Source organism: Pseudomonas sp. Z1-29 (genome assembly GCF_051131995.1).
In the GTDB taxonomy this organism is placed as follows: domain Bacteria; phylum Pseudomonadota; class Gammaproteobacteria; order Pseudomonadales; family Pseudomonadaceae; genus Aquipseudomonas.
Genome location: NZ_CP071645.1, coordinates 4,765,976 through 4,822,720 on the forward strand (window position 1 = coordinate 4,765,976; position 56,745 = coordinate 4,822,720).

Consider the following 56,745-nt stretch of genomic DNA (forward strand, 5'->3'; position numbering starts at 1 on the left):
ATCGACTCGCAACGGAAGAACTGAGCCACTTGATCGAAGCGGGAATAGTGGTCAGTAGTACGCCCAGGTCTCGAACGGTGGCAGCGGGCTTGCCCGCACGCTTCGCCGGACTGATCTTTCCGAACCTGCATATCCAGATGGGCTGAGTCATGCCGACGACTCGGCTGTCAGGTGGGAGGGGGGTTGCCGTGGTATGCAAGCGTGACTGTTTTCACCTGCGCAAGTTATCCAGCGCTAATAAACTCAACAGTTAAGAGAACGCCAGAATTGACGACTGAACAGAACGAACCTGTCGACGGCCAGGCCCATGCCGCCCAACAGCGCCAGCGCGCCAGCCAGTTGGCCCAGGCGATCCGTACCGAACTGCACAAGGCGGTGGTCGGCCAGGCTGCGGTGGTCGACGATGTGCTCACGGCGTTGATCGCTGGCGGGCATGTGCTGCTCGAAGGCGTTCCAGGGTTGGGCAAGACGCTGCTGGTGCGCGCGCTCGCGCGCTGTTTCAGTGGCGAGTTCGCGCGCATCCAGTTCACGCCCGACCTGATGCCCAGTGACGTCACCGGCCATGCGGTGTACGATTTGCAGACCGAGCAGTTCAAGTTGCGCAAGGGTCCGGTTTTCACCAACCTTCTGCTGGCCGACGAGATCAACCGCGCGCCGGCAAAAACCCAGGCGGCGCTGCTCGAGGCCATGCAGGAACGCCAGGTCACCCTGGAAGGCCGCGCCCTGCCGATCGCCCAACCATTCATGGTGCTGGCGACCCAGAACCCCATCGAACAGGAAGGCACTTACCCGCTGCCGGAAGCCGAGCTCGACCGCTTCATGCTCAAGGTCCGCATGGACTATCCCGATGCCGACCAGGAACTGGACATGGTCCGCCAGGTCAGCCGCTCGACCCGGGCCGACATGCTTGACGTGCAACCGTTGCGCACGGTGCTGCAAGCCAAGGATGTGCAGGCCTTGCAGCGCATCGCCAGTGACCTGCCGATGGACGATCAGGTCCTCGACTACGCCGTCCGCCTGGCCCGCGCCACTCGCAGCTGGCCGGGGCTGACGCTGGGCGCCGGGCCGCGCGCCTCGATCGCGTTGGTACGCTGCGCAAGGGCCCGGGCGCTGCTGCGCGGTGGCGAATTCGTGGTCCCGGACGACATCAAGGGCTGCGCCCTGGCCGTGCTGCGCCATCGCGTAAGGCTGGCGCCGGAGCTGGACATCGAGGGGCTCTCGGTGGATCAGGTGCTGGGGCAGTTGCTCGATCAAGTCTCGGCGCCGCGGCTGTGAAAAATCGCGCGGCAAGGATGCGCCCATGAAACCCTCGCGTCTGTTGCTCATCTGGCTCGCGATCCTGCTGGCCGTCGGCATCGTGCTGGGCACGTTGCGAGCGCTGGGCATCGCGGTGCCGTCGACACTCCTGTCGATCAACTGGGGGATGCTGCTGGCCTTGCTGGCCTTGGCGCTGCTCGATGCCGTGCGGCTGCGGCGCCTGCCCTCGCCCCGCGTACAACGACACATGCCGGGCAGCCTGGCACTGGGCCGATGGGGCGAAGTGCGCCTGCAGATCAGCCATGATTTTGCCCAGCCAATGCCGATCCAGGTGTTCGATCACGTACCCGATGGCCTCGACTTCGACGACCTGCCCTTGTCGGTCGAACTTCAACCCGGCCAACGCAGCCAGCTCGGCTACCGCTTGCGCCCGCTCAAGCGCGGTCATTTCATTTTCAGCTACTGCGAGATCAGCCTGCCCAGCCCGCTGGGATTGTGGTCCGGCAAACGCCTGCTGGAGGCGCTCGACAACACTCGCGTCTACCCGGATTTCGCCAGGCTTTATGATGGCCAGCTATTGGCCGTCGACAACTGGCTGAGCCAGCTCGGCATACGCCAGCGGCAGCGCCGTGGCCAGGGCCAGGAATTCCATCAGTTGCGCGAGTTTCGCGAGGGCGACAGCCTGCGCCAGATCGACTGGAAGGCCACCGCCCGCCACCGTACGCCGATCGCCCGTGAGTACGAAGACGAACGCGACCAACAGATTATCTTCATGCTCGACTGCGGCCGGCGCATGCGCAGCCAGGACGACGAGCTGGCGCACTTCGATCACGCTCTCAATGCCTGCCTCTTGCTCAGCTATACCGCGTTGCGCCAGGGCGACGCCGTCGGCCTGTACACCTTCGCCAGTGAGCGACCGCGCTACCTCGCGCCGGTCAAAGGCAGCGGCCAGCTCAACGTCTTGCTCAACGCGGTCTATGACCTGGACAGCAGCCAGCATCCCGCCGATTACCAGGTCGCGGTCAATCAACTGCTGGCCCGGCAAAAACGCCGGGCCCTGGTGGTGTTGGTGACCAACCTGCGGGATGAGGACGACGAGGAACTGCTGGCTGCCGTCAAGCGCCTGGGCCAGCAGCATCGGGTGCTGGTGGCCAGCCTGCGCGAAGAGGCACTCGACCGGTTGCGCCAGGCGCCGGTACAAACCCAGCCCGAAGCCTTGGCCTATTGCGGGACGGTGGACTACATGAACACCCGCGCCGGACTCCATCTGCAATTGGCGGCCCATGGCATCCCGACCCTGGATTCGCGCCCCGGCGAGCTAGGGGCGGATCTGGTGAGCCAATACCTGGCATGGAAAAAGGCCGGAACCGCTTAGGCCCTGCGCAGGAGTCGGTTACTCAAGCCGAGGCGGGCAACGGATAAAAACAGAAATACTGCTGCAACGCGCTGACCAGCGCCCCGTACTCCGGCGGCGCCCATTGCAGGCTGAAACCGGCATCGAAATGCTGCGGCGTCACGTCTTCATGACACCACAGGCACTTGGCCTTCAACCGGATCTCTTGCTGTGATCCGTCGTCGGTGGGGATTTTCAGGTACAGATCAAAGCTTGCGCCAATCATCAACGGCAATTGACTGATCAACATCAGGCCACTTTCAGAAACGTTGCCCAGAAAACCGATCGGTTTCTCGTTGAGGCCGTTGAACACCTCAAGAAAACAAGCCAACTGATGTCGTTCAATGCGGCGCTCTTTGTACATGTCCTGTATCGCTTTTTTAATGGCCGCTCACCGGCCAACCGAACACTTCGGAACGAACCCAAGCGAGCCCGCTCTCCCTGATCCCCTTGCCAGACGCCAGCAAACGTCATGGCGTCTCTCATCGGTTACAGGCGCCACCTGGCTATTAGAGTCCAAGCTCTAATAGCCAGATGTACAACTATAGCGCAGGTTCTGACGACGGCCAGTCCGGATGCGATCCCCATCATAATGCCGCGCCGGCGCCTGGCCGAGGGCCTGGATCCGGCGTCGTTCAGAACGCCGTCGGGCGGATGGCCGAGGTGCTACGGGTAGGGTAATGCCCAAGGCTCTGCAAGGTTTCGAGCCGGGCGCGGGCACGATAGGCGTACTCGCTGTTGGGGTATTGCGTAAGAATGAACTGGTACGTCTGCGCCGCATCGACGAACAGCTTTTGCCGCTCCAGGCATTGACCACGCATCATCGAGACTTCCGGCTGCATATAACGACGGGCACGGCTGGCGCGGTCGACCTTGGACAGTTCAAGCATCACTTGCTCGCAATTGCCGCGCTCGTAGGCCTTGTAGGCCAGGTTCATGTGGTGGTTCATCGACCAACGGGTGCAGCCCGTGATGCTCAAGGCCAAGGCAATAAAAAGCACGAATCGCATGGGGAGGATCTCCTGTCTTGAGCTCTTTATCGACCTGGATGGGAAAATCTTCAACCTGAAAAAGGGTCCACACGACATGTCATCACTGTTAAAAGCGCTATCACCTTCGTCACAGGCGCAGAAATTTTCAGGAATGTTCATTTCGAAAAAGAAACGAATAAGTAGTGCACATGAACAATGACTACACCCAAAGACCATAGTAGCCTTCGCTGGCGCTTGAACTTGAGGAGTCCTGCATGTCCGTCCGTCGCACCAAAATCGTCGCTACCCTTGGCCCGGCCAGTAACTCGCCGGAAGTTCTCGAACAGCTGATTCTGGCTGGCCTGGACGTTGCCCGCCTGAACTTCTCCCACGGCACCCCCGACGAGCACAAGGCTCGTGCCAAGCTGGTGCGCGACCTGGCCGCCAAGCATGGCCGCTTCGTCGCCCTGCTGGGTGACCTGCAAGGCCCGAAGATCCGCATTGCCAAATTCGCCAACAAGCGCATCGAGCTGAAGATCGGTGACAAGTTCACCTTTTCCACCAGCCATCCATTGACCGAGGGTAACCAGCAAGTCGTCGGTATCGACTACCCGGACCTGGTCAAGGATTGCGGCGTGGGCGACGAGCTGCTGCTCGACGACGGCCGCGTGGTGATGCGCGTCGAGACCGCCACCGCCACCGAACTGAACTGCGTCGTGACCATTGGCGGCCCGCTGTCGGACCACAAAGGTATCAACCGTCGCGGCGGCGGCCTGACTGCTCCGGCCCTGACCGACAAAGACAAGGCCGATATCAAGCTGGCCGCGGAAATGGAAGTCGACTACCTGGCGGTGTCCTTCCCGCGCGACGCGGCGGACATGGAATATGCCCGTCAATTGCGCGACGAGGCCGGCGGTACCGCCTGGCTGGTGGCCAAGATCGAACGCGCCGAAGCCGTGGCCGACGATGAAACCCTCGATGGCCTGATCAAGGCGTCCGACGCAGTGATGGTGGCTCGTGGCGACCTCGGCGTGGAAATCGGCGATGCCGAACTGGTGGGCATCCAGAAGAAGATCATCCTGCACGCACGCCGCCACAACAAAGCGGTGATCGTTGCGACCCAGATGATGGAGTCGATGATCCAGAACCCGATGCCGACCCGCGCCGAAGTGTCCGACGTAGCCAACGCCGTGCTCGACTACACCGACGCCGTGATGCTCTCGGCCGAAAGCGCCGCCGGCCTCTACCCGCTCGAAGCGGTGCAGGCCATGGCACGTATCTGCATCGGCGCTGAAAAGCACCCGACCGGCAAGACGTCCAGCCACCGCATCGGCAAGACCTTCGAGCGCTGCGACGAGAGCATTGCCTTGGCGAGCATGTATACCGCTAACCACTTCCCGGGCGTAAAGGCGATCATCGCCCTGACCGAAAGTGGCTACACGCCGTTGATCATGTCGCGCATCCGCTCCTCCGTGCCGATCTATGCGTTCTCCCCGCACCGCGAAACCCAGGCCCGTGCCGCCATGTTCCGTGGCGTCTACACCGTGCCGTTCGACCCGGCCGCCCTGCAACCGGGCGAAGTCAGCCAGGCGGCGGTGGATGAACTGGTCAAGCGTGGCGTGGTGCAGACCGGCGACTGGGTCATCCTGACCAAGGGCGACAGCTACCACACCATCGGCGGCACCAACGGGATGAAGATCCTGCACGTCGGCGACCCGATGGTTTGATGACCGGTTGCTGAAAACAAAAGCCCCGCCATGTGAATGGCGGGGCTTTTTGGTTTATGGCTTTGGGGATGTGATGCCTGGGCTGAGGCCTTCGCGAGCAGGCTCGCTCCCACACTGGATTTGCGCCGCCCTCTGTGGGAGCGAGCCTGCTCGCGAAGGCGGTCTGTCAGCCGTCACTGTCCTCGCGGGTCAGAAACACATCCGCCAGCAACTGATTACGCGGCAGCCCCGCCAGGTACAAACGCTTGGCAAACGCCTCGACCCGGTCCGGATGACCGCACACCAGGGCCTGGGTCTGGCGCGAAGCCAGGCGCAGTTGCGCGAGCGCCGCTGGCGCCTCGGCTGCGGTCAGTAGCTCGACGTTCAGGTTGGGGTGTTTGGCCGCCAGTGCCTTCAGAGGTTTATCCAGGTAATGCCCGGCCTCATCATGGGCCAGGTGAATCAGCCGAATCGTGCCTTGGTGCTGCTGGCGCAGCGCTTCACGGAGGATGCCGAACAGCGGTGCCAGGCCGGTGCCAGCGGCCAGCAGCCAGAGCGGCCGATCGTGCCAGTCGGCGTCGTAATGCAGCGCGCCGCCGCGCAGTTCGCCGAGGCGGATCGGGTCTCCGGTGCTCAGTTGTCGCGCCGCATCGACGAATTGACCGGGCTCGCGACAATCGAGGTGAAACTCCAGGAATCGGTCTTCTTCGGGCAGGCTCGCCAGGGAGTACGGCCGGGCCACGTCACCGGCCCATAACACCAGATGTTGCCCGGCTCGATAACGCAGTGGTCGCTGCGGGCTGATGCGCAGGCGTAGCACGTCAGCCCCCAGCCAATCCACCGCGTCCACAGCGGCGGCCTGGCCGTCGCGCTGCGGATCAAAGGTGTGGATCTGCACGTCTTCGACCACCTGGCACTGGCATGCCAGGCGCCAACCGTTATCTCGCTGCGCCGGGCTCAGGGCGTCGGGACGGCTGTCACGCACATCCCCCTTCACACATTGCACCAGGCAGGCATGGCAACTGCCGGCACGGCAGCTATAGGGCACCGGCACGCCGCCGTGGTTAAGCGCGTCCAGCAGATTGCCGCCAGCCGCCACCGTCCATTGCCGGTCGGCGACTTTCAGTTCAGGCATCGACGTTCTCCCAGGCGGCGGCGCAACGGTTGCGACCGTCCCGCTTGGCACGGTACAAGGCCTGGTCGGCGCGCTGCAAGGCGCTGTCCAGGTCATCGCCGATTTCCAGCATCGTCATCCCCACCGACAAACTGAGGTTGCCCACCGGCAGATCGACCAATCGAACCTCGGTGAACGCCAGCCGCAATCGCTCGCAACAGGCCGTCAGGCGCGCGGGATCGCAAGCGGGGAGCAGCATGACAAACTCCTCGCCACCGTAACGGGCCAGCACATCGCCCTCGCGCAGGCACGCCGTGGCGACAGCGGCGAATGCCTGCAATACCTGGTCGCCCGCGGCATGGCCATGCAGGTCGTTGATGCGTTTGAAATGGTCGAGGTCGATCAAGGCCAGGCCATGGGCGACGCCGGGCCTGAGGGTATTGAGCTCGCGGCCGGCCAGGCGCAGGAAGTGCCGGCGGTTGAACAGGCCGGTCAGTTCATCGGTGGCCACCAGGTCTTCGAGCTGGCGCATCATGCCGCGCAATGTGTCCTGGTGCGCCTGCAAGGCAAATCGACGCTGGCGCATGCGTTGACGCGAGGTCTGGACGTAGCGGGCGTACAACACCAGCCACACCAACACGATGAACAGTACGCAGACCTGCAGACCGGCCAGCGTCGGATCGGGCAGGCGAAAGAAATAACCGTCCCAGAGCGTGATCCCGGTGAAGCTGATGAACACAAGCGTCGCGCAACGCACGAAGGCCCGGCGGGAAAGGTGAAACAGCCCGAACAGCAGGATCAGCACATAGAACACCAGGAACACGCCCCGGGCCTGGTCCAGGTGCGCCATCATCCAGGTCTGCCAGCCCAGGCCGATCCAGACCTGTATTTCCGTGAGGCTGGGGTCGGCGAATCGCAGGTTGCGGTCGGTGATGAACAGCGTGAACAGACCGGCCTGGCACAGCACGACCAACAGGCTGCCAACAATGACGCCACGCAATGTGTCGAGGTAATGACCACTGAAAAACGCCAGCCACAACAATACCAGTGCCAGCGCATAAGTCGTGGCTGCGAGGGCAAAGCGTTTAAGCAAAAGACGTTGGATGGCGTTATGGGTCAATCGGTGACTCACCATGGGAAAGGAGACTGACAGAGGCGTCCTACGCTACAGGCCAGACGCCACTTTAGTGGCGTGTTCGGCAAATGACCATTCAATTCTGGCGCAGAAAAATGGCGTCAAAGCAATGGCCCAGATTGACGCATCTGCTGGCTCCGACGCGGTCCCCGTGGCGAGGGAGCTTGCTCCCGCTCGGCCGGGCTGGTGCTCCAGTGCGCAGCGACCGCAAAATCCTGGGGCCGCTGCGCAGCCCAGCGGGAGCAAGCTCCCTCGCCAAGGGTTTGGTGACGCTGCCTTCAGGCCGCAGGTCGCCATCGCGAGCAAGCTCGCTCCCACAGGCTGCGTGCCTGCGATATACTGCCGCGCCTTTTTAGCGTCGCGCCAGCATGCCCGGCGTGCCTTGACCTGAGGTCAGCTGCAAGCGGCTAGCTCCAAGCGGCAAGTTCAGAGCAGTACGCATACTGCTTCAGCTTGCCGCTTGAAGCTTGCAGCTCGAAGCTGCCTTATAGAATGTTCCCGTCTTTAGAGAGGAGCGCGACTCATGACCGTGATCAAGCAAGATGACCTGATACAGAGCGTCGCCGACGCCTTGCAGTTCATTTCCTATTACCACCCCGTGGATTTCATCCAGGCGATGCACGAGGCCTACCTGCGCGAAGAATCGCCGGCGGCCCGTGATTCCATGGCGCAGATCCTGATCAACTCGCGCATGTGCGCCACCGGCCATCGGCCGATCTGCCAGGACACCGGTATCGTGACCGTGTTCGTGCGCGTGGGCATGGACGTGCGTTGGGATGGCGCGACCATGGGCCTGGACGACATGATCAACGAGGGCGTGCGTCGCGCCTACAACCTGCCGGAAAACGTCCTGCGCGCATCGATCCTCGCCGACCCGGCAGGCGCGCGCAAGAACACCAAGGACAACACGCCGGCGGTCATCCACTACTCCATCGTCCCGGGCAACACCGTGGAAGTGGACGTGGCGGCCAAAGGCGGCGGCTCCGAGAACAAGTCGAAGATGGCCATGCTCAACCCGTCCGACTCCATCGTCGACTGGGTACTCAAGACCGTTCCGACCATGGGCGCCGGCTGGTGCCCACCGGGCATGCTCGGTATCGGCATCGGCGGCACCGCCGAGAAAGCCGCGGTGATGGCCAAGGAAGTGTTGATGGAATCCATCGACATCCACGAGCTCAAGGCCCGCGGCCCGCAGAACCGTATCGAAGAGATGCGCCTGGAGCTGTTCGAGAAGGTCAACCAACTGGGCATCGGCGCCCAGGGCCTGGGCGGCCTGACCACCGTGCTCGACGTGAAGATCATGGACTACCCGACCCACGCCGCCTCCCTGCCGGTGTGCATGATCCCCAACTGTGCCGCCACCCGTCATGCCCACTTCGTGCTCGACGGCAGCGGCCCGGCCTCGCTGGAAGCGCCACCGCTGGACGCCTACCCGGAAATCGTCTGGGAAGCCGGTCCGTCGGCGCGTCGCGTGAACCTCGACACCCTGACCCCGGAAGAAGTGCAGAGCTGGAAGCCGGGCGAAACGGTATTGCTCAACGGCAAGATGCTCACCGGTCGCGACGCGGCGCACAAGCGCATGGTCGAGATGCTGAACAAAGGTGAAACCCTGCCGGTGGACCTCAAGGGCCGCTTCATCTACTACGTTGGCCCGGTCGACCCGGTCGGCGACGAAGTGGTTGGCCCGGCCGGCCCGACCACCGCCACGCGGATGGACAAGTTCACCCGCCAGATCCTCGAGCAGACCGGCCTGTTGGGCATGATCGGCAAATCCGAGCGCGGCCCGACCGCCATCGAAGCGATCAAGGACAACAAGGCGGTCTACCTGATGGCCGTCGGCGGTGCCGCTTACCTGGTAGCCCAGGCGATCAAGAAATCCAAGGTCCTGGCGTTCGCCGAACTGGGGATGGAAGCGATCTACGAGTTCGAGGTCAAGGACATGCCGGTGACCGTTGCGGTCGACAGCAAAGGCGAGTCGGTGCACATCACCGGTCCGGCGATCTGGCAACAGAAGATCAGCGAAAGCCTGGCGGTAGAGGTGCAGTAACAAGCGTTCCAGCCGCTGTGAGGAAGGCCGGTGAGCGACAAGCCCACCGGCCTTTTTTGTAAATACCACAATCAAAACCTGTGGGAGCGAGCCTGCTCGCGATGGCGGTCGATCAGGCTCCAAATCGTTCCAGCATGCTATCTTGCCCGCCCGACTTTCCACTGGTTTACGCCAGCATGCCGAATACCCGTACCCTGCGCCTGTCGCTGTACACCCTGCTGATTCTCACTGGCGCTGCCATCGCCGCCACCCTCGCCGTGCGTCACGCCGAACGCGCGGCCCTGGAAGAGGACGCCAGCCGTGCCAGCCAGCAACTGGCGCTGTACGCCAACTCCCTTCATACCCTGATCGAACGCTACCGCGCCCTGCCCTCCGTGCTGGCGCTGGACCCACAACTGCGCGATGCCCTGAAGGGCCCGGTCAGTGCGGCGCAACAGGATGAACTGAATCGCAAGCTGGAAAAGATCAACGGCGCCGCGCAGTCCTCCACCCTGGAATTGCTGGACCATACCGGCCTGGCCGTAGCGGCCAGCAACTGGCGGCTGCCGAGCAGCTATGTCGGCCACAACTATGGTTTTCGTCCCTACTTCCTCCAGACCCGCACCCAAGGCACCGGGCGGTTTTATGCCGTGGGCGTGACCAGTGGTATCCCTGGCTATTTCCTGTCCAGCGCGGTGACCGGCGACAACGGCGAGTTCCTCGGCGCCATGGTGGTGAAGCTGGAGTTTCCGGAGCTCGAACGCGAGTGGCGCCAGGGCAGCGACACGCTGTTGGTCAGCGACGCGCGGGGAATTATCTTCATCGCCAATCGCCCTGGGTGGCGCTATCGCCATCTGCACCCCTTGACCGACAGCGACCGCGCCGAACTCAAGGCTACCCGTCAATACGACAAGCAACCGTTGCAGCCCTTGGCCTTCGATCCGCTGCGACGCTTCGACGACAACAGCCATCTGGCCCGGGTCGAAGCGCCCGATGGCACGGCGGACTATCTCTGGGAATCCCTGCCGTTGACCGGCGAAGGCTGGACCTTGCATTTGTTGCGCAGGCCGCAGATCGCCTTTGAAGACCTGCGCAACGCCGGGCTCGCCGCCGCCGGGTTGTGGCTGGCGCTGGTGTTCCTGTTGCTGTTTCTCAACCAGCGCTGGCGCCTGGCAAGACTGCGTCAACGCAGCCGCGAGGAACTCGAACGGCTGGTGGAGGAACGCACGCGTGAACTGCGCACTGCCCAGGACGGCCTGGTGCAATCGGCCAAGCTCGCGGCCCTGGGGCAGATGTCGGCGGCACTGGCCCACGAGATCAACCAGCCGCTGACCGCCCAGCGCATGCAGCTGGCGACCCTGCGCCTGTTGCTTGACCATGGCCGGATCGATGACGCCTACAAGGCGCTCAAACCAGTGGATGACATGCTCACACGCATGGCCGCCCTCACCGGCCACCTCAAAACCTTTGCCCGCAAAAGCCCGAGCGGCCTGCGAGAGCGCCTGGACCTGGCAGCGGTGGTCGACCAGGCCCTGCAATTGCTGGAGACACGCCTGCGCGATGAACACGTCAGCACAGTGTTGCACCTGGCCCGCCCGGCCTGGGTTCGCGGCGACGCGATCCGCCTCGAACAGGTGCTGATCAACCTGCTGCGCAACGCTCTCGACGCGATGGTCGACCAACCGATCAAGCGCCTGGAAGTGCGCCTGCAGGCCGATGAGCAGTTGTGGTGCCTGACGGTGAAAGACAGCGGCGGCGGAATTGCCGAAGAGCACCTGGCCCAGGTGTTCGACCCCTTTTTCACCACCAAGGCCGTCGGCGATGGCCTGGGCCTGGGCCTGGCGGTGTCGTTTGCGATCATTCATGAATCCGGCGGGCGGCTGACAGCGGGCAATCACGAAAACGGCGCGGTATTCTGCGTCACCTTGCCCATCGATCCCGAGGCGCCGTTGCATGCTTGATTCGGTCATAGTCGTCGATGACGAGAGCAGTATCCGCAGTGCCGTGGAGCAGTGGCTGAGCCTGTCCGGATTTCGCGTGCAGTTGTTCAGCCGCGCCGAAGACTGCCTGGGGCAATTGCCGGAGAATTTTGCCGGGGTGATCCTGAGTGACGTGCGCATGCCTGGGCTCAGCGGCCTGGAACTGTTGGCCGAAGTACGCAAGCGCGACCCCGACCTGCCGGTGATCCTGTTGACCGGTCACGGCGATGTACCGATGGCGGTGGAAGCCATGCGCGACGGGGCCTACGACTTCCTGGAAAAACCCTTCAGCCCTGAAGCCCTGCTGGGCAGCCTGCGTCGCGCCCTCGATAAACGTTTCCTGGTGCTGGAGAACCGCCGGCTGCACGAGCAGGCCGACGCCAGGGCCCGGCTGGACACCACGCTGCTGGGCGTCTCCCGGCCTTTGCAGAACCTGCGCCGCCAGGTGCTGGACCTGGCGACCCTGCCGGTCAACGTGTTGATTCGCGGCGAAACCGGCAGTGGCAAGGAACTGGTCGCCCGCTGCCTGCATGATTTCGGCCCAAGGGCGAGCAAGCCTTTCGTGGCGCTGAACTGCGCGGCCATTCCCGAGCCGCTGTTCGAGGCCGAACTGTTCGGCCATGAAAGCGGCGCGTTCACCGGCGCCCAGGGCAAGCGCATCGGCAAGCTCGAATATGCCGATGGCGGCACACTGTTTCTTGATGAAATCGAAAGCATGCCCCTGGCGCAACAGGCCAAGTTGCTGCGGGTTCTGCAGGAAAAGAAACTCGAGCGCCTGGGCTCCAACCAGAGCATCCCGGTGGACCTGCGCATCATTGCCGCGACCAAACCGGACCTGTTGGACGAAGCCCGTGCCGGGCGCTTTCGCGAAGACCTGGCCTATCGCTTGAACATTGCCGAACTGCGCCTGCCGCCGCTGCGTGAACGGCGCGAGGACATTCCGCTGCTGTTCGAACATTTCGCCCACAGCGCCGCCGAACGCCTGGGCCGCCCGGCAACGCCGCTGAGCGGCCCGCAACTGAGCCATTTGCTCAGCCATGACTGGCCAGGCAATGTCCGCGAACTGGCCAACGTCGCCGAACGCCAGGTGCTGGGCCTGGATCAACTGCCCGTCGAGGACGCGGCGCCCGGCCAATCCCTGGCGGCCCGGCAGGAAGCCTTCGAAGCGCAATGCCTGCGCGCCGCCCTCACGCGGCACAAGGGCGACGTGAAAGCCGTGCTCGAAGAACTGCAACTGCCGCGCCGTACCTTCAATGAAAAGATGCAGCGGCATGGGTTGAATCGGGAGATGTTTTTGCAGGAGCGCTGATTTTTGCGCTGCCTGCTCTGCCCTCTTCGCGAGCAGGCTCGCTCCCACAGGGACCTGCGAATACTGAACCCATGTGGGAGCGAGCCTGCTCGCGAAGAGGCCGCCCGACACATCACTTGATAAGCGGATTTCCGCCCAACCCCTTAGCCACAATAAGCGGATTTCCGCTTAGACGCCGCCATCAACCCCTCTAAACCGGCCCTCCGCCACCTGGCACAGCTCCTGCTATAGCCCTGGCAGGCTGCGTTCACACGCGCTCCACAAAAACAATTAAACGAAGGATCCTTCAATGGATAACTCCAACGCCCTGCCCATTGGGTCGGCTGCCGTGCCCGCCCGTGAAAGAACCACCGCCAGCCGGATCAAATCGATCTTCAGCGGCTCGGTCGGCAACATGGTCGAGTGGTACGACTGGTACGTCTACGCTGCTTTCTCGTTGTACTTCGCCAAAGCCTTCTTCCCCAAGGGTGACACCACCGCCCAACTGCTCAACACCGCCGCGATCTTCGCCGTCGGCTTCCTGATGCGCCCGATCGGCGGCTGGCTGATGGGCCTGTACGCCGACCGCGCCGGCCGTAAACGCGCGTTGATGGCCTCGGTGTACCTGATGTGCTTCGGCTCGCTGATCATCGCCCTGAGCCCGAGCTACGAAACCATCGGCGTCGGCGCGCCGATCCTGCTGGTCTTCGCCCGCTTGCTCCAAGGCTTGTCGGTGGGTGGCGAATACGGCACGTCGGCCACCTACCTGAGCGAGATGGCGACCAAGGAACGACGTGGTTTCTTCTCCAGCTTCCAGTACGTGACCCTGATCTCCGGCCAGCTCATCGCCCTCGGCGTGCTGATCGTGCTGCAGCAGGTCCTCACCACCGAGCAACTCTACGCCTGGGGCTGGCGCATCCCGTTCGCCATCGGCGCGCTGTGCGCAGTCGTGGCGCTGTACCTGCGTCGCGGCATGGAAGAAACCGAGTCGTTCACCAAGAAGGAAAAAGCCAAGGAAAGCGCGATGCGCACCTTGATGCGTCATCCCAAGGAACTGCTGACCGTGGTCGGCCTGACCATGGGCGGTACGCTGGCGTTCTACACCTACACCACCTACATGCAGAAGTACCTGGTTAATACCGTCGGCATGAGCATCTCCGACTCCACCACCATTTCCGCCGCCACGCTGTTCCTGTTCATGTGCCTGCAACCGATCATCGGTGGGCTGTCGGACAAGATCGGTCGCCGGCCGATCCTGATTGCCTTCGGCATCCTGGGGACGTTGTTCACGGTGCCGATCCTCACCACCCTGCACACCATCCAGACCTGGTGGGGCGCGTTCTTCCTGATCATGGCCGCGCTGATCATCGTCAGCGGCTACACCTCGATCAACGCGGTGGTGAAAGCCGAGCTGTTCCCTACCGAGATCCGCGCCCTCGGCGTCGGCCTGCCGTACGCCCTGACCGTATCGATCTTCGGTGGCACCGCCGAATACATCGCGCTGTGGTTCAAGAGCATCGGCATGGAAACTGGCTACTACTGGTACGTGACAGGCTGCATCGCGGTATCGCTGCTGGTCTACATCACCATGAAAGACACCCGCAAGCACTCGCGGATCGTGACGGACTGATAGTCAAGGCGTAGCAACAGAAGGGGCTGACCTCGCCGGGTTGGCCCCTTTTTCGTTCCAGGTTTTCGAGATTAATTCTCAGTTAATGACCGCACTTCATCCTCATCTCCATCGAAACATTAACTGGAGCATGACCATGAAGACCCGACTGATTTTCGCCCTGACCCTCTCCGTATTGGCCACCAGCGCCTTTGCCGACGACGGCTTCGACCGCACCGGCACCGCCGCTTTTATCGCCGACACCCATGACCGCAGCGGCTCGGCCTCTGTTGCCAGACAAGATGAAAATCACGCCACCGAGCCGACCGTCGCAACACAGGGCGCCGACCGCGCCGATGCGGCGTCCACCAACTGATTCCAGCCATCACCCGACACTGTGGGAGCGAGCCTGCTCGCGAAGACAATGGCACAGTCGGCATCCCAGCCAACTGATCCAGCGCTTTCGCGAGCAGGCTAGCTCCCACACGGGTTCTGGGTTGCTGACAAAACCGGTCGGCGCCTGCACTATCCTCGGATACCGTTCAAACCGATCCCAGGACCTACGCCTTCATGCCCGATGACATCCATTACTACGAACCCGCCAACGGTCACGGCCTGCCACACGATCCGTTCAACGCGATCATCGGTCCACGGCCCATTGGCTGGATTTCTTCCCAGGACGGCGAAGGACGCCTGAACCTGGCGCCTTACAGTTTCTTCAACGCCTTTAACTACGTTCCGCCGATCATCGGTTTCTCAAGTGTCGGGCGCAAAGACAGCCTGAACAATATCGAGCAGACCGGGGAGTTCGCCTGGAACCTCGCCACCCGCCCGCTGGCCGAGCAGATGAACCAGAGCTGCGCAATGGTCGCGCCAGAGGTCGATGAGTTCGAACTGGCAGGTTTGACAACCGCCCCGTCGCGGGTGATCCAGGTGCCGCGCGTGGCAGAGAGCCCGGTATCCTTCGAATGCAAAGTCACGCAGATCATCCAACTGCAACGTGCCGACAAGGCACTTGTACCGAGCTGGCTGATCCTCGGCGAAGTCGTCGCCGTGCACATCGCCAAGTGGCTGTTGAAGGATGGGGTATACGACACCGCCGCCGCCGAGCCGATTTTGCGTGGTGGCGGGCCGGCGGATTATTTCCAGCTGGGGCCGGAGGCGTTGTTCAGGATGCATCGCCCGAAGTAAATGTGGCGAGGGAATTTATCCCCGCTGGGCTGCGTAGCAGCCCCCAAAGCGGAACATCTGATACGCCAAGGCGGCTGGTCTCAGGGCCGCTACGCGCCCCAGCGGGGACAAATCCCCTCGCCACGAAAACAACCTAGAAATGCGATTACCAGATCAGGCCGCCTTCGCCATCGACACCCTGCAGGTGAGTCAACTGCTGGGCAGCCGCTTCATCGGCTTTGAAAGCAGTCTCGAACGTCTGCTCTTCGAGCACTTTGTTGAAGCGAGGCTTGTCGGGACTGCCGATGGCCTTGGTGGCGATGGCTGCGTAATAGCCGCCACCCTCCTTGGGAACAACAGCGGAAACAGCTTCAAAAGTTTCAAAGGCTTTGCGTGCCATAATGCGCATCCTGGCGGTTGGAATGACCGTCATTAAACCTTCAACCGGCCAGTTTGTGTACCTTCGCCATGCACCCTTCGGTCGCCTTGGCGGCAGACACTTCGCGAAAGGTATGGAAATCCAGGCTGCTCACCACCAGGTCCTGCACCAGCTCGGCGAAGATCGCCATCGCCGGGGAATTGAAGTAGGCCTCCATCGCCTGCTGGTGGGTCCACAGCCCGGACACCAGCCACAAGTCGGCGTCGCATTGCGATTGCTGCAAGGCGAAGTGCAGGCAACCGGGAGCTTGCCGCGACGGGGTGATCAAGGTACTCAGGCGCGCACCCAATTGCTGGCTGCGGCCGGCTCGTGCCCGCACGAAAGCCATGTGACTGACGGGGATCTGTGTAGTCATGTTCAACCCTCCCAGGTGATCCGTTGTGCAGCCGGGGACGGGCTGCGACAGGATCAAAGGTTAAGCGCCCCGACACCAGCTTCGTTAGTCGATTCCTGCCGACACATTGCACGATCCTGCCCGCAGATGCCGCCGACCTGGCTTGGAACCGACACAAACAGCGCAACTTGAAACAAAAGGTTTCAAGCAAGTTTCGAGCAGGTTGCACCGTCCCGATCCGACAGGCCGTGCAGGATCAGGCAAGCTTTCAACAGGATGTTGCTACCGCTGCGCCTTGCACAAATTTAAGCTGCGTCCATCGCATCCCTATCATCCGAGGATTTCGGCATGTCGCCACTCGATCACGCCCACGTCCCGCTGGACACTTACCTGGAACAACAGCGCGCCGAGCTGGCATCGATCATCGAACGCAATACCAGCGAGGACGGCAGCTACGCCACCGCCATCGGCTCGCTGCACCTGTCGCGCCACAGCCAGCCGCATAAATTTGCCCCGGTGCTGGCCCAACCGGCATTGTGCATCATGGCCCAGGGCAGCAAGCAGGTGCGCCTGGCAGACGAACTGTTCAACTACGATCCGTTGCACTACCTGGTGGTCTCGGTCTCGATGCCATTGAGCGGGTGCATCGCCGACGTGTCGCCCGAACAGCCGATCCTGGCGCTGCGCCTGGACATCGACCCGGCGGAAATCACCGCGCTGATCGCCGACGCCGGTCCCTTGGGCGTACCGACCCGCCCCGCTGGCCGCGGCCTGTATGTCGAACGCCTGGACACGCCGATGCTCGATGCCGTGCTGCGCCTGGCACGGTTGCTGGACAGCCCGAAAGACATCGCCATGCTCGCGCCACTGGTGCGCCGGGAAATCCTCTATCGCCTGCTGCGCAGCCCGCAAGGCTACCGGCTGTATGAAATTGCCATTGCCAACAGCCAGAGCCATCGCATCAGCCAGGCGATCAAATGGCTCAACGGCCATTTCGAACAGCCGCTGCGCATCGACGACCTGGCCCGGGAAGTCAACCTCAGCGTCTCGACCCTGCATCATCGTTTCAAGGCAATGACCGCCATGAGCCCGTTGCAGTACCAGAAGCAATTGCGCCTGCAGGAAGCCCGTCGCCTGATGCTGGCCGAAGGGCTGGAAGCCTCGGCGGCAGGGTATCGCGTGGGTTATGAAAGCCCGTCGCAGTTCAGCCGCGAATACAGCCGGCTGTTCGGCGCGCCGCCGCTGAGGGATCTGGCGCGGTTGCGGATGACCGTATGACCTGTACTTTGTGCTGACTGGGCCGGCCTCATCGCGAGCAAGCTCGCTCCCACAGGGATCGGCGGTGAACGCAACATTTATAGCCAACAGAGATTCCCATGTGGGAGCGAGCTTGCTCGCGATGGGGCCAGTAAAGGCACCTCAATACTTCGCCGCCCAAAGGTCCTGATCAATCTCGATCAACGTCGGCCCCCGCCGCTCACGTGCAGCAAGCAACGCCACCCCCAATGACGGCACATCCTCAACCGCCTCGGCATCACAGCCCAACGCCTTGGCGACGCCGATGAAATCCGGCGTGTAGATGTCCACGCCCACCGGTTCGATGGCACGGTTGACCATGTACTTCCTGATCTCTTCGTAGCCTTGGTTATTCCACAGCAATACGATCACCGGTACCCGCGCTTCCACGGCGCTGGCCAGTTCCGGCAGGCTGAATTGCAGGCCGCCGTCGCCGATCAGGCACACCACCGGCGGACGGCCATGGCCGTTATCGACACCGCCAAGCCAGGCGCCGATCGCCGCCGGCAATGCGTAGCCGAGGGTGCCGTAGCCGGTCGAGGAGTTGAACCAGCGGCGCGGCTGTTCGAGATTGAAAGTGAGGTTGCCGATGTACACCGGCTGGGTGGAGTCGCCGACAAAGACCGCCTCGGGCAGCGTCTGCAAAACACTGTCGAGGAACACGGTCTGGGCGCGAGTCGGTGCGTCCCATTGCCGGTCGAGTTCGGCCCGCAATCGTGCAACACGAGCGGCTCCCCAATCGTCCTGGCGTGCATCGGGCGCTTGCAGGCTCGGCGCGTCGAGCAAGCCGCGAGCAGCACTTCGCGAATCGGCCACCAGCGCCAGTTTCGGTGGGTAATTGCGCACGGTCTGGTCGGGGTCGATGTCGACGCGCAGCAGCGCACCGGGAATCTCGAAGCCGCCGGCGAAGGTCACGTCATAGTCGGTCTCGGCCAGTTCGGTGCCGATGGCCAGCACCACATCGGCCTCGGCCACCAACGCACGGGTCGCGACCAGGCTCTGGGTAGAGCCGATCAGCAACGGGTGCCAGGACGCCAGCAAGCCCTTGGCATTGATGGTCAACGCCACCGGTGCACCGAGGCGTTCGGCCAGTTCGGTCAATTCGGCTGCTGCATCGATGGCGCCCCCGCCGGCAAGAATCAGTGGCCGTCTGGCCGTCGCCAGCAATGCCGCCATCTGCTCCACGGCGTCTGGCGCAGCCCCGGCGCGGCTGACGTGCACCGGTGCGCTGCACAACAGCGCATCGGCGTCCTCGACCAGCACGTCCAGCGGGATTTCGATGTGCACCGGCCGTGGGCGCCCGGCCTGGAACACGGCAAAGGCGCGGGCCAACACGCCGGGCAACTCGGCAGCCGACATCAACGTATGGGAAAACGCCGCCACGCCGCCCACCAGCGCACTCTGGTTCGGCAGCTCATGCAGCTTGCCGCGCCCGCCGCCCAACTGGCTGCGCGACTGCACGCTGGAGATCACCAGCATCGGGATCGAGTCGGCATAAGCCTGGCCCATGGCGGTGGCGATGTTGGTCATGCCCGGCCCGGTGATGATGAAACACACCCCCGGCTTACCGCTGACCCGCGCATAACCGTCGGCCATGAACCCGGCGCCTTGCTCGTGACGCGGCGTCACATGACGGATGCTCGAACTGGCCAGCCCGCGATACAACTCGACGGTGTGCACGCCAGGAATGCCAAACACCTGCTCCACACCATAAGCTTCGAGTAACTTGACCAATACTTCGCCGCACGTCGCCATTGCCATCGCCTTTTTCTTCGGGAATGGCGTTATTGGAACGGTCGGGCCATAGCGACAACAATCGATAAAAAGTCATACTAGCCATGTCTTCAAGTCATGGCTTGGCCTCAATGAAACGACTTCCTCCGCTGCCGGCGCTGCACACCTTCCTGATCACCGCCCAATGTTGCAATTTCACCCGCGCGGCGGAACTGCTGCATATCACTCAAGGTGCGGTGAGCCGACAAATTGCCGGACTGGAAGCGCACCTGGGTTACGCGCTGTTTCACCGCCAGGCGCGTGGCCTGAGCCTGACCGCCGAAGGCCAGGCGTGGCTGCCGCGGGTGCAGCAGGTGTTCGGCCTGATCGGCGAGGCGCTGGAGCAGATCGGCGAGAAACGCCAGGCCCTGCAACTCAAGGCGCCGACCTGCGTGATGCGCTGGTTGCTGCCGCGCCTGTTGCAATGGCAAAAGGAGCGGCCAGACGTGCCGGTGGAGCTGACCACCACGGTCCGGCACGGCGTGAATTTCCAACAGGAAACCTTCGACGCGGCGGTCGTCTACGGCCCGCCGCCCGATGCCTCGTTGGCCCGCCTGCACCTGTTCGATGAACAACTGACGCCGGTCTGCTCCCCGCCGCTGGTGGAAGGCCCCGCACCGTTGCGCTCGCCCGCCGACCTGCAACAGCACTTGCTGCTGCACCCCACCACCGACGAGCGCGACTGGAACGCCTGGCTCGCCGAGGCCGGCGTCCACCTGAACAACGTCAGCAAGGGCCAGCATTTCGAAACCCTGGACCTGGCGATGTCCATGGCGTCTCAAGGCACAGGCGTGGCAATTGGCGACTGGTCGCTGATCGGCGACGACCTCAGCGCCGGCAGGCTGGTGGCGCCGTTCGAATTGAAGGTCAGGACCGGGCTGGGTTATCACCTGGTGCATCCGCGCAAGGTCCAGGTGTCGGCGCGGTTGCAGGAGTTGATGGAATGGCTGGTGGGGGAAGCTCACCGACGCTAGCCGCCCTGAAGCACCGCCCTTGTGGCGAGGGGATTCATCCCCGCTGGACTGCGCAGCAGGCCCTAGCATTGCGATGGGGTCTGCCTGACACACCTGGGCGCCAAGCTTTAGGGTCGCTGCGCAACCCAGCGGGGATAAATCCCCTCGCCACAAAAGCGCCTCGGCATGAGTTAAAGCAGATTAGGTGCCTGCGCCGGCTCGACCTGCGCCCAGTGCGAGGTGTCTTCGCGGTGCTGCTGCAAGTAGGGCAACACCGCGCCCAGCAAGGGTTCCTTGAAGGCCTCTTGAAAGCGATGGGCCAGGCCTGGGATCAGTTTCAACTGGCTGCCGCGAATATGCGCCGCCAGATGCACACCATGCATCACCGGCAGCAACGGATCGGCGGTGCCATGGACCACCAGGGTCGGCACCTGCAATTGATTGAGCAGCGCCACCCGACTCGGCTCGGCCAGGATTGCCATGATCTGACGCTTCACACCTTCGGGGTTGAAGGCCCGGTCGTAAGCCACGGCGGCTTGATGCAGCAAGGCCTGCCGGTCATCGACCACCATCGGGCTGCCCAGCGCGGCGAGCAGGTCGGCCTGTTGCTCAAGCGCCACTTCACGATTCGGCGCGCTGCGTCGTGACAGCAACTGCACCAGCGTTTCACTGGGCGCCGGCAAGCCTGCGGCGCCGGAACTGGTCATGATCAGGGTCAGGCTCTCGACCCGTTGCGGCGCCATCGCCGCCATGTGCTGGGCGATCATCCCGCCCATGCTTACGCCCAGTACATGGAAGCTTTGCACCTGCAAGGCATCCATCAAGCCCAGGCCATCGGCGGCCATGTCGGTCAAGGTATAAGGCGCGGCCACCGGCAAGCCAAGCTTGTAGCGCAAGGCTTCGAAGGTCAGGTTGGCAGTGCCTGGGGCCTGGCGCCAGGCGGACAGGCCCACATCCCGGTTGTCGTAGCGAATCACCCGGAAACCCTGTTCGCACAGCGCCACCACCACTTCGTCCGGCCAATGGATCAACTGACCGCCCAGCCCCATCACCAGCAGCAGCGCGGGATCCGAAGCACGGCCGATGCTCTGGTACGCCAGGCTTACCTGGTCCAGGTCGACCCGTTGGGTCGCGACATTGACATCACAACGAGAAGCCGCCAACGACGGCAGGCCGCACAACAATGCGGCCAGAAAAATGAATACACGCATGAACAAACACCAGAACGCAGAACCCCAATAGAGCGCAAGTCTGATGAAGTTTGTTCAAGCGCGCTGCCACAGTTGCGTGACAGTTTGATGAAGATTGCCGAGTGGTTATCTGAAGCCCTGAGCACACGTGGCGAGGGTACTGACCCAAAGGTTCTCGCCGAAGCGTTCCCGGGCCGGTCGCAATTGTGCCAGCGCCTGTTCCAGTTCACAGCGCCAGGCGTTGCGGCCATTGACCAGGCCCACCGACAGGATCTTGTAGGTCGGCAGGCGATCGAGCACCTGGCCGAGTTGTTCCGGCGCACGCACGGCGTCGACGTGCAGCCCATCCACCGGCAGGCCCGCCGCCAGGCCGAGGTTGTCTTGCAGGCCACTGAAACAGGTCGCCAGCAATTTTTTCAGCGGTGAATACTGGAGGATGTGGTAGGCCCGCTCGAAGGCGCTTCGCCAGGCCAGCGGCAGGTCGAGGGTGAGGATCGGTTCATCGATCTGCACCCACTCCACGCCCTGGGCCTTGAGGCGATTGAAGATTTCGCCGTAAACCGGCAACAGGCTTTCCAGCAGGTCGAGTTTGTCGAAGTCACCGCCCTTGGCCTTGCCCAGCCACAGGTACGTCAGCGGGCCGATGATCGCCGGCTTGACTCGATGCCCCAGCGCATGGGCTTCGTCGACCTCGTCGAACAGGTGCTCCCAGCTCAGCGCGAAGGTCTGCCCGGCGGTAAACTCCGAAACCCGGTTGTGGGCTTGCCGCACGGGGCGGCGATCGGCGCCGATGCGAAGAAAACCGAGGGTATGGGCCAGGGCCATGGTGAATGTCCTTCTGTAAAAGATGGCGTCATTGTCGACAGCCGGACCCACATGAGACAAACTCAATCTTTTCGTGTTGATCACAAGTTTTACTCATGGAGCCACACCGGTGCTTGAACTCCGTCACCTGAAGACCCTGCACGCCCTGCGCGAAGCCGACAGCCTGGTGGAGGCCGCCGAACGCCTGCATCTGACCCAGTCCGCGCTGTCCCACCAGTTCAAGGAACTGGAGGAGCGCCTGGGCATGCAGCTGTTCGTGCGCAAGACCAAACCGGTCCGGTTCACCAGCGCCGGCTTACGCCTGTTGCAACTGGCGGATGCCGCCCTGCCATTGCTGCGCAGCGCCGAGCGGGACATCGCGCGGCTGGCCGGCGGCACCGCCGGGCGTCTGCACATGGCCATCGAGTGCCACAGCTGCTTCCAATGGCTGATGCCGACCATCGACCAGTTCCGCGATGCCTGGCCGGAAGTCGAGCTGGACCTGGCCTCGGGCTTCGCCTTCGCCCCGCTGCCGGCCCTGGCCCGGGGCGACCTCGACCTGGTGGTCACTTCCGATCCGCTGGAGCTGGCGGGCATCACCTATGTGCCGCTGTTCACCTACGAGGCGATGCTCGCGGTGGCGAACCAGCATCGACTGGCGGGCAAACCGTACATCGTGCCCGAAGACCTGGTCAGCGAAACCCTGATCACCTACCCGGTGGAGCGTGATCGGCTGGACATCTTCACCCGTTTCCTGGAGCCGGCCGACATCGAACCGGCCCAGGTTCGCACCTCCGAGCTGACGGTAATGATGATGCAACTGGTTGCCAGCGGCCGGGGCGTCTGCGGCATGCCTCACTGGGCACTGCATGAATACAGCTCACGGGGCTACGTGAAGGCCAAGCGGCTGGGGGAGAAGGGTCTGTTCGCCACGCTCTACGCGGCGGTGCGCACCGACATGCTCGACGCGCCGTACATGCGCGATTTTTTGCTGACGGCCAAGGACACATCATTCTCGACACTCGACGGCGTCAGTGCCGTGCGCTGACAAGGGCCTTTGTGGCGAGGGGATTTATCCCCTCGCCACAAAGCGCAACGGTCATGGTCGCTCGGTTCAGAGTTCAAGCCACATGTGGATCTTGTCGAAATACTCATCGCCCACGCGAATCGCCATCGGTTCGAGCCCGTACAAAACGAAGCCGCTGCGCTGGTAGAGTTTGACGGCCGGGTCGTTGCCGGCGGTGACGGTCAGTTGCACCAGCCGCAGAAAGGCGTGACGACGGGCTTCGTCGAGGGCCGCCTGGACCAGTTGCTGGCCAAGCCCCCCTTGGCGATGGGCGGCGGCGACGTACATGCCGAACAGGGTCGCCTTGTGCCTGGCCTTCAACCGATGCTCCAGGGACAGGCCGACGATACCAACCGGTTCGTCCACCACGAACGCCCCGAGGATCACATCGAGCCGGCTGGTCAGGCGTGACTCCCACCAGTTGATGGGCAGCGTCGCCCGTTCACTGGCACTGGAGGTGAAAGCCTCTGGATGCAACTCATAGGCCTGGAGCATCAACTCCCGATAGCCCTGGACATCAGCCACCTTCAGCCGTCGGATGTTCACGCCGAACGCCGTTGCTCAAGCATCAGTCGCAGCGCCAGTGCGCCGAGTACAAACCCCATGAAATAGCGCTGCGCCGCCAGCCAGGTCGGGTTGTGGACAAACCACGAGGCGATGCCGGCGGCGAACAGCGCGATCAGCAGGTTGACGCTGAAGCTCACGCTGATCTGAGTCAGCCCGAGGATGATGCTCTGGGTGAACAGCGAGCCGTGCTCCGGGCTGATGAACTGCGGAAACACCGAGAGGTAGAACACCGCGATCTTCGGGTTCAGGGCGCTGGTGAGAAACCCCATGGTGATCAGCTTGCGGGTCGAGTCCGCCGGCAACTGCTGGGCCTGAAAAGGCGAGCGAGCCCCCGGCTTCACCGCTTGCCAGGCCAGCCAGAGCAGATAAAGCGCACCGGCCCACTTGAGGATTTCATAAGCCATCGGCACTGCCAGGAACACCGCCGTCAGCCCCGCCGCCGCGGCGAACATGTGCACGAAGAAGCCCGCCACCACGCCAAGCAAGGAGGTGACGCCGGCCTTGCGGCCCTGGCAGATCGAACGGGAAATCAGGTAAATCATGTTCGGGCCGGGCGTGAGCACCATCAACAACGCGGCGGCGGCGAAAATCAGCAGGTCCGGCAATGGAATCATGGCGTCAGTCCTTGAGTATTGAATCAGCAAGTCGCGAGACAAGTGGCTCGATAAAACGGCAGGATCACCTCGCCTGTCAACGGCGCCAGCAACAAATCGCCGGTACCGGCCGGATCGATCCAACACACTTCCTCGATCTCGGCGGCGGGAGAAACCCGAGCATCGATGTCCAGCAAAAACACTTCGGCCTGCACGGTAAAACCCGGCTCGTTGGCGGCCGGCGCGCTGAACTGTCCAAGGTGACGAGCATGCGCCGGATCGATCCTCAGCCCGAGTTCCTCCTCCAGCTCCCGAGCCAGGGCCTGGACCGGTTGCTCATGGGCTTCGATCTTGCCACCCGGTTGCATGAAGGCCTGGGTGCCGCGCTTGCGTACCAGCAGGGTCCGGCCGTCAGGGCCGATGAGCAGGGCGGCGGCGATACGGATGAGAGCAATGGTCATGATCAAAAGGCCTCGGGCAGAAAATGCCGGGGCAGATTACAGGGGCCGGCGGTGGGAGCAAAGCCTGGCCCAGATCCCCAAACCCGACACAGCCCCATTGTGGGAGCGAGCTTGCTCGCGATGGCGGTGGATCAGTTGAAAATATTTGACTGACACTCCGCTATCGCGAGCAAGCTCGCTCCCACAGGGAACCCATCGTCCGGCAGATTTTCATCACCCCAAAATCGGCTTCGGCACCGAAGGATCCGCTTCCTCCTCGGGGATCTTGACGAACACGCTGTACCGCGCCCCTTCCATCGCCTCGAAGGCGATGAGTTTTTCGATCAGCGGAGCACTCATGACCTTGCCGGCATTGAGCAACAGCATGCCGTTGTCGGCATTGAGGTTGCGCGCCAGGACCATGCCGGCTGCCAGCTCGCGGGTAGTCACGACCTTCACCGTCGGGTCGGACAGGGTCACGTCTTCCAGGTATTCGCCGCAGGCCTTGATGAAGTCCTCGACCATGTTCGGGTCGTACAGCTTGCCGGCGTATTTGCGGATGTAGACCAGCGCTTCATCGCTGTTCATCTGCCGCTCCAGGATCAACCCACGCTGCAATTCGATGAAATCCACCGCCAGTTTCAACAGCCGCGAACCGAACGGAATCGCCTCGCCCTTGAGGTGATCGGGGAAACCGCTGCCGTCCCAGCGCTCCTGGTGATGGAGGATGATGCGCGCCGCGTCCTTCATCGGGTCGAGGGTCATCAGCAGCGATTCACTCTGCTTCGGATAGGCCCGGTACAGTTCCAGTTCGCTGTGGTGCAGCATGTCGGCGGGCGTGACCATCATGTTATCGGTCCAGCTCAGCTTGCCGATGTTGTAGAGCGCGGCGGCCATGGTCAGGTCGCGGTCGGTGGACTCGTCGAGAAAATTGAGCCGGCTGTAGACCCGGATCAACTCGATGATCTGCCGGTTGGTCTGCTTGGCCTTGGGCAGGCGCAGGTTGGCGATCAGCGAGAACACTTCGGTGCCAGTCACGTAGCTGCGCTTGAGCTCTTCGTAGGCCAGGTCGAGCATATCGGCGGTCTGCTGCAGCTCGGCGGTGCGCGACGCCACGCGTTTTTCCAGCGTGGCGTTGAGGGTCTTGAGTTGCTGGTTCTGCTCGCGGTTCAACGCTTCGAGGCGCTGACGCTCGCTTTCCGAATGCTGGTGGGCCAAGGCCTGGCGCAGGGCCTGCACCAGTTCCTCGTCATTCCAGGGTTTGCTGAGGTAGCGATAGAGCTGACCCTCGTTGATGGCCTTGGTCATCATGTCCACGTCGGCGTAGCCGGTGAGCAGGATGCGCAAGGTCGATGGATACAGCTTGCGGATTTCCGCCAGCAGCGTGGCGCCGTCCATGTTCGGCATCCGGGCGTCGGTCATCACCAGGTCGACCGGCCGCTCCTTGAGGATTTCCAAGGCCTTCGCACCGCTGTCGGCCAGCAGGATTTCATACGGCTGGCTGCGCAACAGCCGACGCAGGCTGTTGAGAATCGACTCTTCGTCATCCACCAGCAACACCGTCGGCTTCGCAGCAGGAACGTTCGACGACTGATCTTCCATTGGCACCCCCTCCTATTGACGATCACCGTTCTACCTTACCCCTGACAGACAGGCTAGTAGATAGCGGACATTTAGACACAATTCGCCACCATGCACCGCGCGGTTTCCTTGAGCCGACTATGCTGTACCTCATGAAGGGCCAAGTACAGGCCGAATACTCATGCCAGCGAAAGGGATATCAGATGTTCCCACGGTTCCATAGTCAGCATCTCGACGGTGCACGGCCATGAGCCTGCCGATGGATAGATCCAACCGGCGGATCCTGATCGTCGACGACACGCCAACGATTCATGAGGATTTTCGAAAGATCCTCGCCCCCCACGTGATCCCCGAAGACAGCCTGAGCAGCGCCGAAGAAGCCTTGTTCGGCGCACCGGTGGTGATCGCCGCCCAGAGTTTCGAGCTGGAGTCGGCATTCCAGGGCATGGAGGCCTTGAGCAAGGTAGAAACGGCCCTGGCCCGGGGTAAACCCTTCGCCATGGCGTTTATCGACATGCGCATGCCGCCAGGCTGGGACGGTCTTGAAACCATCGAGCGGCTGTGGCGCGTCGATCCCAAGCTGCAAGTGGCGCTGTGCACCGCTTATTCGGATTACTCCTGGGAGGACATCGCCGATCGCCTGGAATTGGGTGATCGCCTGCTGATCCTGAAGAAACCCTTCGACGCCATCGAGATCCGCCAGATGGCAAGCACCCTCACCGTCAAATGGCAGATGACCGAAGACGCGGCGCTGAAAATGGACATGCTCGAACGGGCGGTGGAGGAACGCACCCGGGAACTGGCCGACGCCAACATCATCGTGCAGAACAGCCCGACCATCCTTTACCGCCTGCGTGGCGAGCCGCCGTTCCCGTTGATGTACATCTCGCACAACATCACCAAGTTCGGCCATGTCGCGGCGCAACTGATCAGTTCGCCGGACTGGGCGCAAACCCTTATCCACCCCGATGATCAGGGCAAGGTCCAGGAGGCCATGGTCCGCGTCCTGGACCGCGACACGGTCGGGGCGTCCATCGAGTTTCGCATGCGCACCGGAGACGACACCTTTCGCTGGGTGGAGAACCGCTACATTCCTGTGCGCAACGAGCAAGGCCTGTTGCTGGAAGTCGAGGGCATCATCCTCGACATCACCGAGCGCAAAGTGGCCGAGGAAAAGATCGCCCTGCTCGCCCGCACCGACGGCCTGACCGCGCTCGCCAACCGCGCCACCATGATCGAGCGCCTGCACCAGGCGTTCGCCGCCGCGCGCCGGGGGGCGGCGCCGTTTGCGATGTTCTATCTGGACCTGGACCACTTCAAGCGCATCAACGACACGCTCGGTCACCCCATCGGCGACCTGCTGTTGCAGGAAGTCGCGGCGCGCCTCAAGGGCTGTACCCGGGAAAACGACGTGGTGGCACGGCTGGGCGGCGATGAGTTCGCCATTCTGCAATTGGATGTCCATGAAGCGACGCACTGCGCGGCGCTGGCCGGAAAAATCCGTGACGCGCTGGTGGCGCCCTATTCCCTGGACGGCAACGATGTGCGCATCTCGGTGAGCATCGGCATCAGCCTGTACACGCCACAAAGCCTGAGTGCCGACAGCCTGATGGCGCAGTCCGACATGGCGCTGTACCGCTCGAAAGAGAAGGGCCGCAACCAGTATCACTTCCACAACGAAGAGATCAATCAGGAAGTCACCGACCGGGTCGCCCTGGCCAATGACCTGCGCCAGGCCATCGAGAACAACGAACTGCATTTGCATTACCTGCCGGAAGTCGACCTCGGCACCGGCAAGATCCTCGGCATGGGCGTGCAGGTGCGCTGGAACCACCCCGAACGCGGCTGGCTGGAGCCGGCGGCGTTCATGCCTGCCGCCGAGAAAACCGGGATCATCATCGGCCTCGGTCACTGGGTCCTGGACCAGGCCTGCCAGCAGATGCGCCAATGGCGCGACCAGGGCATGGCGCCGCCGGTGATCGCCATCGACCTGTCCCTGACCCAGCTCAAGACCGGCCCGGAATTGATCTACGACGTGCTGCGCACCACCGCGCGCTGGGAACTGGCGCCCTGGGACCTGCGCTTCGATGTCACCGAAGCGACCCTGGCCCAGACCAAATGGACCCACAACGACGTGCTGCCCCGCCTGTGCGAACTCGGCGTGCAGGTGGCCATCGATGATTTCGGCACCGAGTATTCCTCGTTCGATTATCTGAAGACCTACCGGGTCAACCATCTCAAGCTCGCCCAGCGATTCCTCGACAGCGCCAACGCCGATCCGGAGAACGCCACGACCCTGCGGGCGATCATCAACTTTGCCCGGGACGTCGGCATCGGCATCATTGCCGAAGGCGTCGAGACCCAGGAACAACGCACCACGCTGATGTCCAGCGGCGGCTCGATGCAGGCCCAGGGGCATTACTTCAGTACCGTGGTCGACAGCGACCAGGCGGCCGCACTGCTCAAGGCCGGCACCATCGTGCCGGTGGCGGACCACTGGACCCGGCCGGCCAGCCAGCTATCGGAGAGCAACCCATGAACCCCATGTCGGTACCTGCCAACCGGCGAATCCTGGTGGTGGACGACACGCCCGCCATCCACCAGGATTTTCGCAAGATCCTCAGCCCCAGCGCCGGCAATGACGATTCGCTGGACGACACCGAGAGCCTGCTGTTCGGCACACCGCAGGTCAATCGATTGCAATTCCAGATCGACTCGGCCTATCAGGGCGAGGAAGCGCTGGAGCTGGTCAAGCGCGCCCAGGCCGAGGGCCAGCCGTATGCGCTGGTATTCGCCGACATGCGCATGCCGCCGGGCTGGGACGGCCTGCAAACCATCGAACAGCTGTGGAAAGCCGACCCGCGGCTGCAAATTGCCCTGTGCACCGCGTATTCGGACTATTCCTGGGAAACCATGTCCGAACGCATCGAATTCGACGACCAGTTGTTGATTCTCAAGAAACCGTTCGACACCTTGGAAATCCGCCAGATGGCCAGCGCCATGACCTGGAAATGGCAACTGGCGCAAGACGCAGCGCGGAAGATGCGCAGCCTGGAGCGCACGATCGAAGAGCGGGTCCAGGAACTGCTCAAGGTCTCTCACCTGCTGCAATACGACGTCCTCACCGAACTGCCCAACAGCATGCTGCTAGGCGACCGCCTGACCCAGGCCCTGGCCCAGTGCCGTCGGCATGACCGGCAGCTGGCGGTGATGTTCATCGGCCTGGACCGTTTCAAGCGCATCAACAATGCGCTGGGCCATCCGGTGGGCGATGAGATGCTCAAGCGGGTGGCACGCACCCTGGCCACCGTGGTGCGTGAATCCGACTCGGTGTTTCGCTACGGCTCCGATGAGTTCGTGGTGATCCTCGGCGACGTCGCCGATCCGCAATTGATCAAGGGCGTGGCGGAAAAACTGCTCGCGGCGATCAACTCTCCACACCCCATCGACGGCCATGACCTGACGGTGACGGCAAGCCTGGGCATCAGCGTGTACCCGACTGACGGTTTCGACGCCGTGGCGCTGATCAAGAAAGCCGAGACGGCAATGCGCAACGTCAAGGAAACCGGCCCCAACGACTACCGTTTTTTCACCGAGGACATGAACCGCCGGGCACGACAGCAGCAGACTATCGAATCAGGTTTGCGCCTGGCGCTGCAACGCAAGGAATTCGTGCTGCATTACCAACCCAAGCTCGATCTGACGAACGGCGCGGTGGTCGGTGTCGAGGCACTGGTGCGCTGGAACCGGCCCGACCAGGGGCTCGTCTATCCGTCGGATTTCATTCCGGTGGCCGAAGACAGCGGGCTGATCGTACCGCTGAGCCAGTGGGTGCTCCAGGAAGCCTGCCAACAGGCCTGTCGCTGGCAAGCCGAGGGCATGCGGCCGCTGTACCTGTCGGTGAATGTCTCGGCGATCGATTTTCGCCAGCGCGGTTTCGTCGAAGGCATTGCGCGCACCCTCAAGGAAACCGGCCTGGACCCGACACAGTTGGAACTGGAGATTACCGAAAGCGTGCTCATGCAGAACATCGATACCACCGTCGCCACCCTCAAGGCCATCAAGCAGCTGGGGGTACGACTGGCCATCGATGACTTCGGCACCGGCTATTCGAGCCTGAGTTACCTGCAGAAATTTCCGGTGGACGTGTTGAAGATCGACCAGTCGTTCGTCGGTGACCTGAGCATCGACAGCAACGACGCGAAACTGGTGAGCACCATCATCAGCCTGGGCAAGAGCTTGAACCTGCACATCATTGCCGAGGGTGTGGAAACCCGCGAGCAACTGGCGTTCCTCAAGGCGCACCAGTGCGAGGAAGCCCAGGGCTATTACTTCAGCAAGGCCGTGGAGCCGCAGGCCTTTGCCCAGTGGATGGCGGCATGGGAAAAAAAACCGAATCCGTTTTCATGAGCAATTGAGTCCATAAACCGAAGTTTCAAGGAAAGCATCCCATGGCGTCACACGGACTGATTCTGGCTCTCTGCCTGCTTCTGGGATACAGCGTGACCACTCACGCAGAACCATTGGACGAACCGCTCAAACCCCTGCCCGCCGCGCCGGCCCTGGACCCCAAGCGGGTCCAGTTGGGCCAGCGGCTGTTCAACGACCCACGGCTGTCGGTCAACAACACGCTGTCCTGCGCCAGCTGCCATCGCCTGGACAAGGGCGGCGCCGATGACAAGCAATTTTCCCTGGGCTTCGACGGCAAGCCGGTGGAGGTCAATACCCCTACCGTGTTCAACGCCAGCCTGAACTTCCATCAGTTCTGGGACGGTCGCGTCGATACCCTGGAAGAACAGGTGCACATCGTCGTGACCAGCCCCGGGGAAATGGGCAGCGACTGGAAGACGGTGGTCAAGCGCATCGCCGACGATCCGGGCTACGCCAGGGATTTTGCCGACGCCTACCCCGGCGGCGTGACCCAGCCCAACATCCAGGGCGCCCTCGCCGATTACGAGCGCACCCTGCTGACGCCGAATTCGCGCTTTGACCAATACCTGCTGGGCAACACCGACATTCTCACCCCCCGGGAAAAATTCGGTTACCAGCGCTTTAAGGAATACGGGTGCATCGCCTGCCATCAGGGCGTGAACATCGGCGGCAACATGTTTCAGAAGTTCGGCGTGATGGGCGACTACATCCAGGACCGGGGCAACCCCACCCGGGCCGACAACGGCCGCTTCAACATCACCGGCGACGAAGCCGACCGCCAGGTGTTCAAGGTGCCGAGCCTGCGCAACGTGGCCGTCACCGCGCCGTATTTCCATGGCGGCTCCGCGCCGACCCTGGAGCGCGCGGTGGAAGTCATGTTCAAGTACCAGCTGGGCCGTGAGCCGCTGAAAAACGATACCGAACTGATCGTCGAGTTCCTCAAGACCCTCACTGGCGAATGGGAGGGCAAGCCGCTATGAACAGTCTCTCCCGCCGCCTCGGCCTGGCTTTCATCGGCGTCTTGCTGGCCTCAGTCCTGTTGTTCATGTATATCGAATCAGGCGCCCAGCAAGCCGCCTCGCACATCGAATCGCGCGACTTGATCCGCCTGCTCAAGCAGCAGGACGGGATCTGGGACAACGAAGTGCTCAAGTCGCGAATCGCCCTGAGCCACAACTACGACCCGCTGGTATCGCCGCTCAATGAAATGACGCGCCTGTGGCAGCGCCTCGATGCCATCGAGGCGGAGCCGGGCCGCCATGCGCCCGAGCTCTGGTCGACCCAGCGCGACGAGTACCTCAAGGCACTCAAGGAAAAAACCCGCCTGGTGGAACAGTTCAAGTCCCATAACGCGGTGCTGCGCAACTCCCTGGCTTTCCTGCCCACCGCCGAAGACGATATCCAGCGCCAGTTCTCCCTGCTGTCCGATAACGACAAGCTTCGGCTGCAGAGCGCCACCATCGACACCTACGACCTGCTGCTCGCCACGCTGGAGTTCGCGCAGATCACCACCCAGGACCAGGCTGCCGAAATCCTGATGGGCCTCAACCAGCTGGATATCAACAAGGAGCGCTTGCCGGACGGGCTCGTCAGCTCCGTGGAAATCCTGCGCAGGCACATTGCGCTGATCCTGCGTGAGCAACCCTTGGTCAACCAGCTACTGCGCGATTTCGAGGCCGTCCCCCTGGCCGCCCGCCTGGACACCATCACCAGTCTGCTGGAAAAGGATCAGGAAAAAGCCGCCACCAAACATCAGCGCAACCACATCCTGTTGCTGGTATTCGCAACCTTCCTGGTGCTGATCCTGATCTGGCTGGCGGTTCGGCTGGTACGCAGTTTCGGCGAGATCAAGCGGGTCAACAGTGCGCTGCAAACCGCCAACGACGAACTCGAACAACGGGTCGAAGAGCGCACCCGCCAGCTCAAGGACACCCAGAGCGAACTGATGGACACCGCCCGCCAGGCCGGCATGGCGGAGATCGCCACCAACGTATTGCACAACGTCGGCAACGTGCTCAACAGCGTGAACATCTCCGCCGACCTGGTCAGCCGCAAGCTGCGCAGCAGCAAGGCCCTGGGGCTGGGCAAGGCGATGAACCTGATCAACGAACACAACCACGACCTGGGGCATTTCCTCACCGAGGACGAAAAAGGCAAGCTGCTGCCCGGCTACCTCAACCAGTTGGTGGAAGCCATCGCGGTGGAACAACAAGGCCTGACCGATGAACTGGCGCAACTGAGCAAGAGCGTGGACCACATCAAGGACATCGTTTCCACGCAGCAGTCCTACGCCGGCGCCAACAGCCTGATGGAACCCCTGGTGGTCAGCGAACTGCTCGAAGACGCCCTGCGCATGAACTCCGGAGCCCTGACCCGCCACCATGTAACGGTCATCAAGGACTACGGCGAAGTGCCGCGGATCATGGGCGACAAACACCGCTTGTTGCTGATCCTGATCAACCTGATCAGCAATGCCAAATACGCCATGGCCGGGGTTTCCAACCATGCGCGAAACATGACGCTCAAGGCCACCGTCGTAGATGATGAGACCCTGCAGATCAGCGTGAAGGACGAAGGCGAAGGCATCCCGGAAGAGAACATGACACGTATCTTCGCCCACGGTTTTACTACCCGTAAGGACGGCCACGGGTTCGGCCTGCACAGTTGCGCACTGGCGGCGATTGAAATGAACGGCCACCTCACCGCACACAGCGAGGGGCCTGGTACCGGGGCGACGTTTGTATTGCAGCTGCCCCTGAAACTCGCAGAAGGTGAGCCATGAACAGCCTGAGCAACCGGCGCATCCTCTTGATTGATGACACGCCCGCCATCCACGAAGATTTCCGCAAGATCCTGACCCCGGAGGACGAAAGCGGCAGCGACTTGCAGGACATGGAAAGCGCGCTGTTCGGCGAGGCCCCGAAACCCGCCGCCACCGTGTTCGAACTCGACTCGGCCTACGGTGGCCAGGAAGGCCTGGCCAAATTGCAAGGGGCGTTGGCCAAGGAGCTTCCCTATGCCCTGGCCTTCGTCGACATGCGCATGCCCGAAGGCTGGGACGGCGCCAAGACTATCGAAGAGCTGTGGAAAGTCGACCCGCAATTGCAGGTGGTGGTCTGCACCGCGTATTCGGATTATTCCTGGGACGAATTGCTCGATCGCCTGAACGGCCACGACCGCCTGCTCATATTGAAAAAGCCCTTCGACAACATCGAAGTCCAGCAGATGGCCAATACCCTGACCACCAAATGGGAAATGACTTCCCGTGCCCGTTTGAAAATGAACAAGCTCGAAGACCTGGTGGAGCAACGCACCCTGGCGTTCAAGCAGGCCAGCGAATTGCTGCAGATGGAAATCGACGAACGCAAGATGCTTGAAAGCCAGCTCGTGCAGTCGGAAAAGCTCGCTTCGCTCGGTCAGCTGGCGGCTGGTGTGGCCCACGAAATCAACAACCCGATCGGCTTCATTTCTTCCAATCTCGGCGCTTTGGGTGGCTATTTCAGCAAACTCGAGGAAATGCTCCAGGCCTACGGCAGCGCCGAACAGGCCATCGCCTCGCCGGAGCTGGCGATGAATTTGAAGAGCCTGCGCGAACAGGTGGAGCTGGATTTCCTGGTGGAGGACATTCCAATACTGATCAAGGAATCCAAGGACGGCATCGCTCGCGTCGGGCAGATCGTCAAGGACCTCAAGGACTTCTCCCGCGTCGACTCCAGCCAGGAATGGCAGATGGCAAATCTGCAGCAGGGCATGGATTCGACGTTGAACATCGTCGCCAACGAAATCAAATACAAGGCCGACGTGGTCAAGCAATACAGCTCCCTTCCGGAAGTCGAATGCCTGCCGTCGCAGATCAACCAGGTGATCATGAACCTGATCGTCAACGCCGCCCAGGCCATCGGCCCCGAGCGCGGCACCATCACCCTGCGCAACGGGGTCGAGGGTGACAACGTCTGGATCGAAGTCGCCGACAACGGCTCGGGCATCCCACCGGAAACCCTGCAGAAAATCTTCGACCCGTTCTTCACCACCAAACCCATCGGCCAGGGCACGGGGCTCGGGCTGTCGCTGTCCTACGGCATCGTGAAGAAACACCACGGCGAGATTACCGTGCGCAGCGAAGTCGGCGTCGGGACCACCTTTCGCGTGGAGCTGCCGGTAAGGCAGATGAAGCTCGCGGGGTGAGCGACCGCAGTTCTAGTTTCAGCGAGAGGGCTTTTGTGGCGAGGGAGCTTGCTCCCGCTGGGCTGCGCAGCAGCCCCAAATGGCCCGTCGCAGTAATCCAGTCGTTGCGTAGGATCCGGTTTTACGACTGCTGCGCAGCCGAGCGGGAGCAAGCTCCCTCGCCACGGGGTTGCATTCCACGCTAATGTCTCGCCAATCGCTCTCCCCCAAGGAACCCGCATGAGCCTATCGCTGCTGAGCCGCTACGCCTTCTTCGCCGGCTGTGTGATCTTCACCCTCGCCAGCCTGCCGTTCCTGCGACACGACTGGCTCTGGCCGATCGTGCTGTTGACGGGGCTGCTGAGCCTGCTGGGGGTGTTCGACCTGCTGCAAAGCCGTCACGCGGTACGGCGCAACTATCCGATCCTGGGCAACATCCGCTACCTGGTCGAAGGCATCCGCCCGGAGATCCGCCAGTACCTGCTCGAATCCGACAGCGATGCCCTGCCCTTTTCCCGCGCCCAGCGCTCGCTGGTGTACTCGCGGGCCAAGAACGAAAGCGCCGACAAACCGTTCGGCACCTTGATCGACGTCTACCAGACCGGCTTCGAATTCATCGGCCACTCCATGCGCCCGGCCCCGTTGAGCGACCCCAGCGGCTTTCGCGTCACGGTCGGCGGCCCGCAATGCACCCAGCCGTACTCGGCGTCGGTGTTCAACATCTCGGCGATGAGCTTCGGCTCCCTGAGTGCCAACGCCATCCGGGCGTTGAACCAGGGCGCGAAGCTCGGCAATTTCGCCCATGACACCGGCGAAGGCAGCATCAGCCCTTACCACCGCGAACACGGCGGCGACCTGACCTGGGAATTGGGCAGCGGTTACTTCGGTTGCCGCACCTCCGACGGGCGCTTCGACCCGGAGCGCTTCGCAATCCAGGCGCAGAACCCGCAGGTGCGGATGATCGAAATCAAGATGAGTCAAGGCGCCAAGCCGGGTCACGGCGGGATCCTGCCCAAGCACAAGGTCACTCGGGAAATTGCCGAGACCCGGGGCATACTCATGGGCGAGGATTGTATTTCGCCGTCTTGCCACAGCGCGTTTTCCACGCCTATCGAACTGATGCAGTTCGTCCAGCATTTGCGCGAACTGTCCGGCGGCAAACCGGTGGGCTTCAAGTTCTGCCTGGGGCATCCGTGGGAATTCATGGGCATCGCCAAGGCCATGCTGGAAACCGGAATCCTGCCCGACTTCATCGTGGTCGACGGCAAGGAAGGCGGCACCGGCGCCGCGCCGGTGGAGTTCACCGACCACATCGGCGTGCCGCTTCGCGAAGGCCTGCTGTTTGTGCACAACACCTTGGTGGGCCTGAACCTGCGGGACAAGATCAAGCTCGGCGCCAGCGGCAAGATTGTCAGCGCCTTCGACATCGCCAGTGTCCTGGCCATCGGCGCCGACTGGGCCAACGCCGCACGCGGCTTCATGTTCGCCATCGGCTGCATCCAGTCACAAAGCTGCCACACCAACAAGTGCCCCACCGGCGTCGCCACCCAGGACACCCTGCGCCAGCGCGCCCTGGTCGTCCCGGACAAAGCCCAGCGGGTCTACAACTTCCACCGCAACACCCTCAAGGCCCTGGCCGAAATGCTCGCCGCCGCCGGCCTCGACCATCCTTCGCAACTGCAACCCAAGCATCTGGTGCGGCGCATGTCGGCTACGGAGATCAAGCTGTTCTCCCAACTGCATGTTTTCCTCAAACCAGGGGAGCTGCTGACTGGTGAGGTCAATGGCGAGTTCTATTCGCGGATGTGGCAGTTGGCACGGGCGGACAGTTTTGAGCCTCAGGAAATAGCGGCTGCTTAGAAGCGGAATTGCAGATGCGCACAAACACCTGTGGCGAGGGGATTCATCCCCGCTGGGCTGCGCAGCAGCCCCAAGGCAGCCGCCGCGGACGTTCAGCGACACCGCTCGATATCAACCATCAAACACAACTTGGGCGCCATATCAGGATCACCCTGCGGTTTTTTCATGAAGATATAGCCGCTGTCATTGATGACAAACAGGTCATAAAACCCAGTAGACACCACCGGCAGGAAATCCCCGCGCCGGATCGATGCAACCACTTCTGCATCCTTGGCGAGATACACGTTGGTGATGCCCGCTCGCGGCAAGCTTTCCGGCAGTAATACGTAACCCACGCCCAGCACATACCGTTGAGCCGGCATCGCCGCGAACAATCCGCTGGCCGCCGGGAGCCAGTTGGCTTTCAGTTCGGGGACCATGTAGAGACGGCTTTTATCGCGCAGCGGCGAATGGTTGATGTCATAAGCCAGCGAAGCCAGCACCACGGCTTCCTGTTCCTTTTGCAGCGACAGGGCACGGCCGTGTCCGAAGGAGAATGACAACATCGCCAACAACGGAATCAACAAGACAAGTCCCAGTCCTGCATGGACACGGGTGAGTATTTGCAGGCTCAGAAAGAACGTCAGCAATAACAACGCCGAAAAAGCCACCAGCGTCCTGGCACCGTAGTTGAACTCGGCAAATAACAGCGTGATGCCAGGGATGCAGAACAGGAGCAGTGGAAGGGTCAAAAGATAAACGAGCAACAGCAGTGCTTTTCGCCAAAGCAGGTCTGGGCGCCGGAACAACCCGATGCCTGCCCATGCGAACCCGACCAGCATGAGCAACGCACCGCTCCAGACCCAAGGTCGGGCCCCTTCAACCAGCAGATGCGCAAGAAAAAAAAGCCGGTTGCCCATTTCCATCAGACTGCTGGCTTGCAGCGGCAACAACGCCTGACGCGCTCCGGTCATCAGTTGATAAGCCGTGACGTAATAGACCAATACGCCGCCGACAATGACCAGAAGCTTGCGCGTAATGAACCGCAGTAGTTGCTCCGACGGCTCGCCCTCCCACACCCGTCTGATCACATCGACACAACACATGGCGATAAAAAAACCGATGAGCACTTGATAGATCGCGAGGGCCACGGCCAGTAACAATGCCGGTATCCATACGTCTCGCCAGGCCCTGCCGTTGGACCAGATTGCGGCGTAAACAAGCGCCACCAGTCCCAATGCCATCGCCGGCCCGTCGTAGTGGTAGGACAGGTTCTGCAAGAAGAACGGGTTGTACCAGATCGGCAGGACGACCAGGCAATGAACAAACGTCGGCCGTTTGAAATAAAAAAACGTCAGCGACCTCAGCGCAAACGAGATGCCCGCGGTGGCGATGAACAATGGCAAAGGAAACAGATCTGGCGCTTTCGAACCAAACGAAAGGGCGTTGTAGAACAGCTCGATGGCAACCCGCCCTTCCTCGCGCCAGCCCTCGCCCGCCACCAGCGCCCGCCAGTTATCGTCGTTATAGAAATAATCAGCCTGAAGCAGGGGAAAGATATGAAGAAAACTGGCCGCCAGGAAAAACAGCAGCACTTCCCGTGGCGTCATTACCCTGGCCCACAGGGACTGGCTCACGGTTCATCTCGCATCTTGGGTCGTCCGCCCTGGATCATTTCCTTGATGACATACCGAGGCCGATGTTTCGTCTCCAGGTAAATGCGCCCGATGTATTCACCCAACACGCCAATCCCGATCAGTTGCACGCCGCCCAGGAACAGGATCGCGGTCATCAGCGATGGATACCCGGGCAGATCGTTTCCGAAGATCCACTTGTCCACAATCAGGTAAGCGGCATACAGCAACGAAACCAGCGAAATGCAACTGCCGACGTAAGTCCACAACCGTAAAGGCACGGTGCTGAACGAAGTGATGCCTTCGAGTGCCAGGTTCCACAACTTCCAGCCGTTGAACTTGCTGTTGCCAGCGGCGCGGCCGGCGCGGTCGTATTCGATGATGACGGTGTTGAAACCGGCCCACGACAGAACGCCTTTCATGAACAACTGATATTCGGGAAGGGTCTTGATGACCTCCACGACCTTGCGGTCCATCAGGCGAAAGTCGCCCACGTTCTGTTCAATGTGCGGGTAGGCAATCCGATTGAGCAGGCGGTAGAACAACACCGCCCCGCGCCGCTTCAGGTAACTGTCGGATGAACGATTGCGACGCTTGGCCAGCACCACTTCGGCGCCTTTGTGCCATTGCTCGATCATCCGGGGGATGACGTCGATGGGATCTTGCAGGTCCACGTCCATCGGGATCACCACATCACCGCTGGCATGTTCGATCCCGGCAAACAAGGCCGGCTCCTTGCCAAAATTACGCGAGAAGTCGATCAACACAACCTGGCTGTCCGCCAACGCTATCTCACGCGCCAGTGCGGCAGTCTGGTCGCTGCTGCCATCGTTGATGAAAACAATCTCGACGCTATGGTCCTGGAGCTGCGGATGCTCGCGGACACTTTGGTAGAACAGGCCGATGGCCTGCTCTTCGTTGTACACCGGAACGATCAGCGAAATTCTCATGGACAAGGTCCGCGAAACACGACAAACCGGGAAAACAGAAAACCGAGCACCAGACTTAACAGCGAGAACGCCGCGACGGTCAGCAGGCCATGCAACTGCCAGCGATCCCCAAGATGCCCGACGATGAAACTAAGGGCGCCCATGACACACAGGAACAACATATAACCCGGCACCGAGAGCTTGGCCTCGAAGGTATAAAGCGCATTGGCATAAAAGGAAAATGTCGCGGCGAGGCAAAAAGCGATGAAGTTACTCGTCGACTGATCGAAGTCGAACGCCACGCGCAGCACAAAGAACACCTGCCAGTGGATCAGCGTGTTGGCCAATCCGACGAGCGAATAGCTGAAAAAACCATTCCATATCGCTTTCATGCTCCCTCCAACGGTCAGTGCCGCCGGACATGACGCCCAGCGCCTTAAACACGCGGTCTTGCGTTAGAAATAACAGGAGCGAGACAGTTCAGGAAAACGCTTCGGCAGTTGCCGCGAGGCGGGGGTCAGGTTTCTTCGAGCCCATGAAAAAGCCCCGGTCATTCGGCCGGGGCTTTCTTCGACAGTGCCGGGCTTACGATGCGGAACGCATCGAACCCTGCACCTGTTCCTTCGGCTGCAACTTGAACGTGTAGAACAACACTGTCAGCAGCACCAGGAACGCCGGGCCGATATACAGCGCCACACGCGTGTCGGGGAAGTACGCCATCAGGCCCACCACCAGCACCAGGAATGCCAGCGCCAGGTACGAGCTGACCGGGTACAACCACATGCGGTACTTCAACGCCGCACGCTCGGACGCGCTCAGGCCTCTGCGGAATTTCAGCTGGGCCAGCAGGATCATCACCCAGGTCCAGATCGCGCCGAAGGTGGCGATGGAAGTGACCCAGACGAAGACTTTCTCCGGTACCAGGTAATTGAGCAGCACGCCCAGCAGCAGCGCGGCGATCGATAACAGCAACGCACGGCGCGGCACGCCGTCGCTCGAGGTCTTGGCGAAACCGGCCGGGGCCTGGCCGTTCTGCGCCAGGCTGTAGAGCATGCGACCGGTGCTGAAGATCCCGCCGTTGCAGGACGACAAGGCGGCGGTGATGACCACGAAGTTGATGATGCCAGCGGCGGTCTTGATGCCCAGGCGCTCGAAGGTCATCACGAACGGGCTGCCCTGGGTGCCGATTTCGTTCCACGGGTAGATCGACAGGATCACGAACAACGCACCAACGTAGAACAGCAGGATCCGCCAGAACACCGAACCGATGGCGTTGGGGATGGTTTTCTGCGGGTTGCGCGCTTCACCGGCGGTCAGGCCGATCATCTCGACGCCCAGGTAGGCGAACATCACCATTTGCAGAGACATCAGCACGCCGGACACGCCGTTGGGCATGAAGCCGCCGTGGGTCCACAGGTTGGAAATGCCCAGGGCCACGCCATCGTTGCCGAACCCGAAGGCGATGATGCCGACGCCGCCGATGACCATGGCGATGATCGTCACGATCTTGATCAGGGCGAACCAGAACTCGAACTCACCGAAGGCCTTGACCGCGATCAGGTTGATCGAGCCCATGCTGACCAGTGCGGCCAACGCCCAGATCCAGCGGGGCACATCGGGGAACCAGATGCCCATGTACACCGCCACCGCGGTGATCTCCGCCACACAGGTCACCAGCCAGAGGAACCAGTAGTTCCAACCGGTCAGGAAGCCTGCCAGCGGGCCGAGGTAATCCTGGGCATAACGGCTGAACGAACCGGCCACCGGGTTATGCACGGCCATCTCGCCGAGGGCGCGCATGATCACCAGGATCGCCAGGCCACCAATGATGTAGGACAGCATGATCGCCGGGCCGGCCATTTCGATGGCCTTGGCCGAACCGAGGAACAGCCCGACACCGATGCAGGCGCCGAGCGCCATCAAGCGGATATGCCGCTCGCCGAGCTCACGTTTGAGCGGACCACCCTGAGCGGTCTCGCCATGGGGCAGAGGATTGCCGACTGGCATAGGGATACAACCTCGTCTTGTTATTGGATTAACCACCGAGTCTCCAAGGCCACAGGCGGATAAGCCTGCAACCTTGCCGAAACCGGGCCTGCCTCGTGGGCAGACCGTCCTGTAGGACAAGGCCTCAAGATCAGCGGGTCGTGCAGTATAAAAAGCAGAGAACAGAGAGTTTCACTGTAAAACCTGGAAAATTCAGGGATATGCCGCAGTAAAAACCGTCTTTAAGGAGAGGCATTATCTGCAGTTACAGCGGTTCAAGGAACGCCGCAAGTATTGCACAGTGATGGTGCAGGGTCATGCGCTGGCGCAGGCGATGGCTCTAGCACAATACTTTCAGCCTACGCCTCGTGGCGAGGGAGCTTGCTCCCGCTGGGTGGCGAAGCCGCCCTCGCTTCTCAGCTTTTGAAAGCTTGCGGCTGCTGCGCAACCGAGCGGCAGCAAGCTCCCTCGCCACGGGACTACGTTGTTTTCGGAAAAGTCGCTCAGTCATCAACGCGTCGGGTCGGAACGAGCGAAGCTACCGTAATAGTTACTCCAGTCAAAGGAAGCACGGAATGCATCCTCAACGTCCAAACTCTCATCGTCTTCGCCACGGACGCTCTTCGGATCCGGGGCGAGGTTACCTCGTCACTACGGTAGTCCACCGACGCGCACCTCTCTTCAACGACTTGCAGTTAGGCCGGTTGCTGGTTGCGGAAATGCGTTTGGCGCATGAGCAATGTCAGGTCAATTCTCTCGCCTGGGTCGTGATGCCGGATCATCTGCATTGGTTGGTACAGCTGGAGCAAGCCCGGCTGTCTGAAGTGATGCAAGGGGTCAAGTCTCGCAGCACCCTTGCGATCAATCGAGCCACGGGCCGGAAGGGCGCCTTCTGGCAAAACGGGTTTCACGACAAGGCAATCCGGGACAATCAGGATTTGCGGCCCTGCGCCCGCTACATTATCGCCAATCCCCTTCGCGCCGGCTTGGTAGCGCGCATTGGTGACTACTCGCTCTGGGATGCGATATGACTCTAAGCGCCATTGTGGCGAGGGAGCTTGCTCCCGCTCGGCTGCGCAGCAGCCGCCCATTTTTTGACCACCAAAAAAAAGGGGGCGGCTGCGCCACCCAGCGGGAGCAAGCTCCCTCGCCACACAAGCCTCGCCACTCAGTTGCCTTGAGCTGACCGCCACAATTTCCCTCCCCCCACGCCAACCACCGTCTAAGCTTCAAGCAAGTCCGATCAATCTGCGTGAATGGATCAGTCGACTATGGGCGCTTTGTGGCAAACCGATTCGAATAAACCTGTGGTCCCGACTGAACGTATGGAAGAAGCGCCTTTACCCCCGAAAAAACGCCGCGCACGGCATGGCTGGCGGGCGTTCTGGTTGTTGTTGCTGATTATCGTCGTGGTGGTCGGCTTTGCCGTGGCCAAGGAGATGCGCACGTCCCGGTTCCAGGCCCGGGAGATCAGCCAGTACGCCGCGTCCTTGACCTATTCGGTGCAACCGGGGCCCAGCGACGCCATCGTCTACCCTGGCGCGGGTCCGTTCGACCGGCGATTGGGCTACAGCTCGCTGGGGGAGTTCCTGCCACGACTGATCAAGCGCGACTATGTGATCCAGGCCCAGGCCCGTTTCTCGCCAGAGCTGATGGACTATGTCGATAAAGGCCTGTTCGTGCCCTACGCGGAAAAGATCCAGGCGGGACTGACCATCACCGATTGCCGCGCCGCGCCGGTGTATCAGTTCAAATACCCGCAACAGCTGTACGCCAGTTTCGACGCCATCCCACCGCTCGTGGTGCAGAGCCTGCTGTTCATCGAGAACCGCTTCCTGCTCGATCCCAAGCAGCCGCTGGCTAACCCGGCGGTGGACTGGCCGCGTTTCGGCATGGCGGTCTGGTCGCAAGTGGCCAAGTTGCTGAGCTTGCCCGGCCAGTCGGCGGGCGGCAGCACATTGGCGACGCAGTTGGAGAAGTACCGGCACTCCCCCGAGGGCCTGACCGTGTCGGGGGCGGAGAAGATCCGCCAGATGATTTCCGCCAGCGTGCGCGCCTACCAGGCCGGCCCGCAAACCCTCGAGGCCCGCCAGCGGGTCATCCGCGATTATCTCAACAGCGTGCCGCTTTCCGCGGTTCCGGGTCATGGCGAAGTCCATGGCATGGCGGAAGGACTGAGGGTCTGGTACGGCGCCGATTTCAACAAGGCCAACGAGCGCCTGTTCAGCACCGCCACCGACCCCGAGAGCCTGGCGCAAAAAGGCCTGGCCCTGCGGGAAATGCTCTCGTTGATGATCGCCCAGCGACGGCCTTCCCATTACCTATCGAAGGGCCACGATGAACTCGCTCGCCTGACTGACAGCCACATCCGGCTGCTGGCGCAGAATGGCGTGATCGATGCGGCCCTGGCCGAGGCCGCCCTGGCGAGCAAAGTCAGTTATCGCGACTGGGTGCAGCAGCCGACGATCCAGCCCAATGAAACCAACAAGGGCATCAGCGCCGCACGCAGTCGTCTCGCCACGCTGCTCAATCGTCCGCTGTACGACCTTGATCGCCTCGACCTGTCGGCCACCAGCACCTTGCAAAGCGAATTGCAGGCCCAGGCCACCGAGTACCTCAAGCGATTGGCCGACCCGGCGTTCGCCGCCGAGATCGGCCTGATGGGCGAGCGCCTGCTGACCCCCACCAGCACCACGCAGGTGCGCTACAGCTTTACCCTGCTGGAACTGACGCCGGACGGTTCGCGTGTGCGGGTACAGACCGACAGCACCGACCAGCCCTTCGACATCAACGAGGGCAGCAAGCTGGAACTGGGCTCCACCGCCAAATTGCGGGTGCTGACCACCTACCTGCAGATCATCGCCGAATTGCACGAGCGCTACGCCCAGCAGACCCCGGCGCAACTGAAGAAAACCGAGATCGCCGACCAGGACCGCCTCTCGCGCTGGGCGGTGGACTACCTGATTGAAAACACCGACCGCAGCCTGCCGAAAATGCTCGAAGCGGCACTCGACCGCACCTACTCTGCCAGCCCCGGCGAGGCATTTTTCACCGGCGGCGGGCTGCACACCTTTCATAACTTTCGCAGGGAAGACGACGGTCGCCTGCCGACCCTGCGCGACGCCCTGCGCGAATCGATCAACCTGCCGTTCATTCGCCTGATGCGCGACCTGGTGCGCTACGCCACCTATGCCGGTCCCAACAACAGCTCCGAACTGCTCAAGGATGACAAGGACCCGCGCCGCCAGGAATACCTGGCCCAGTTCGCCGATCGCGAAGGCACCTCGTTCCTGCTCAGGTTCTGGAAGAAATACCAGAAAAAGGACACCGCCCAGCGCCTCGAAACCTTCCTCGACGGCATGCGTCCCACCGCGATCCGCCTCGCCGCCGTGCACCGCTATTTCTTTCCCAACGACAGCCAGGAGAGTTTCAACCGCTTCGTACGCGCCCATCTGAAAAACGCCAAGAGCGCCGAAAAGCTCACCGACGAGCGTCTGCAGCGGCTCTACCAGAGCTACGGCCCCGGCGCCTATGACCTGCCGGACCAAGGCTTCATCGCCAAGGTCCATCCACTGGACCTGTGGTTGGTGGGCTACCTGCTCAACAACCCCGACGCCAAGTTCAGCCAGATCGTCAAGGCCAGCCAGTTCGAGCGCCAGGAGGTCTACAGCTGGCTGTTCAAGAGCCGGCACAAGAGCGCCCGCGACAGCCGCATCCGCACCATGCTGGAGGTCGAAGCCTTCCTGGATATCCATCAGCGCTGGCAGCAAGTCGGCTATCCGTTCGACCACCTGGTGCCGTCGCTAGCCACTGCGATCGGCAGCTCCGGCGACCGCCCCGCCGCCCTCGCGGAACTGGTAGGGACCATTCTCAACGACGGCATCCGCCAACCGGCGCTGCGTGTCGACAGCCTGCAGTTTGCCGTCGACACGCCCTACGAAACGCGGCTGGTCAGCGATCCGGACAACGGCAAGCGGGTGATGCCGGTGGAAGTGGCCCGGGCCTTGCGCGGCGCCCTGTCGCAAGTGGTGGACGCCGGCACCGCGAAACGTGTCGCGGGCAGTTTCAAACTGGCCGACGGCACGCCGCTGGCCATGGGCGGCAAGACCGGCACTGGCGACAACCGCATCGAAGCCGTCGGCTCAGGCGGACGGGTGATCAGTTCCAAATCGATAAACCGCACCGCCACGTTCGTGTTCTACATCGGCGACAGCCATTTCGGCACCCTGACCGCCTTCGTCCCGGGCGCCTCGGCACAGAACTTCAAGTTCACCTCGGCCTTGCCGGTACAGGTGCTCAAGGGCATGGCGCCGTTTCTCTCGGCCTATTTGCAACCGGGCAGCCACACCCAATGTCAGCCATTGGTGACGAGCCGCTGAGCAACCGCCATTTCAGCTTCTGATAACCCATCGCGCTCAACGCTGCGCCGTCGGGCGAATCCGGCTGCTCGTCGGATTTATAAAAAACATGCGTGCATCGCCTAAAGATATATCTTAAGTTCTATCTTAAGAATTTCTGAGGACAGACCGATGAGAGACCCGCATTCCCACCCTCACCGCGAACATGTCGCTCACGACGGCTTCGACAAACGTGCGGCAAGCCGTGAGCGCGGCGGTCGCGGGCCGCGTGTTTTCGCCGCGGGCGACCTGAAACTGCTGTTGTTGGCACTGATTGCAGAACAACCCTGCCACGGCTATGACCTGATCCGCCGGATCGAAAGCATGTTCGACGGCGCCTACAGCCCCAGTCCCGGCGTGATCTATCCGACCCTGACCTTCCTCGAAGAAAGCGAAATGATCAGCGGCGATGCCGATGGCGGAAAAAAACGCTACAGCGTGACCGATGCCGGACGTCTATCCCTTGAAGATCAGGCCGTGGCGCTGGATGGCGTACGGATGCGCATCGAAGTCAGCAAGCGTTCGCTGCGCGGCCAGGATCGGCCGCCGGAAATCCACGAGGCGGTCCACAACCTGCGCCATGCCTTGCAGATGCACCATGGTCGCTGGAGCCCGGAAGAGATCCTGCGGGTACGCGACCTGCTCAACGACACCGCCAAAGCCATTGTCGACGGCCCTCGCCGTCCAACCGTTTCGGAGTAAAAGCATGACTGAAGTCGATCCAGACACCATCCACCGCGTCAGCCACGAAATCAAACGCCGCCGCCTGCAAGTGCTGCGGGTGCAAGACCTGACACCACGCATGCGCCGCATCACCGTCGGCGGACCGGAACTGGCGGGGTTCGTCAGCCTCGGCACGGACGATCACGTGAAGTTGCTGTTCCCGCAGAACGCCGAGGAACACGCCGCCCTGGAAAACTTCAACCCCGGCGCCGGCAAGGCCCAGGGCCCGATGCCCGAGATGCGCGACTACACCCCGCGCCGCTACGACCTGGACGCCCTGGAGCTGGAGATCGATTTCGTCCTCCACGGCGACGGCCCTGCTTCAACCTGGGCGGCCCAGGCGGCGCCCGGGCAGTACCTGAACATCGCCGGGCCACGGGGCTCGATGATCGTGCCGGATATTTTCGACAGCTACTTGCTGATCGGCGACGAAACCGCCCTGCCCGCCATCGCCCGACGTCTCGAAGGCCTGGCCCCCAACCGGCGGGCACTGGTGGTGGTGGAAGTGGAAAACGGCGCCGAACAGCAGATCCTTCACAGCCCGGCCCAGGTGCAAGTGATCTGGGTACTGCGCGAAGGCCACCGCGACAGCCTGCTTCGCACCGTCCAGCAGTTGGAAATGCCCGGTGGCAAGCTGTACGCCTGGGTCGCGACCGAGAGCAAAGTGTCGCGGCAGATTCGCAAAGTGTTGCTGGAGGAGAAAGGGCTGGACCAGGATTTCATCAAGGCGGTGGGGTATTGGAAGCTTGATGACAATGAGGACGATTGAGGGTCTGGCGGTGCTGAAGTAACCTTTACCCACTGACTGAACACAACCTCCGTGGCGAGGGAGCTTGCTCCCGCTGGGCTGCGCAGCAGACCCAAAACCTGACAACTCGGTGGATCAGATAAATCGAGGTGACTGCTTTGGGGGCTGCTTCGCAGCCCAGCGGGAGCAAGCTCCCTCGCCACGGAGTCGTTACCCCGACATCCAACCCACCAGGTATCCCGCCCCATGCTTTTCCTGATCGCCTACATCGGCAGCGTCGTGCTGATCAACTTCGCGTTCTCCGCCGCGCCGCACCTGGACATCATCTGGTCGGCCTGGGGTGGCCTGGTGTTCGTCCTGCGCGACATGGTGCAGACCCGCTTCGGCCATGGTGCCATTGCGGCGATGCTGGTGGCGCTGGTGCTGTCCTACGTCACCTCCGATCCGACCATTGCCCTGGCCAGCGCCACGGCATTCGCAGTGTCCGAATGCATCGACTGGCTGGTGTTCACCATCACCCGGCGCCCATTGCACGACCGATTGTGGATCAGCTCGGCCCTGAGTATTCCGCTGGATACCTTCATCTTTTTCGGCCTGATCGACGCCCTCACGCCAGGCGTGGTCGTCACCGCCCTGCTGTCGAAATTCGCCGGGGTCACGGCCGTCTGGCTGATCATGGCCTGGCGTCTGCGCAAACAGGCCGTCGCCGGCTGACGCGGTCATGTAAAATGCCGCGCTTTCTCCCCATGGGAAGCTCGCCCGGCGCGCGCCCCGATGATCCGCTCCTGTTTGAGGACCTTCAGATGACCCGTATCGGAACCCCATTGTCGCCCACCGCGACCCGCGTTTTGTTGTGTGGCAGCGGTGAGCTGGGCAAGGAAGTGGTAATCGAACTGCAGCGCCTGGGCGTTGAAGTGATTGCCGTGGATCGCTACGCCAACGCGCCGGCCATGCAAGTGGCCCACCGCAGCCACGTGATCAACATGCTCGACGGCGCGGCCCTGCGCGCAGTGATCGAGGCCGAGAAGCCGCACTACATCGTGCCGGAAATCGAAGCCATCGCCACCGCGACCCTGGTGGAACTGGAAGCCGAAGGCTTCACCGTGATCCCTACCGCCCGCGCCGCGCAACTGACCATGAACCGCGAAGGCATCCGCCGCCTGGCCGCCGAAGAACTCGGCCTGCCGACCTCGCCGTACTTCTTCGCCGACACCGTGGAAGACTACCGCAAGGCCGTCGAGACCCTGGGTTTCCCATGCGTGGTCAAGCCGGTGATGAGTTCCTCGGGCAAGGGCCAGAGCCTGCTGCGCAGTGCCGATGACGTGCAGAAAGCCTGGGACTACGCACAGGAAGGCGGCCGCGCCGGCAAGGGCCGGGTGATCATCGAAGGCTTCATCGACTTCGACTACGAAATCACCCTGCTTACCGTGCGCCACGTCGGCGGCACCACGTTCTGCGCACCGGTCGGTCACCGTCAGGAAAAGGGCGACTATCAGGAATCCTGGCAGCCACAGGCCATGAGCCCGGTGGCCCTGGCCGAATCCGAGCGCGTCGCCAAGGCAGTGACCGAGGCCTTGGGTGGTCGTGGACTGTTTGGCGTCGAACTGTTCATCAAGGGTGACCAGGTGTGGTTCAGCGAAGTCTCGCCGCGCCCGCACGACACCGGCCTGGTGACGCTGATCTCCCAGGACCTGTCGCAATTCGCCCTGCACGCCCGCGCCATTCTGGGTCTGCCAATTCCGCTGATCCGCCAGTTCGGCCCATCGGCTTCGGCGGTGATTCTGGTGGAAGGCCAGTCGACGCAGACCGCCTTCGCCAACCTCGGCGCCGCCCTGAGCGAACCGGACACCGCCCTGCGCCTGTTCGGCAAGCCGGAAGTCAACGGCCAACGCCGCCTGGGCGTGGCCCTGGCCCGCGACGAATCCATCGAAGCCGCCCGCGCCAAGGCAACCCGGGCTTCGCAGGCGGTCAAGATCGAACTCTAAAAGCCCAAGGCTAAGCACAATCCTTGTGGCTAGAAGACTCATCTGTGGCGAGGGGATTTATCCCCGCTGGGCTGCGCAGCAGCCCTAAAACCAGACAACTCGTTGGATCAGACAGATTGGGGTGACTGTTCTGAGGGGCTGCTTCGCAGCCCAGCGGGGATAAATCCCCTCGCCACAAAAGCGTGTGTGAGATCGAAGTATTAAAAAAGGCGACACCCGCAAGGGTGTCGCCTTTTTCTTGGGCGCGGTTCTGCTTAATCCGGCAGCTTGTAGGCGATCACATAATCACCCTGCTTGGTCCCCAGCGAGCCATGGCCGCCGGCTACGACCAGCACGTATTGCTTGCCGTCCTTGCCGGTATAGGTCATCGGCGTGGTCTGGGCGCCGGCGGGCAGGCGGCCTTCCCACAGCTGTTTGCCGTTCTTCACGTCATAGGCGCGCAGGTACTGGTCAAGCGTGCCGCTCAGGAACGCCAGGCCACTGGCGGTGGTGAACGTGCCGCCCAGGCTCGGAACGCCCATGCTCAGCGGGATCGGAACCGGCGAGCTGTCGCGCACGGTGCCGTTCTTATGCTTCCACAGGGTTTTGTTGTTGGTCAGGTCAACGGCCGCCACATAACCCCAGGCCGGCGCCTGGCAAGGCAGGCCCATTGGCGAAAGCAGCGCCTCGAGGATTACGCCGTACGGCGCGCCCTTGTTCGGCTGCACGCCTTCGGTTTCGCTCTTGCGACCCGGGCCGCCAGCAACCTCAGCCGCCGGCACCAGTTTCGACTTGAACGCCATGTAGCTCGGGTTGACGAAAGCGATCTGGCGCACCGGATCCACCGAGATACCGCCCCAGTCGAACACACCGAAGTTGCCTGGATAGACGATCGAGCCCTGCAACGACGGCGGTGTGAACATGCCCTCATAGCGCAGCGACTTGAAGTCGATCCGGCACAGCATCTGGTCGAACGGGGTCACGCCCCACATGTCGCGTTCCTTAAGGACCGGCGGCACGAAGTTCAGGTCGGACATCGGTTGGGTCGGTGAAGTGAAGTCGCCTTCCACCGCGCCTTGCGGCACCGGGATCTCCTTGATCGGCACGATCGGCTGGCCGTTGCTGCGGTCCAGCACATAGATGCTGCCCTGCTTGGTCGAAGCCAGCACGGCCGGTTTCACGCCATCAGCAGTCTTGAGGTCCATCAGGGTCGGCTGGCCGCCGACGTCCATGTCCCACAGGTCGTGGTGGGTGAACTGGAAGTACCAGCGCACCTTGCCGGTGGCGATGTCCAGCGCGGTCAGGCCGGCAGCGTATTTTTCCGACTCGGGCGTGCGGAAACCACCGAACTGGTCGGGCGTCTGGTTGCCCATCGGCAGGTAGAGCATGCCGAGTTTTTCGTCGACGCTGAACATCGACCACATGTTTGGCGAGTTGCGGGTGTAAGTCTGGCCTTCGGCAATCGGCGTGGTGTCGTCCGGGTTGCCGCTGTCCCAGTTCCACACCAGTTTGCCGGTGTGCACGTCGTAGGCACGGATTACACCGCTTGGCTCGTCAGTGGAAACGTTATCGGTGACGTGGCCGCCGATCACGACCAGGTTCTGGGTGACCGCCGGCGGCGAGGTGGAGTAGTAACCGCCGGCGGTGAAACCACCGATGTTGGCGGTCAGGTCGACCTGGCCCTTGTCGCCGAAGTCTTCGCACATCTTGCCGGTGTCGGCGTTGAGGGCGATCAGGCGGGTGTCGGCGGTTGGCAGGAAGATCCGTCGTGGGCACACGGTGCTGGCGGGCGTGGTGCTGGCGGCGCCGGTCGGGCTCTGCTCGGCCGAGGCGTACACGGCGTCATCGTGATAGCTCACACCGCGGCAGGTCATGTGGGCCCAACCCTTGAAGTTTTCCGCATTCTGCGTGGAAAGCTTCGGATCGAAACGCCAGATTTCCTTGCCGGTTTCAGGCTCCAGCGCAATCACCTGGCTGTGCGGCGTGCACACGTAGAGCATGCCGTTGGCCTTGAGCGGGGTGTTTTCAGCGGTAGTCTCGCCCGGGTCGTTCGGCCCTGGCAGGTCACCGGTGCGGAACGTCCAGGCTTCCTTCAACTGGCCGACGTTCTGCGGGGTGATCTGCGCCAGCGGCGAATAACGGTCGCCGTGGGCGCTGCGGCCGTAGGAGTTCCAGTCCCCGTCCGGCATCGCCGGTGCGGTGTTGGCCATGCCGGGCACGCTGTCGCGGTCCAGTTGGCCCTTGATTTCACCCGGGTTGGTGAACTGGCTGGCGAGCGCGGCGATACCCGCGATGATCACCGCAGCGCCCAATGCGCGGGTGCCCATCGGCGACGCATCGGCAGTCAGCAACGGGCGGCGGAACCATGGCAGCAGCAAGACGATGCCCAGGGCAAACAGCATCGCCAGGCGCGGCACCAGTTGCCACCAGTCCAGGCCCACTTCCCACAGGGCCCAAACGGTACTGGCGAACAGCACCAGCGCGTACAGCCCCAACGCCGCACGGCGGGCCAGGATCAGCAGGACGCCGGTGAGCGCCAGGCCGATACCGGCAAGCAGGTAATACAGCGAGCCGCCGAGCGTGCTCAGCTTGATTCCCCCGGCCAACAGGGCCAGGCCCATCAACAGAAGCAGAATGCCGAGCAGGCTCGGTAGCAGACGGCTTCGACTCAAAGCACCCTCAGTGCTCATAGTGTGTATCTCCGTGACGTTTTAAAGAGTCCCGCGCAAGCAGTCACTTTAGATGACGATCTCGCGCAGGCATGGTTCAGTAAAAAAGTGATCGGTCGACGCGCTGCCGCTGGGCTTGCGTTGGCCATCAGAACGACGACTGGATCCCGCCAATCGGCGTGTCGTCCGCCTGTCAGCGAAGCCGGACAGCGCTGTCTGGCAGAGTCTGAACATCAAACATAAAGAGGGATTTCTTGATCTTTTTTAAGGATTGAACAAACGCAAAGGCTCTGGCGCGGCAGGAGAAGCGTTTCAGCTGGCTGCGCAAGGATAATGTTCTGTTACAAATAGAGAAAGCGCTTTTACCAACATGGATCCTTTCGGATTCGGTAACAGTCAAACGGGCTTCAACGACGCGGCCACTGCTTTCAAAGCGCGGCGCTTCCACCCGAACGGCACCTCGGCTAAGGTGCGCGGCATATCACTTACCTGGCGTACAGGCTTCATGACCGAACACAACGACAACCCACTGCACGGCGTGACGCTGGAGCAGATCCTCAATGCCCTGGTGCAGCACTACGAGTGGTCGGGCCTGGCCGAACGCATCGATATCCGCTGTTTCAAGAGCGACCCCAGCATCAAGTCGAGCCTGACCTTCCTGCGCAAGACGCCGTGGGCGCGGGAAAAAGTCGAGCGCCTGTACATCAAGCTGATGCGCACGAAACGGCCGGTCTGAGTCGTGGGCGTTGGAATTCCCCTGCGGCGCGGTTTCGTGTCGATGGCGGCACTGCTTGGCTGGGCGGGACTGAGCATCCAGTTGTATCTGATCTTGCTCGGGCGTTGGGAATTGGGCGCGAGCCTGCTGGGCGGGCTGGTGAATTGCTTCAGTTTTTTCACGGTGCTGACCAACACGCTGGTGGCCGTGGTGCTGAGCTTCGAACTGACCCACCGCGATTCAGCGGCGCGGCGCTGGTTCCTCGGGCCAGCGGTATGCAGCGGCATCGCCGTGAGCATTGCCCTGGTCGGCCTGGCCTACAGCCTGCTGCTGCGCCATCTCTGGCAACCCGAAGGCTGGCAGTTCATTGCCGACGAACTTTTGCATGACGTGATGCCCGTGCTGTTCATCGGCTACTGGTGGTTCTGCGTGCCCAAGGGCAGCTTGCGCCTGCGCCACATCGGGCTGTGGATGCTTTATCCCTTGGTGTACTTCGGTTATATCCTGCTGCGTGGCAATCTGCTGGCGGCTTACCCCTACCCTTTCATCGATGTTGCGACTCTGGGTTATCCACAGGTACTGATCAACGCCGGGGGGATATTGGCGGGGTTTGTCGGGATCGCGCTGGGGGTGGTGGGATTGGATTGGTGGCTGGGGCGGCGGCCCCACTAAGAATCACCGTGATTATCTGTGGCGAGGGGATTTATCCCCGCGGGGCTGCGTAGCGGCCCCTTTAAAAGGCTATGCGTTTTTCCTGACACCACCTGGAGCTTGATCTGGGGCTGCTGCGCAGCCCAGCGGGGATAAATCCCCTCGCCACAGTGAATACATCAAGGTTTTGCCGGCAACATCCACACCAACCCACTGGCCTTGGCCCGTTCGTGACACAACGCCAGGACGCCGCGCCGCTCTTCATTGTCCATCCGGCTCCAGCGGGTGATTTCCGCCACCGTGCGCTGGCAGCCGGTGCAGATGTCGTCATCATCCAGCGCGCAGATGTTCACGCAGGGCGAGGGAACCGGACGTTCAGCCGGGTTCATTGTTCTTGCTCGACCAAGTCGCGGGCATAACGCTGCGAGTTGTGCACATAGTGCGCCGCGCTGGCTTCGAGCATCTTCTTCTGGGCCTCGGTCAGCTCGCGCACGACCTTGCCCGGCGAGCCCATCACCAGCGAACCATCGGGAATCTCCTTGCCTTCGCCGATCAGCGAGTTGGCGCCGATGATGCAATTCCTGCCGATCTTCGCGCCGTTGAGGATCACCGCGTTGATGCCGATCAGGCTGTAGTCCCCCACCGTGCAGCCGTGGAGCATCGCGTTGTGGCCGATGGTCACGCCGGTGCCGATGGTCAGCGGAAAGCCCATGTCGGTGTGCATCACCGTGCCGTCCTGCACGTTGCTGTTCCTGCCGATCAGGATCAGTTCGTTGTCGCCGCGCAGCACGGCGTTGAACCAGACGTTGGCGCCTTCTTCGAGGCGGACCTTGCCCACCAGCGTGGCGTTGGGCGCAACCCAGCTCTGTGGGTGGGTTTCGACACGGGCATCGCCCAGGCGGTATTTCATGGAAGTCCTCGGGGCGTCAGGTATTGATGAAACTGTTGGGCGGTGTGTGCAGGTCGATACCCGCGTCGTACAGCAGGTTGACCAGCTCGACGATCATGATCGCCGTCAGGCCCCAGATCTTGTATTCGCCGAAGCGATAACTGGGCACGTACCAGCTGCGCCCCTGGTAATCGATGCGGTGGGTGTGTTCGCGCGGGTCCTTGCGGAAAAACTCCAGCGGCACGCTGAAGACCGCGGCGATCTCGGCATCGTTGGCCTGGTACTCGACGTAATCGGGAATCACCCCGACATAGGGGGTGACCTTGATGCCGTGTAGGGAAATCAGCGGGCTGAGAGGGCCGATCACTTCCACCAGGCCAGGCGGCAGGCCGATTTCCTCTTCGGCTTCGCGCAGGGCAGTGAAGATCAGGTCCGGGTCTTCCGGGTCGCGGCGCCCGCCGGGGAAAGCCACTTCGCCGCCGTGGGTCGAGAGCCCACTGGCGCGCAAAGTCAGGACCAGTTCCGGCTCGTCGCTGCGGGTGATCGGCACCAGCACCGCCGCTTCAGGGAAACGCCGATCGGTCTCCAGATCACGCGGCGTATGGTTGCTTACTCGATGCAGTAGCTCGTCCAGCATGAGACTTCTCGATTTATTCGCTGCCTAGCATCATGCACCAATCAGCCAAGCGGCCCAAGCCCCGGGACCACGTCATGTCGCGAAACGACAACTTGCCGATACCCGCCCGCACACGCCAAGATAGGCGCAGCCTCCAGGAATCCAAGCATGAAATTCTGCAGCCAGTGCGGTAACCCGGTGACCCAGCGCATACCCGAGGGCGACTCGCGCCTGCGCTTCGTCTGCGACACCTGCCACACCATCCATTACCAGAACCCCAATATCGTTGCCGGATGTGTACCGACCTGGGGTAGCAAAGTCCTTTTATGCCGCCGTGCCATCGAACCGCGCCGCGGTTATTGGACGTTGCCGGCGGGCTTCATGGAAAACGGCGAGACCGTCGAGCAGGCCGCCGTCCGTGAAACCGCCGAGGAAGCCTGCGCCCGGGTGCGAAACCTGAGCATCTATACGCTGATCGACGTACCGCACATCAGCCAGGTGCATGTATTCTTCCGCGCAGAGCTGGTCGACATGGATTTTGCCGCCGGGCCCGAGAGCCTGGAAGTGCAGCTGTTCGAAGAAACCGAGATTCCGTGGGACGAGCTGGCTTTCCGCACGGTGGGCCGTACCCTGGAATACTTTTACGCGGACCGACGGGCCGAGGATTTCCCGGTGCGATCCGAGTCGATACCGCCGCTGGCCCAGCCTGCCAATACCTGAACATCAATATAGTCGCGACACCTCTAGGGATATCGTTTTAATGCGCTGGTTGCTTGTCCTGTTCTGCCTGTCGTTTACCGCTGTGTCCCAAGCCGCCGCCGTGGGAACCTTTAACGGCAAGGTCATTGAAAAAGTCCTGGTGCTGAAGTCCGCCCATCAATTGCAATTGATCAACGACGGCAAGCCGCTGAAGACCTATCGCATCTCCCTGGGCAAGGGCGCCAAGAAAGGCCCCAAGCTGATCGAAGGCGACAAGCGCACCCCCGAAGGTTTCTACTGGCTGGACTGGCGCAAGACCAGTGAGCGCTTCTATCTGTCGATGCACATTTCCTACCCCAACATCAGCGACGCCGCCCGCGCCCGCCGCGAAGGCGTGGAGCCGGGGGGAATGATCATGATCCACGGCACGCCGGATTCGGAGGAGAACCCTGAGCAGTTGTTCCATACGCTGGACTGGACCGATGGCTGCATCGCCATGCGCAATGTAGATATGCGTGAGGTGTGGAACCTGGTGCCGGATGGGACGATGATCGAGATTCGCCCGTAACTGCGCAAGGAGCCTTTGTGGCGAGGGAGCTTGCTCCCGCTGGGCTGCGCAGCAGCCCCAAGACCCGACAGCGCGGTGTATCAGGCAGATTGAGTTGCTGGCCTTGGGGTCGCTGCGCAACCCAGCGGGAGCAAGCTCCCTCGCCACAGGGGGCCTGGCGTTCCCGCATCGTGCTAGGGATGAGGCCATTACTTATGGCATCAAATCCGAAGCTCGACCCGATCCAAGGCCTTGTTTGTCAGCAATTCCCCGAGCTCAATCATCTGCACCACTCCCAATGCTACGTGCCGTCGTGAGCCTTCGAGACTGAATGCCAGGTCGCTGAGCATTGCATTGGCCGAGGCCAGGGTTTCGCTGAGGTTGGCTAGCAGGGTTTCGGTGTCGATGCAGTCCGTCACGTTGAACAGTTGGGTCGAGGGTTGGGGTTCTGAGTCGCTGT

At 62.1% G+C, this 56,745-nt stretch carries 51 protein-coding genes and 1 pseudogene (2 of these 52 only partly in view); 29 read left to right on the forward strand and 23 right to left on the reverse strand.

What is annotated here, in order from left to right:
* From J3P84_RS21735 to J3P84_RS21745, 3 genes are all read left to right on the forward strand, one after another.
* On the forward strand, positions 1-146 hold the final stretch of the coding sequence (locus J3P84_RS21735) for a Fic family protein (protein ID WP_434625781.1). The gene continues 1,042 nt to the left of window position 1, outside the view; 146 of the gene's 1,188 nt are visible here — the last part of the coding sequence; its start codon lies beyond the left edge, outside the window; its stop codon occupies positions 144-146.
* A 121-nt stretch (positions 147-267) separates the two neighbouring features.
* Positions 268-1,275 carry an AAA family ATPase gene (locus J3P84_RS21740; RefSeq protein WP_305496452.1) on the forward strand — a complete coding sequence of 336 codons (1,008 nt, stop codon included), beginning with the start codon at positions 268-270 and terminating at the stop codon, positions 1,273-1,275.
* A gap of 25 nt (positions 1,276-1,300) precedes the next feature.
* Positions 1,301-2,632 carry a DUF58 domain-containing protein gene (locus J3P84_RS21745; RefSeq protein ID WP_434625783.1) on the forward strand — a complete coding sequence of 444 codons (1,332 nt, stop codon included), beginning with the start codon at positions 1,301-1,303 and terminating at the stop codon, positions 2,630-2,632.
* Positions 2,633-2,654: 22 nt separating this feature from the next.
* Here the strand turns inward: J3P84_RS21745 and J3P84_RS21750 are convergent, their stop codons facing one another.
* Together J3P84_RS21750 and J3P84_RS21755 are read right to left on the reverse strand one after the other, a co-directional pair.
* Positions 2,655-3,014, reverse strand: a complete 360-nt coding sequence (locus J3P84_RS21750; RefSeq protein ID WP_434625785.1) for a PilZ domain-containing protein — start codon at positions 3,012-3,014, stop codon at positions 2,655-2,657.
* Between the two features lie 271 nt (positions 3,015-3,285).
* Positions 3,286-3,660 carry a tetratricopeptide repeat protein gene (locus tag J3P84_RS21755; RefSeq protein WP_305496455.1) on the reverse strand — a complete coding sequence of 125 codons (375 nt, stop codon included), beginning with the start codon at positions 3,658-3,660 and terminating at the stop codon, positions 3,286-3,288.
* A gap of 236 nt (positions 3,661-3,896) precedes the next feature.
* On the opposite strand from J3P84_RS21755, the gene pyk reads away from it, so the two are divergent.
* Positions 3,897-5,348: a pyruvate kinase gene (pyk, locus tag J3P84_RS21760; RefSeq protein WP_434625788.1), complete on the forward strand. Its 1,452-nt coding sequence runs from the start codon at positions 3,897-3,899 to the stop codon at positions 5,346-5,348.
* A 166-nt stretch (positions 5,349-5,514) separates the two neighbouring features.
* Here the strand turns inward: pyk and J3P84_RS21765 are convergent, their stop codons facing one another.
* Together J3P84_RS21765 and J3P84_RS21770 are read right to left on the reverse strand one after the other, a co-directional pair.
* Positions 5,515-6,462 (reverse strand): iron-sulfur-binding ferredoxin reductase, encoded by a 948-nt coding sequence (locus J3P84_RS21765; protein ID WP_434625790.1) that lies wholly within the window; start codon positions 6,460-6,462, stop codon positions 5,515-5,517.
* The gene (locus J3P84_RS21770; protein ID WP_434569654.1) at positions 6,455-7,561 is read right to left on the reverse strand and encodes a diguanylate cyclase domain-containing protein; all 1,107 of its coding nucleotides are present in this window, start codon (positions 7,559-7,561) and stop codon (positions 6,455-6,457) included. Before J3P84_RS21770 ends, J3P84_RS21765 begins: the two co-directional genes overlap by 8 nt.
* 538 nt (positions 7,562-8,099) lie before the next feature.
* Here J3P84_RS21770 and J3P84_RS21775 point away from each other — a divergent pair.
* From J3P84_RS21775 to J3P84_RS21800, 6 genes are all read left to right on the forward strand, one after another.
* On the forward strand, positions 8,100-9,623 hold the full coding sequence (locus J3P84_RS21775) for a fumarate hydratase (RefSeq protein ID WP_024014122.1): 1,524 nt from the start codon (positions 8,100-8,102) through the stop codon (positions 9,621-9,623).
* A 176-nt stretch (positions 9,624-9,799) separates the two neighbouring features.
* Positions 9,800-11,563, forward strand: coding sequence for a sensor histidine kinase (locus J3P84_RS21780; RefSeq protein ID WP_434625793.1), 1,764 nt, complete (start codon positions 9,800-9,802; stop codon positions 11,561-11,563).
* The gene (locus tag J3P84_RS21785) at positions 11,556-12,890 is read left to right on the forward strand and encodes a sigma-54-dependent transcriptional regulator (protein ID WP_434625795.1); all 1,335 of its coding nucleotides are present in this window, start codon (positions 11,556-11,558) and stop codon (positions 12,888-12,890) included. Before J3P84_RS21780 ends, J3P84_RS21785 begins: the two co-directional genes overlap by 8 nt.
* A gap of 289 nt (positions 12,891-13,179) precedes the next feature.
* A complete protein-coding gene (locus J3P84_RS21790; RefSeq protein WP_305496467.1) occupies positions 13,180-14,499 on the forward strand; it encodes an MFS transporter in 1,320 nt (439 codons plus the stop codon).
* Positions 14,500-14,635: 136 nt separating this feature from the next.
* Complete coding sequence (locus J3P84_RS21795; RefSeq protein WP_434625797.1) at positions 14,636-14,854, forward strand: hypothetical protein; 219 nt, start codon at positions 14,636-14,638, stop codon at positions 14,852-14,854.
* Between the two features lie 194 nt (positions 14,855-15,048).
* Positions 15,049-15,669 (forward strand): flavin reductase family protein, encoded by a 621-nt coding sequence (locus J3P84_RS21800; RefSeq protein WP_434625799.1) that lies wholly within the window; start codon positions 15,049-15,051, stop codon positions 15,667-15,669.
* Positions 15,670-15,814: 145 nt separating this feature from the next.
* Here the strand turns inward: J3P84_RS21800 and J3P84_RS21805 are convergent, their stop codons facing one another.
* Both J3P84_RS21805 and J3P84_RS21810 read right to left on the reverse strand, forming a co-directional pair.
* Positions 15,815-16,048 carry a hypothetical protein gene (locus J3P84_RS21805; protein WP_434569659.1) on the reverse strand — a complete coding sequence of 78 codons (234 nt, stop codon included), beginning with the start codon at positions 16,046-16,048 and terminating at the stop codon, positions 15,815-15,817.
* A 40-nt stretch (positions 16,049-16,088) separates the two neighbouring features.
* Positions 16,089-16,442 (reverse strand): putative quinol monooxygenase, encoded by a 354-nt coding sequence (locus J3P84_RS21810; RefSeq protein ID WP_434625801.1) that lies wholly within the window; start codon positions 16,440-16,442, stop codon positions 16,089-16,091.
* Between the two features lie 327 nt (positions 16,443-16,769).
* Here J3P84_RS21810 and J3P84_RS21815 point away from each other — a divergent pair, with 327 nt between their 5' ends.
* Positions 16,770-17,699 carry an AraC family transcriptional regulator gene (locus tag J3P84_RS21815; protein ID WP_305496476.1) on the forward strand — a complete coding sequence of 310 codons (930 nt, stop codon included), beginning with the start codon at positions 16,770-16,772 and terminating at the stop codon, positions 17,697-17,699.
* 141 nt (positions 17,700-17,840) lie between these two features.
* Here J3P84_RS21815 and J3P84_RS21820 read toward each other — a convergent pair whose 3' ends face one another.
* Positions 17,841-19,472, reverse strand: coding sequence for a 5-guanidino-2-oxopentanoate decarboxylase (locus tag J3P84_RS21820; RefSeq protein ID WP_434631465.1), 1,632 nt, complete (start codon positions 19,470-19,472; stop codon positions 17,841-17,843).
* Positions 19,473-19,582: 110 nt separating this feature from the next.
* Between J3P84_RS21820 and J3P84_RS21825 the strand changes: the two genes are divergently transcribed.
* Entirely contained in the window at positions 19,583-20,464 is an 882-nt protein-coding gene (locus tag J3P84_RS21825) for a LysR substrate-binding domain-containing protein (RefSeq protein WP_434625803.1), read from the forward strand.
* 170 nt (positions 20,465-20,634) lie between these two features.
* On the opposite strand, the gene J3P84_RS21830 is transcribed toward J3P84_RS21825, so the two are convergent.
* Together J3P84_RS21830 and J3P84_RS21835 are read right to left on the reverse strand one after the other, a co-directional pair.
* Entirely contained in the window at positions 20,635-21,654 is a 1,020-nt protein-coding gene (locus tag J3P84_RS21830; RefSeq protein WP_305496480.1) for an alpha/beta fold hydrolase, read from the reverse strand.
* A gap of 135 nt (positions 21,655-21,789) precedes the next feature.
* Positions 21,790-22,392 (reverse strand): annotated as a pseudogene (locus J3P84_RS21835) (5-methyltetrahydropteroyltriglutamate--homocysteine S-methyltransferase); the annotation flags it as partial.
* A 175-nt stretch (positions 22,393-22,567) separates the two neighbouring features.
* Between J3P84_RS21835 and metR the strand changes: the two are divergent.
* Complete coding sequence (gene metR / locus J3P84_RS21840; RefSeq protein WP_053124730.1) at positions 22,568-23,485, forward strand: transcriptional regulator MetR; 918 nt, start codon at positions 22,568-22,570, stop codon at positions 23,483-23,485.
* Positions 23,486-23,551: 66 nt separating this feature from the next.
* Here the strand turns inward: metR and J3P84_RS21845 are convergent, their stop codons facing one another.
* From J3P84_RS21845 to J3P84_RS21860, 4 genes are all read right to left on the reverse strand, one after another.
* Positions 23,552-24,049: a GNAT family N-acetyltransferase gene (locus tag J3P84_RS21845; protein WP_434625805.1), complete on the reverse strand. Its 498-nt coding sequence runs from the start codon at positions 24,047-24,049 to the stop codon at positions 23,552-23,554.
* Positions 24,046-24,684, reverse strand: coding sequence for a LysE family translocator (locus J3P84_RS21850; RefSeq protein ID WP_434602926.1), 639 nt, complete (start codon positions 24,682-24,684; stop codon positions 24,046-24,048). The genes J3P84_RS21845 and J3P84_RS21850 overlap by 4 nt, the downstream gene beginning before the upstream one ends.
* 23 nt (positions 24,685-24,707) lie before the next feature.
* On the reverse strand, positions 24,708-25,124 hold the full coding sequence (locus J3P84_RS21855) for an NUDIX hydrolase (protein WP_434625808.1): 417 nt from the start codon (positions 25,122-25,124) through the stop codon (positions 24,708-24,710).
* Between the two features lie 213 nt (positions 25,125-25,337).
* Positions 25,338-26,705 (reverse strand): HD domain-containing phosphohydrolase, encoded by a 1,368-nt coding sequence (locus J3P84_RS21860; protein ID WP_434625810.1) that lies wholly within the window; start codon positions 26,703-26,705, stop codon positions 25,338-25,340.
* Positions 26,706-26,931: 226 nt separating this feature from the next.
* On the opposite strand from J3P84_RS21860, the gene J3P84_RS21865 reads away from it, so the two are divergent.
* From J3P84_RS21865 to J3P84_RS21890, 6 genes are all read left to right on the forward strand, one after another.
* Entirely contained in the window at positions 26,932-29,223 is a 2,292-nt protein-coding gene (locus tag J3P84_RS21865; protein ID WP_434625812.1) for a GGDEF/EAL domain-containing response regulator, read from the forward strand.
* A complete protein-coding gene (locus J3P84_RS21870; RefSeq protein ID WP_434625814.1) occupies positions 29,220-31,094 on the forward strand; it encodes an EAL domain-containing protein in 1,875 nt (624 codons plus the stop codon). The genes J3P84_RS21865 and J3P84_RS21870 overlap by 4 nt, the downstream gene beginning before the upstream one ends.
* Before the next feature lie 41 nt (positions 31,095-31,135).
* Complete coding sequence (locus J3P84_RS21875) at positions 31,136-32,095, forward strand: cytochrome-c peroxidase (RefSeq protein WP_434625816.1); 960 nt, start codon at positions 31,136-31,138, stop codon at positions 32,093-32,095.
* Complete coding sequence (locus tag J3P84_RS21880) at positions 32,092-33,897, forward strand: DAHL domain-containing protein (protein WP_434625818.1); 1,806 nt, start codon at positions 32,092-32,094, stop codon at positions 33,895-33,897. Before J3P84_RS21875 ends, J3P84_RS21880 begins: the two co-directional genes overlap by 4 nt.
* Positions 33,894-35,300, forward strand: a complete 1,407-nt coding sequence (locus tag J3P84_RS21885) for an ATP-binding protein (RefSeq protein WP_434625820.1) — start codon at positions 33,894-33,896, stop codon at positions 35,298-35,300. The genes J3P84_RS21880 and J3P84_RS21885 overlap by 4 nt, the downstream gene beginning before the upstream one ends.
* Before the next feature lie 219 nt (positions 35,301-35,519).
* Positions 35,520-37,139 carry an FMN-binding glutamate synthase family protein gene (locus tag J3P84_RS21890; RefSeq protein WP_434625822.1) on the forward strand — a complete coding sequence of 540 codons (1,620 nt, stop codon included), beginning with the start codon at positions 35,520-35,522 and terminating at the stop codon, positions 37,137-37,139.
* Between the two features lie 92 nt (positions 37,140-37,231).
* Here J3P84_RS21890 and J3P84_RS21895 read toward each other — a convergent pair whose 3' ends face one another.
* The 4 genes from J3P84_RS21895 to J3P84_RS21910 form a co-directional block, all read right to left on the reverse strand.
* Entirely contained in the window at positions 37,232-38,755 is a 1,524-nt protein-coding gene (locus J3P84_RS21895) for a glucosyltransferase domain-containing protein (protein WP_434625824.1), read from the reverse strand.
* On the reverse strand, positions 38,752-39,702 hold the full coding sequence (locus tag J3P84_RS21900; RefSeq protein ID WP_434625826.1) for a glycosyltransferase family 2 protein: 951 nt from the start codon (positions 39,700-39,702) through the stop codon (positions 38,752-38,754). The genes J3P84_RS21895 and J3P84_RS21900 overlap by 4 nt, the downstream gene beginning before the upstream one ends.
* Complete coding sequence (locus tag J3P84_RS21905; RefSeq protein ID WP_434625828.1) at positions 39,699-40,073, reverse strand: GtrA family protein; 375 nt, start codon at positions 40,071-40,073, stop codon at positions 39,699-39,701. The genes J3P84_RS21900 and J3P84_RS21905 overlap by 4 nt, the downstream gene beginning before the upstream one ends.
* A 193-nt stretch (positions 40,074-40,266) precedes the next feature.
* The gene (locus tag J3P84_RS21910; RefSeq protein WP_434625830.1) at positions 40,267-41,688 is read right to left on the reverse strand and encodes an amino acid permease; all 1,422 of its coding nucleotides are present in this window, start codon (positions 41,686-41,688) and stop codon (positions 40,267-40,269) included.
* A 554-nt stretch (positions 41,689-42,242) separates the two neighbouring features.
* Between J3P84_RS21910 and J3P84_RS21915 the strand changes: the two genes are divergently transcribed.
* From J3P84_RS21915 to purT, 6 genes are all read left to right on the forward strand, one after another.
* Entirely contained in the window at positions 42,243-42,698 is a 456-nt protein-coding gene (locus J3P84_RS21915; protein WP_434625832.1) for an REP-associated tyrosine transposase, read from the forward strand.
* Between the two features lie 240 nt (positions 42,699-42,938).
* The gene (locus tag J3P84_RS21920; protein WP_434625834.1) at positions 42,939-46,046 is read left to right on the forward strand and encodes a transglycosylase domain-containing protein; all 3,108 of its coding nucleotides are present in this window, start codon (positions 42,939-42,941) and stop codon (positions 46,044-46,046) included.
* A gap of 150 nt (positions 46,047-46,196) precedes the next feature.
* Entirely contained in the window at positions 46,197-46,766 is a 570-nt protein-coding gene (locus J3P84_RS21925; RefSeq protein ID WP_434625836.1) for a PadR family transcriptional regulator, read from the forward strand.
* A gap of 4 nt (positions 46,767-46,770) precedes the next feature.
* Positions 46,771-47,556, forward strand: coding sequence for a siderophore-interacting protein (locus tag J3P84_RS21930; protein ID WP_434625839.1), 786 nt, complete (start codon positions 46,771-46,773; stop codon positions 47,554-47,556).
* 225 nt (positions 47,557-47,781) lie between these two features.
* Positions 47,782-48,249, forward strand: a complete 468-nt coding sequence (locus J3P84_RS21935) for a preQ0 transporter (RefSeq protein WP_434625841.1) — start codon at positions 47,782-47,784, stop codon at positions 48,247-48,249.
* A gap of 89 nt (positions 48,250-48,338) precedes the next feature.
* The gene (gene purT / locus J3P84_RS21940; RefSeq protein ID WP_230151134.1) at positions 48,339-49,520 is read left to right on the forward strand and encodes a formate-dependent phosphoribosylglycinamide formyltransferase; all 1,182 of its coding nucleotides are present in this window, start codon (positions 48,339-48,341) and stop codon (positions 49,518-49,520) included.
* Between the two features lie 254 nt (positions 49,521-49,774).
* Here purT and J3P84_RS21945 read toward each other — a convergent pair whose 3' ends face one another.
* Entirely contained in the window at positions 49,775-52,189 is a 2,415-nt protein-coding gene (locus J3P84_RS21945; RefSeq protein ID WP_434625843.1) for a glucose/quinate/shikimate family membrane-bound PQQ-dependent dehydrogenase, read from the reverse strand.
* 172 nt (positions 52,190-52,361) lie between these two features.
* On the reverse strand, positions 52,362-52,616 hold the full coding sequence (locus J3P84_RS21950) for a hypothetical protein (RefSeq protein WP_434625845.1): 255 nt from the start codon (positions 52,614-52,616) through the stop codon (positions 52,362-52,364).
* Positions 52,617-52,673: 57 nt separating this feature from the next.
* Here J3P84_RS21950 and J3P84_RS21955 point away from each other — a divergent pair, with 57 nt between their 5' ends.
* Both J3P84_RS21955 and J3P84_RS21960 read left to right on the forward strand, forming a co-directional pair.
* Positions 52,674-52,904 carry a VF530 family DNA-binding protein gene (locus tag J3P84_RS21955; RefSeq protein ID WP_434569681.1) on the forward strand — a complete coding sequence of 77 codons (231 nt, stop codon included), beginning with the start codon at positions 52,674-52,676 and terminating at the stop codon, positions 52,902-52,904.
* Positions 52,905-52,946: 42 nt separating this feature from the next.
* Positions 52,947-53,555 (forward strand): Pr6Pr family membrane protein, encoded by a 609-nt coding sequence (locus tag J3P84_RS21960; protein WP_434625847.1) that lies wholly within the window; start codon positions 52,947-52,949, stop codon positions 53,553-53,555.
* A gap of 158 nt (positions 53,556-53,713) precedes the next feature.
* Here J3P84_RS21960 and J3P84_RS21965 read toward each other — a convergent pair whose 3' ends face one another.
* From J3P84_RS21965 to J3P84_RS21975, 3 genes are read right to left on the reverse strand one after another with little or no spacing between them, the layout of a single operon-like run.
* A complete protein-coding gene (locus tag J3P84_RS21965; RefSeq protein WP_434569683.1) occupies positions 53,714-53,923 on the reverse strand; it encodes a DUF1289 domain-containing protein in 210 nt (69 codons plus the stop codon).
* The gene (locus J3P84_RS21970) at positions 53,920-54,444 is read right to left on the reverse strand and encodes a gamma carbonic anhydrase family protein (RefSeq protein ID WP_305496527.1); all 525 of its coding nucleotides are present in this window, start codon (positions 54,442-54,444) and stop codon (positions 53,920-53,922) included. The genes J3P84_RS21965 and J3P84_RS21970 overlap by 4 nt, the downstream gene beginning before the upstream one ends.
* Positions 54,445-54,460: 16 nt before the next feature.
* Positions 54,461-55,060: a CoA pyrophosphatase gene (locus J3P84_RS21975; protein WP_434569685.1), complete on the reverse strand. Its 600-nt coding sequence runs from the start codon at positions 55,058-55,060 to the stop codon at positions 54,461-54,463.
* A 147-nt stretch (positions 55,061-55,207) separates the two neighbouring features.
* Between J3P84_RS21975 and J3P84_RS21980 the strand changes: the two genes are divergently transcribed.
* A complete protein-coding gene (locus tag J3P84_RS21980; protein ID WP_434625850.1) occupies positions 55,208-55,759 on the forward strand; it encodes an NUDIX hydrolase in 552 nt (183 codons plus the stop codon).
* A gap of 40 nt (positions 55,760-55,799) precedes the next feature.
* Positions 55,800-56,306 (forward strand): L,D-transpeptidase family protein, encoded by a 507-nt coding sequence (locus tag J3P84_RS21985; RefSeq protein WP_434625852.1) that lies wholly within the window; start codon positions 55,800-55,802, stop codon positions 56,304-56,306.
* Between the two features lie 200 nt (positions 56,307-56,506).
* Here J3P84_RS21985 and J3P84_RS21990 read toward each other — a convergent pair whose 3' ends face one another.
* Positions 56,507-56,745: the 3' portion of a DUF6124 family protein gene (locus J3P84_RS21990; RefSeq protein WP_434625854.1), read on the reverse strand. It continues 70 nt past the right edge of the window; the window shows 239 of its 309 coding nt (coding positions 71-309); the start codon falls outside the window, past its right edge; its stop codon occupies positions 56,507-56,509.

What these genes read in the sequence shown, in the direction of transcription:
- J3P84_RS21955 (WP_434569681.1), top strand. Translation starts at nt 52,674, where the DNA reads ATGACCGAACACAACGACAACCCACTGCACGGCGTGACGCTGGAGCAG.
- J3P84_RS21825 (WP_434625803.1), top strand. Translation starts at nt 19,583, where the DNA reads ATGAAACGACTTCCTCCGCTGCCGGCGCTGCACACCTTCCTGATCACC.
- J3P84_RS21785 (WP_434625795.1), top strand. Translation starts at nt 11,556, where the DNA reads ATGCTTGATTCGGTCATAGTCGTCGATGACGAGAGCAGTATCCGCAGT.
- J3P84_RS21860 (WP_434625810.1), bottom strand. Translation starts at nt 26,705, where the DNA reads ATGGAAGATCAGTCGTCGAACGTTCCTGCTGCGAAGCCGACGGTGTTG.
- J3P84_RS21820 (WP_434631465.1), bottom strand. Translation starts at nt 19,472, where the DNA reads ATGGCGACGTGCGGCGAAGTATTGGTCAAGTTACTCGAAGCTTATGGT.
- J3P84_RS21780 (WP_434625793.1), top strand. Translation starts at nt 9,800, where the DNA reads ATGCCGAATACCCGTACCCTGCGCCTGTCGCTGTACACCCTGCTGATT.
- J3P84_RS21765 (WP_434625790.1), bottom strand. Translation starts at nt 6,462, where the DNA reads ATGCCTGAACTGAAAGTCGCCGACCGGCAATGGACGGTGGCGGCTGGC.
- J3P84_RS21790 (WP_305496467.1), top strand. Translation starts at nt 13,180, where the DNA reads ATGGATAACTCCAACGCCCTGCCCATTGGGTCGGCTGCCGTGCCCGCC.
- J3P84_RS21985 (WP_434625852.1), top strand. Translation starts at nt 55,800, where the DNA reads ATGCGCTGGTTGCTTGTCCTGTTCTGCCTGTCGTTTACCGCTGTGTCC.
- J3P84_RS21970 (WP_305496527.1), bottom strand. Translation starts at nt 54,444, where the DNA reads ATGAAATACCGCCTGGGCGATGCCCGTGTCGAAACCCACCCACAGAGC.
- J3P84_RS21915 (WP_434625832.1), top strand. Translation starts at nt 42,243, where the DNA reads ATGCATCCTCAACGTCCAAACTCTCATCGTCTTCGCCACGGACGCTCT.
- J3P84_RS21880 (WP_434625818.1), top strand. Translation starts at nt 32,092, where the DNA reads ATGAACAGTCTCTCCCGCCGCCTCGGCCTGGCTTTCATCGGCGTCTTG.
- J3P84_RS21795 (WP_434625797.1), top strand. Translation starts at nt 14,636, where the DNA reads ATGAAGACCCGACTGATTTTCGCCCTGACCCTCTCCGTATTGGCCACC.
- J3P84_RS21815 (WP_305496476.1), top strand. Translation starts at nt 16,770, where the DNA reads ATGTCGCCACTCGATCACGCCCACGTCCCGCTGGACACTTACCTGGAA.
- pyk (WP_434625788.1), top strand. Translation starts at nt 3,897, where the DNA reads ATGTCCGTCCGTCGCACCAAAATCGTCGCTACCCTTGGCCCGGCCAGT.
- J3P84_RS21755 (WP_305496455.1), bottom strand. Translation starts at nt 3,660, where the DNA reads ATGCGATTCGTGCTTTTTATTGCCTTGGCCTTGAGCATCACGGGCTGC.
- purT (WP_230151134.1), top strand. Translation starts at nt 48,339, where the DNA reads ATGACCCGTATCGGAACCCCATTGTCGCCCACCGCGACCCGCGTTTTG.
- J3P84_RS21905 (WP_434625828.1), bottom strand. Translation starts at nt 40,073, where the DNA reads ATGAAAGCGATATGGAATGGTTTTTTCAGCTATTCGCTCGTCGGATTG.
- J3P84_RS21775 (WP_024014122.1), top strand. Translation starts at nt 8,100, where the DNA reads ATGACCGTGATCAAGCAAGATGACCTGATACAGAGCGTCGCCGACGCC.
- J3P84_RS21810 (WP_434625801.1), bottom strand. Translation starts at nt 16,442, where the DNA reads ATGACTACACAGATCCCCGTCAGTCACATGGCTTTCGTGCGGGCACGA.
- J3P84_RS21925 (WP_434625836.1), top strand. Translation starts at nt 46,197, where the DNA reads ATGAGAGACCCGCATTCCCACCCTCACCGCGAACATGTCGCTCACGAC.
- J3P84_RS21890 (WP_434625822.1), top strand. Translation starts at nt 35,520, where the DNA reads ATGAGCCTATCGCTGCTGAGCCGCTACGCCTTCTTCGCCGGCTGTGTG.
- J3P84_RS21850 (WP_434602926.1), bottom strand. Translation starts at nt 24,684, where the DNA reads ATGATTCCATTGCCGGACCTGCTGATTTTCGCCGCCGCCGCGTTGTTG.
- J3P84_RS21960 (WP_434625847.1), top strand. Translation starts at nt 52,947, where the DNA reads ATGGCGGCACTGCTTGGCTGGGCGGGACTGAGCATCCAGTTGTATCTG.
- J3P84_RS21830 (WP_305496480.1), bottom strand. Translation starts at nt 21,654, where the DNA reads ATGCGTGTATTCATTTTTCTGGCCGCATTGTTGTGCGGCCTGCCGTCG.
- J3P84_RS21900 (WP_434625826.1), bottom strand. Translation starts at nt 39,702, where the DNA reads ATGAGAATTTCGCTGATCGTTCCGGTGTACAACGAAGAGCAGGCCATC.
- J3P84_RS21980 (WP_434625850.1), top strand. Translation starts at nt 55,208, where the DNA reads ATGAAATTCTGCAGCCAGTGCGGTAACCCGGTGACCCAGCGCATACCC.
- J3P84_RS21935 (WP_434625841.1), top strand. Translation starts at nt 47,782, where the DNA reads ATGCTTTTCCTGATCGCCTACATCGGCAGCGTCGTGCTGATCAACTTC.
- J3P84_RS21750 (WP_434625785.1), bottom strand. Translation starts at nt 3,014, where the DNA reads ATGTACAAAGAGCGCCGCATTGAACGACATCAGTTGGCTTGTTTTCTT.
- J3P84_RS21945 (WP_434625843.1), bottom strand. Translation starts at nt 52,189, where the DNA reads ATGAGCACTGAGGGTGCTTTGAGTCGAAGCCGTCTGCTACCGAGCCTG.
- J3P84_RS21745 (WP_434625783.1), top strand. Translation starts at nt 1,301, where the DNA reads ATGAAACCCTCGCGTCTGTTGCTCATCTGGCTCGCGATCCTGCTGGCC.
- J3P84_RS21875 (WP_434625816.1), top strand. Translation starts at nt 31,136, where the DNA reads ATGGCGTCACACGGACTGATTCTGGCTCTCTGCCTGCTTCTGGGATAC.
- J3P84_RS21800 (WP_434625799.1), top strand. Translation starts at nt 15,049, where the DNA reads ATGCCCGATGACATCCATTACTACGAACCCGCCAACGGTCACGGCCTG.
- J3P84_RS21910 (WP_434625830.1), bottom strand. Translation starts at nt 41,688, where the DNA reads ATGCCAGTCGGCAATCCTCTGCCCCATGGCGAGACCGCTCAGGGTGGT.
- J3P84_RS21805 (WP_434569659.1), bottom strand. Translation starts at nt 16,048, where the DNA reads ATGGCACGCAAAGCCTTTGAAACTTTTGAAGCTGTTTCCGCTGTTGTT.
- J3P84_RS21870 (WP_434625814.1), top strand. Translation starts at nt 29,220, where the DNA reads ATGAACCCCATGTCGGTACCTGCCAACCGGCGAATCCTGGTGGTGGAC.
- J3P84_RS21855 (WP_434625808.1), bottom strand. Translation starts at nt 25,124, where the DNA reads ATGACCATTGCTCTCATCCGTATCGCCGCCGCCCTGCTCATCGGCCCT.
- J3P84_RS21865 (WP_434625812.1), top strand. Translation starts at nt 26,932, where the DNA reads ATGAGCCTGCCGATGGATAGATCCAACCGGCGGATCCTGATCGTCGAC.
- J3P84_RS21885 (WP_434625820.1), top strand. Translation starts at nt 33,894, where the DNA reads ATGAACAGCCTGAGCAACCGGCGCATCCTCTTGATTGATGACACGCCC.
- J3P84_RS21930 (WP_434625839.1), top strand. Translation starts at nt 46,771, where the DNA reads ATGACTGAAGTCGATCCAGACACCATCCACCGCGTCAGCCACGAAATC.
- J3P84_RS21920 (WP_434625834.1), top strand. Translation starts at nt 42,939, where the DNA reads ATGGGCGCTTTGTGGCAAACCGATTCGAATAAACCTGTGGTCCCGACT.
- J3P84_RS21975 (WP_434569685.1), bottom strand. Translation starts at nt 55,060, where the DNA reads ATGCTGGACGAGCTACTGCATCGAGTAAGCAACCATACGCCGCGTGAT.
- J3P84_RS21965 (WP_434569683.1), bottom strand. Translation starts at nt 53,923, where the DNA reads ATGAACCCGGCTGAACGTCCGGTTCCCTCGCCCTGCGTGAACATCTGC.